Below are 56,834 nucleotides of genomic sequence, written 5' to 3'. Positions count from 1 at the left end.
GATCACGTCGTCGACCCGGCCGAGGACGGTGATGTAGCCGTGGTCGTCGATCCGGGCGGTATCGCCGCTGAAGTAGCGCCAGTCGTCCTCGGCGGGGTCGGAAAAGCGCTGCCAGTACTCCGCGACGAACCGCTCGTCGTTGTCGTAGAGCGTTCGGGCCATCCCCGGCCACGGGCGACCGATCGTGAGGTAGCCGGTCTCCCCCGCATCGACGTCCTCGCCCGCCTCGTCGACGATGCGCGCGTCGATTCCGGGCAGCGGCGGGCCGGCGGAGCCCGGTTTCATGTCGTCGATCCCCGGCAGCGTCGAGATCGTGACCGCGCCGGTCTCGGTCTGCCACCAGGTATCGACGACCGGACACTCGCCGCCGCCGATGTGTTCGCGATACCACTTCCAGGGTCGAGGGCTGATCGGCTCACCGACGGTGCCGAGCAGGCGCAGCGAGGACAGGTCGTGTCGCGCGGGGTAGTCCGAGCCCCACTTCATGAACGCGCGAATCGCCGTCGGGGCCGTGTAGAAGACGTCGACGGCGTTCCGGTCGACGATCTCCCAGAGCCGGTCCCGGTCGGGATAGTCCGGCGTCCCCTCGTACATGACGGTCGTCGTGCCCAGCGCGAGCGGGCCGTAGACGATGTAGGAGTGGCCGGTGATCCAGCCGATATCGGCCGCACACCAGTAGGTGTCCGCGGGCTTGACGTCGAGGACGGCGTGGCTCGTCCACGCGACGTGCGCGAGGTAGCCCCCCGTCGAGTGAACGACGCCCTTCGGCTCGCCGGTCGTCCCCGAGGTGTACATCAGGAACAGCATGTCCTCGGCGTCCCGCGAGACCGGCTCGACGGTTTCGCCCGCGAACTCCTCGCGAAGGGCGTGGTAATCCCACTCGTTCTCGCCGAGGACGTGGGGCAGGTCGTCGCCGAGCCGGTCGACCACGACGGTTCGGACGTCCTGCTCGAGGTCGATGCGGGCGTTGTCGGCCTTGCTCTTCTGGTTGAAGGCGTCGCCGCGCCGGTAGTAGCCGTCGCAGGTGACCAGATACTCGCTGTCGGCCGCGTCCATCCGCGTCGCGAGCGCGTCCGCCGAGAGCCCGGCGAAGACGACGCTGTGAGGCGCGCCGATGCGGGCACAGGCCAGCATCGCGATCGGTAGCTCGGGGATCATCGGCAAGTAAATCGTCACGACGTCGTCTTCCTCGACGCCGCGCTCCCGCAGGGCCGCCGCGAACTCGTTGACCTCGACGTAGAGGTCCCGATAGGTGTAGGTCCGGCGCTCGCCCTGCTTACCCTCCCAGCGGATGGCGGCGTGGTTCTTTCGCCCCGACTCGAGGTGCCTGTCCAGGCAGTTGTACGAGGCGTTGAGCCGTCCGTTCGCGAACCAGCGATAGAAGGGCGCGTCCTCGTCCTCGAGGACGGTATCGTACGCCTCCTCCCACGAGAGGAGGGCGGCCGCACGCTCCCAGCAGTCGGGCCACTCCGCTCCGAACTCGTCGTGGATCCCCGGATCGGCGACGTTCGCCTGTTCGACGAACGACTCCGGCGGGGTGTAGGTGGGGCCGGTGGACTCGGACGCGTCTCGGTCCCACCCGTTCCGATCGACCATATCTCGTCCGAACCGTGGTCGCTCAGGGGAATAAACGTTCCTCCGAATCGCAAGCCGGTGGGCGGGAACGAGCGCGGGCACACGACGCATCCGCGGACGCCGTTCGATCGGCCAGCGCGGCCGAGACGCGAACGCCGATCGCCTAGAACTCGTCCGTCGTCGAGTCGATATCGGCGACGTCTTCCGCGTCGACGTCGACGTCCGGGTGGCGAACGACGTAGACGTCGTATCGCTGGTCGTTCGCGACCGGGCTGCCGACGCTCGACTGCGGTGCGATGACCGACCCCGCGTTCTCCGAGCCGATGAAAACGACCGACGCCTCCACCTCGCCCGCGACGCGGCGGATCTCGCGGACGACGTTCGTCGTCGACGTCGCCGTCGGCTCGTCGGAACTGACTCGTTCTATCTGGATCGTCGCTTCCGGGGCGACCTCGAGCGCCCGAGTCTGCATTCCCTCGGCGATCGCCTCCGCATCGAACGGCTCGCCCTGCGTGATCCACCCTCGTTCCTGGGCGTAGTCGGAGTCGTCCGGGATCACCGTCAGGACGACGACGTCCTCGTCGAGCAGGTCGCCGAAGGTCGAGGCGCGCTCGAGCGCTTGCGTCGCCAGTTTCGAGCCGTCGAAGGGAACGAGCAGTGACATACGGGTAGTTCACACGACAGCGGAGGTAAATGTTCTCCCTCCACTACCCGTTCGCTTCGACCCCCCGGCGAACGACCGATCGCTGGACTGACCTCCGCGTTAGCCGACGACCAGCACGGGACGATCCGCGGTCCTGACGACCCTGTCGACGGTACTGCCGAGCAGCGCACCCTTGAACGACGAGCGACCCCGGGAGCCGAGCACGACCGCATCCGCATCGCGCTCGGCCGCATAGTCGAGAATCTCCTCGTGGGGAACGCCCGATCGAACCGTCGTTTCGACGGCCACGTCACCGTCCGTCGCCGTCGCCTCGAGGTCCGCGAGCCAGCCCGCCGCTCGCTCCTCGAGGTGTCGCCGGGCCTCTTTCGGATCGACGATGCCCGTGTCGTACTCGGTTCGCTCGTCGACGACGGCGATCCCGTACAGCGGCGCGTCGAAGCGCTGAGCCAGCGCGATCGCGTGATCGATCGCCGTCGCCGCGGCCTCGCTGCCGTCGGTCGCCACCAGAATGGCGTCGTACATGGGCGGTGATACGACCCCCCTCGAGAAAGACCTGTGGCTCTGCCGAATCGTTCCGTCTGCTGCGGCGCGCGCTGTGTCGCTGTGAGCCGACGGCGAACTGCGACACGACCCTGCGCGAGGTCGTCGCGAGTACAACGAGCGACTGCTCGGAAGACGCGGATCGTCTTCCGATGGATGAGGACCGCAGCGACCAGTGGGAGCAAGGACCGCGATCGGTTGGGGAGGGGGTGGCACCTCCGTGCTGCCAGCACGAGCAACACGTTCGATTCATCGTCGATCCCTGCGACGTGACCCGAGTCAGAACTCCCATCCCTGCTACAGCGACCACGATACGGTTCGACGGATCCGTCAGCCGCTATTCTCGTCGGGGTTCCGTTTCTCTTTCGCGACACCGCGCGCCGCCGTCGCCTTCACCGACGCGACGATCGAACGGCCCGGCTCGAGCCCCAGCGCCTCGACGCTCCGGCGGGTGACCAGCGCGACGAGCTCGGTGCCGTCCCCGTCCGTCCCGTCGGCCGCCTCGAGATCGACCCCCACTCGAGCGACGGCGTCGCCGGCCTCGAGCCACGAGACGGTTCCCGGAAACCGGTTCCGGACGCTCGTCCCCTCGGCTCGGGGCACGTCGTCGGGCGCGTGCAGACTGACCGCGTCGGAGCGGATCGTCACGGACGCGGTCACGGCCTCTGCTGGGACGACCGCCAGAATCTCCCCCACGCCGGTCTCGACGGTCGCGAGTTCGCCGTCGCGGTCGACGACCGCCCCCTCGAGTACCGTCTCGTCGACGCGGGCGACGCCCTCGTAGGCCGCGACCAGCCGGTCGAAGCGCGCCAGCAGGTCCCGTGCCGTCGCCGTCAGGGAACTGCCGCCGCCGTCGGCTCCCCCGCGGGTGCGCTCGACCAGCGCCCCGATCGCCGCCTCGAGTTCGACGACCCGCTGCTGGAGGCGGGGGTAGGACCGCTCGAGCGCTTCGGCTGCGCCCGACAGCGATCCGCGGTCGTCGATCGCGCGCAGCATCTCGACGTCGCTCCGATCGACGGCGACGTCGTCGATCCGGAGGTAGGGGTCGAACTCCTTTTCCATTCGACTCGCCGTTCGTCGTCAGGCCAGAAGTTCGTTGTCATCGTACAACAGATCGCCGCGGACGAACCGCGCGGTCCGCTCGTCGCGCGGGTCCTCGAAGACCCGCTCGGCCGGCCCGATCTCGACCAGCTCGCCGTCGAGCAGGAAGGCGACCCGGTCGGAGACCCGCTCGGCCTGGTGCATGTCGTGGGTCGCGAGCAAGACGCCGTGGCCCCGCTCGCGCGATCGATCGATCGCCTGCTCGAGGATCGCCGTGTTCCGCGGGTCGAGATCGGAGGTCGGCTCGTCGAGGACGAGCAGGTCCGGATCGGTCGCGAGCGCGCGGGCGAACGACACTCGCTGCGCCTCGCCGCCGGACAGCGACGCGGCGTCTCGGTCCCACGCGTCCCCGAGCCCGACCAGCTCGAGGGCCTCGAGGACGCGGTCGTCGACGGTCGGCTCGTCCCGGACCAGCCGGTCCGCGAGGCGCCGTCCGAACCCGCGCAGGCGCTGGGGCCAGGGCCGACGGATTCGCCGGCCGATATCGACGTTACGGGCCACTGAGGTCTCGAAGAGGCTCGCACGCTGGAACACCATCCCGATCCGCCGCCGGACCGCGAGGCGGTCCTCGCGAGACAGCGCCCACGGATCGGTTCGGTCACAGCGGAGCGCGCCGCCGGTCGGCCGCTCGAACAGCGCCGCCAGCCGCAACAGGGTCGTCTTGCCGGCCCCCGAGGGACCGATGACCGTCACGACCTCGCCCGAGCCGACCGACAGCGAGACGTCCGACAGGATCGCCGTTCCGTCGACGCCGTAGGAGACGTCGTCGAGGTCGAGATTCACCGCGCGGTCACCTCCGTCGCGGTCCGTCGCACGGTCATCGCCCTCCGAGTCGCATGACGACTCCGTTGACGAGCAAGACGAGCGCGAGCAGGACCGCACCGAGTACCAGCGCCGTCTCGAACTCGCCGCGGCGCGTCTCGAGCGTGATCGCGGTCGTGATCGTCCGGGTTTTCGAGGTGCCGTCGGCGTAGGCGATGTTGCCCCCGACGATGAGGACCGATCCGACCTCGCTGATCGCGCGGCCGAAGCCGGCGAGGACACCGGTGACGACCCCGAATCGCGCCTCCTTGAGGGTGATCAGGGCGACGTCGGCGCGGGTCCCACCGACGCCGTAGGCCGCGTCCCGAACGGCCTCGTCGACGCTCTCGACCGACGACAGCGCGACGCCGGTGATCACCGGTGCGGCGAGCACGCACTGCGAGAGGATCATCGCCTCGGGCGTGTACACGAGTTCCAGCGATCCGAACGGGCCGCTGCTCGAGAGCGCCATTAGGACGAGCAGTCCGACGACGACGCTCGGAAAGCCCATCCCCGTGTTGATGACGGCCGTGATCAGCCGTTTGCCCCGGAACTCCGAGAAGCCGACGGCGAACGCGATCGGCAGGGAAAGCGCCGTGCTCAGCAGGACGGCGGTCAGGCTCACCGTCAGCGAAACCCGGACGATACTCCGGAGATACGTGGGATCGGCGATGGACTCGAATGGCATCGGTGGTAGGTCGGTCCGTGTGGATAGTGGGCCTGACGATCACTCGCTGTCGCCGTCGGACTGCCAGCCCTCCGGGACGTACTGCTGGAAGTCCGGGTCCTCCGATAGCGCCTCGGGGTAGAACAGCTGTTGCCCGTTTGCGGTGTAGTTCGAGACCACGTCCTGTCCCGCCGGACTCGTGAAGAACCCGATGTACGCCATCGCCAGCTGGTAGTTGACGTTCGAGTGGATCTCGGGATTGACCGCCATGATTCCGTAGGGGTTCGCCAGCAGTTCCGGGCCGCCCTCGATCGGTCCCTGCAGCAGGATCTCGAGGTCGACGTTGTCCTGCATCGAGAGGAAGGTCCCGCGATCGGCGAGCGTGTACGACCCCGACTCGCTCGCGTTGTTCAGCGTGTTCCCCATGCCCTGACCGAGTTCCTGATACCACTCGCCGCCGGGCTCGACGCCGGCCGCGTCCCAGATCGCCAGCTCCTTGGTGTGCGTTCCGGAGTCGTCCCCGCGCGAGACGAACGGCGCCTGCGCGTTCGCGATGGCATCGAAGGCCGCCGTCGCCTGCTCGGTATCGCCGACGCCCGCGGGATCATCACTGGGACCGACGATCACGAAGTCGTTGAACATCAGGTCGCGCCGATTGACTCCGTGCCCGTCTCGCATGAACTCGTCTTCCTGCGAGCGCGCGTGGACCAGTATCACGTCGGCGTTCCCGTTGCGCGCCGACTCGATCGCGGCACCGGTCCCCTGTGCGTTCGCCGCGACCGGCGTTCCGAACCGCTCCTGAAACGCGGCGTTGACCTCGTCGAGCAGCCCCGTATCGTACGTGCTGGTCGTCGTCGCGAGCGCCAACTCCTCGCCCGCGATCCCCGCTTCGCCGCCGTCGCCGCCCGAGCCGAGGCACCCCGCGACAGCGGCAGCGATCCCCGTCGCGCTCGCACCCAGTATCTCCCGACGTCGATATTCCATATCGGGAACAACGATGGAACACAATCACATAAACGTACCGCTCGAAGGACTCGATACCGGTTACGAAGGGCTCTCGAGCGGGCTCTCCGCGCGAAACAGTAACTGCTTCCGGTTACGGTGAGCGGAAGGGTCGAACCACACCAGTGTCACTCGGCGGCCGCCACCGCTACCGCAACGTTGTGGACGGATCGCACATCCGTTGTAACAGTCGTTGTTCCGTCCATCAGCGCCTGCTGGGAGGCACCATCGGAATTGACTCGAGAGCCCCCGCCACCGTTTCCGTCTCCCGTAACTGACAGGAACCGCCGTGCTCGAAGAAAACGACCGATCGACGGCGCTACTCGAGCGAGCCGACGCGAAGCGCGTATTCACCGCGCGTCCGGCCCTCGTCGTGGTACTCGACGGGTTCCTCGATGGCGGCGATCGTCCCGTCTTCGACGGCGGCCGCCGTCCCGATCCCCTCGAGGCGCTCGCACCCGCCCGCGCCGGACTCGAGGTCGAACCAGCGGACGGCGTGGGTATCAGGATCGCGAAGCCGAAAGTTCTGGGCGCAGGGGGCGACGAGTCGCCCGCCGTCGGCGGCGAGGCCGTGAACGAAGCCGCGGACTTCGTCGTCCCACAGGAGGTCGCCGTCCGCATCGAACGCGGCGACCCGATGTTCGTTCGGGTGTCGGCTCTCGGTCTCCCGGCTCTCCACCGCGTAGGTGTTGCCGGTCACGAACGCCACGCGACCGTCGTTCGCGTACGCGTGGTTCGGATAGGCGTACAGCGTCTCGTCGTCGATCTCGGTCTCCACTGCGAGGTCGACGCGCCAGCGCTCGGCACCGCCGGGCCCGAGTAGGTAGCCGCGTTTGTCGCCGTGGCTCGAGACGGCGATCGACTCCCCGTCGAAGGAGACGTCGCCGACGCGTCGATCGCCCTCCGTGCCGGGGTCCCAGCTCCACAGTCGCTCGCCCGACTCGGCCTCGAGCACCACGAGCCCGGTGTCGTGGTCGCCCATACAGCGGTTGTAGCCGACTGCGAGGCGCTCGCCGTCGGCGTCGAGATCGATCGCGATCGGCGAGGCGTCGGTCGCGTCGGTCCAGCGGACGGACCCGTCGGAATCGAACGCGTAGACGGTGCTGTGCCACTGGCGGTGGTCGCCGTCGCGTTCGTACCGTCGTGCGGCGGCGTACAGGCGGCCCTCAGATCCGGTCTCGAGCGCGACCGCGTAGGGCAGGTAGAAGACCGTGTCTTTGACCGCCTCGCCGACGTCCTCGACGGTGTCGTACCGCCAGCGCTGGTCGCCCGTCTCGGCGTCGTAGGCCGCGATCGTTCCGGTTTCGCCGCGTCCGGCGACGACGATCGTCTCGTCGCTGCCGTCTTCCCCGTCGCTCTCGAGCGACGCGATCCCGACCGCGTGGTCCGGGTGATCGGCCGTCCACCGCGTCTCGAGCGAGTCGGCCTCGCGGGCGGTGACGGTCCCGTCCCACTCGCCGGTCACGACGAGGTCACCGGACGCCGCCACGCCGACCGCGGATCGGGTCCACATGTGACGGCTCCGGGCCGTCTCGATCTCGCCGAGCGGGACCGACCGGAACTCGAGGGGGAGATCGCGTTCGGTATCGGCAGTGTCGGCCATGGTTACTCCTCTACCGGGAAGGTCTCGTGGAGCGTGTCGTGTGCGTCGCCGAGCCCGTCCACGATGCTCTCTCCCTGTGCGCTCAGGCGCTGGACCGCTCGCTCGGCGTCGCGAACCGCCAGCAGCCGCCCCCGCGTGTAATCGAATTCGGGGTCGTCGCTGTCCATTGCGGCCACTTCCTCCTCTAAGTCGACCAGCGCCGCGTCGAGGTGGCGCTCGATCTCCGCGAGGCTGTCGGCCTCCGCGAGGCCCTTGATGGGGCCCTCGAGATGGCCCTCGAGTTCTTTCTCCGCGTGATCGCGGGTGCTGTCGTCCCCGACGCCGAGGACGTTCATCAGTCCGAGTCGTAGCGCTTCGATTTCGTAGCAGCTCATAGGTGTCGATAACGTGGTCCGTTGTTTCGCTCGATCGATATCGGTGCAACCCCGACGTGAGAAGTCGCCGAGGGAGTCGATGCGTCGTCTACTACCCCGTCCGATCGGCGAGTGAACGATCGCCGCCGGTTCCACGATGTCGGGCGATCAGATACGTGCCGAGCAAGACGGCGAGTGAGAGTACCGCGATGACTTCGACGACCGTCCCGTACACTTCGGAAGCCCAGAGGGGGTCCTGCAGCGCCCAAACGCCGACCGACGCAACGATGCCGAACGCGTACAGGGCGCCGATTCCCGGGCGCAGCTCGCGAACTGATCCGTCGATCAGCGCGACCCCGACGATACCGAGGCCAGCGATCGCAACGAGGACGTTGAGCGCGCCGGTCGGATCCGGGACCAGCAGCATCGCACCGAACGCCACGAGGATCGCGTAGTATGCCGCAAGCGATGCCGAATTCTTTCCATACACCACTGCGTATAGATTTACACCCTCGGAAAAAGTGTATTTCGGTCATAACGTTTGGTCGACGAGCTCGCTCACGATGCGATCCCGATCGAGGTGGTCGCCCACGATCCGCTCGGCGTCGTCGTCCTCGACGCCGCCGTACCAGATGCCGTCGGGGTAGACCGCGACCATCGGCCCGTCGCCACAGCGTCCCAGACAGGACGACCGCGTGATACGGGCGTCGCAGTGTTCCGAGTCCCTGACCTCCTGACGGAGGCGCTCGAGGACCGCCGGCGACCCCATCTTGGCGCAGGTCTGGTTGGTGCAGACCGCGACGTGCTTTTCCGGCGCGTCGTGGCTGTCGGGCTCCTCGTCGATCTCGTCGCGGTCGGCGTGGGCCTCCTGGTGGGCCAGCGCGCGGAGCATGGCCCGTGCGCCGCCGACGTCCTCCTCGTAGCCCTCGAGGTCGACCTTGTACTTGCACGTGTCACAGGACATCTCGACGCTGTCGGTGCGGGCCTCCTCCCAGCGGTCGGCGAAGACGTCGAGCAGTCGGGAGTCGGTCCCGAGCGGATCCCCCGCGAGCGCGTCGACGTAGGGATAGTCCTCGTCGAACTCCGCCGTCCAGTCGCGCACTCGCTGCGTGAGGACGCCGTCGCCGAGCATGTACGGCAGGACCACGACCGCGTCGGGGCGGTGCTTCGAGAGGCCGTGCAGGGTGTCCTCGAGCGTCGGCTCCGTGACGCCGATGAACGAGGCCTCGACGCGGTCGAACTCCCGACCCTCGTAGAGCAGGCGGGCCAGCTTGTGGACGTCGCCGTTGGCGTCGGGATCGCTCGAGCCCCGGCCGCAGACGACGACCGCGACGTCGTCGTCCTCGCGGTCGACGCCCAGTTCGCGCTCGACGGTCGCGGCGCGGTCGTCCAGCAGGTCGAGGATCGCCGGGTGGACCCCCAGATGTGCGCCGTTATTGATCTCGAGGTCGTGTTCGGCGCGGGCCTGCTCGATCGCGAGCGGCACGTCGTTCTTGACGTGGCTCGCGGCGAACAGCGAACAGTGGACGACCGTCACCTGCGACGCGACGGGTGCCAGCTGGGCGAACGCTTCGTCGATCGCCGGCTCCGCGAGCTCGAGGAACGCGGCGTCGACCGGGATTCCCAGCTGCGACTCGAGGTCGGCGGCCAGTTCGCGGACCTGTTCGTTCGACTTCTCGCGCCGGGAGCCGTGGCCGATCAGCAGAACGGCCTCGTCGTCGAACCCGGCTGTGGGTGCGTGCGTGGTCTGGTCGGGTGTGCTCATCAGTATCGGATGTCTCGATCGTTCGGCTGGCTACTCGTCGTACGCCGCTGCCTGCTCGAGGCTCCGTTCGAGCTTACGCCGGCGACTCGGCGCGAACAGGCCCGTCTCCTCGCAGTCCTCGTAGAGCCACGTGCCGAAGGCGGGCGCGGCGTCGTCGTCGACGCCGAACCAGTAGCCGCCCGAGGACGTCTCGGAGAGGTCGCCCATCGGAGCATCCACGGGGCAGTCCGCGATCAGCTCGCGGGCAAACTCGAGTGGGTCGGCGTCGTCGTGGACGAAGGAGATACCCACGGTACCGCTCGAGGACTTGAAACAGATCGTGCCACAGCCCTCGAGCAGCCCCCGGAGCAGCTCCCGGTCGTAGCTCGAGAACGCGCCGAAGCGGTAGTTGCCGCGGCCGTCGACGGGGAGGCCGAGCGCGCCGCTGCGGCCCAACAGGCCGGCATCGTCGCCGTCCTCGCTGTCGATCGAGAGCGTGTACTCTTCTTCGGTTCGCGTAATGGACGTGTCGTGGGCGTAGTCGCGGGTGGTCGTGTCGTGCTCGAGGTCGCCCCCGGCGACCGCGGCGAGCACCTGTGCGGACGCTTCGTCGTTGGTGACGACCTCGATGCCGTCGTCGGAAACATCGCCGCTCCCGGCGACGTGGCCCCAGAAGTACGCGCTTGCAGCGTGACCCGCCAGCGGGTCCGACGGCACCTCGATATCGGTCGCGGACTCCGCGTCGCTCATTCGCCCACCTCCTCGACGACGATCGCGTCCGTCGGGCACGCCGCGGCGGCCTGCTGGGCTTCGTCGATGCGGTCGTCGTCGAACGTGGCGACGACCCGGTCGTCGTTGTCGGTAACTTCGCCCTCGCAGTCGTAGACCGGATCCGCACCGGGGTCGATCGTCGCGAGGCCGTCCTCGCCCTCGACGAATCGCGGGTCGCGGGTCAGACAGGCGAAGATGCCGTCGCAGGCGTCCTTCTCGATGGTGACTTCGTATCGTGACATTGTGGATGTGCTCCGAATTCCGCTCAGTAGTCGTACTTCGTCTCGTACCCGCGCGGGGTGACCATCCGGTCGTCCCAGACGTAGGTGTCCTCGTTGCCGACGACGATCGTCGTCGTCATGTCGATGATCTCGCTCTCGCCGAGCTCCTCGAGTTCGCCGAGTTCGGTGATCATCACCTGCTCGTCGTCGCGGCCGGCGCCGTGGACGATGCCGACGGGCGTGTCCTCGTCGCGATGGGCCAGCAGGATCTCGCAGGCCTTCTCGAAGTTCTCCCGGCGCTTGCGGCTCCAGGGGTTGTAGATCGTGATCGTGAAGGACTCCTTGGCCGCGGAGTGGAGCCGCGACTCGATCTCGGGCATCGGGACGAGATGGTCCGACAGCGAGATCGAGACGGTGTCGTTCACGAGGGGGGCACCCAGCCGGGCCGCACAGGACTGGGCCGCCGGGACGCCCGGCACGGCCTCGAAGTCGACCATCGACGCCGTCGCGCCCTTGGACTCGAGGATCTCGAGTGCGAGCCCGCCCAGCGCGTAGACGTTGGGGTCGCCGCTACCGACGATGGCGACGTCGTTGCCCGCCAGCGCGCGGTCGATGGCTTCCTCGGTGCGGGAGACTTCGCCGCACATCGGCGTGTCGTACAGCTCGTCGGCCTCCTCCGTGATCTCGTCCGGGATGAGGTCGATATAGGTCGTGTAGCCGACGATGTGATCGGCCTCGAGCAGCGCCGTCTTCGCGCGGTCGGTCATCCCTTCCGGATGGCCGGGGCCGAGGCCGACGGCGCTCAGTTGACCGGGATCGGCGTCGAAGTCGTCGACGGTGGAGCCGACCTCTTGCTCGTTGGAGCCGCTGTCGTCGGAACTCGAGGCCCCGCAGCTACTCGAGGACGACGAGGAACTCGAGGATGCCCCGCACGTGGAGCCGCTCGAGTCGTCGGTGCTGCTCGAGGCACCGCACTTCGAGCTCGAGGCGTCGGTACTCGCCTCGCTGGTGGCGCTCTCGCTGCTCGAGGCTCCGCATTTGGAAGTCGATTCCGCGTCGGCGTCCGCGTTGGTGTCAGTACTCATGGTTGTGTATCGTCTGTCTCAGAAGTCGTCGACGTCACGCCCGCCGCGCGGGGTGACGAGGTACGTTCGGTCGTCGTTGCGCCAGGTTTCGGTCTCGTGGTTGCCGATGATCAGCGAGGTGCCCATTCCGGAGACCTTGTCGTCGTGGTCGGCGGCCTCGCCGAGGGTGGTAATGAACTGGCTCTCGCCGTTGCGGCCGGCGTCCGCGCGGCCGGCGTCGTTGACGATGGCCACGTAGGCGTCGTCGGTCCGCTCCTCGCGGACGATGTCGACCGCCTTCTCGTAGTTGCGCCAGCAGTTGTAGAGGACGATCACGAAGTCGCTGATCGCCGCCGCCCGCAGCTTCTCCTCGATCTCGTCCCAGCCGCGCCACTTGTCCGACAGCGAGACCGTACAGAAGTCGTTGCACAGCGGCGCGCCGACGTTCGCCGACCCGCCCAGTGCCGCCGTCAGGCCGGGGACGATCTCGATCGGAACGTCCGTCGCGTCCTCCTCCTCTGCCATCTTGAAGATGAGGTCGGACTTACCGTAGACCGACGGATCGCCGCCGGAGACGTGGGCCACGTCCTTCCCCTCGCGAACGTAGTCGAACGCCGCGCGGGCGAGTTCGATCTGGCGGCCCATCGTCGAGCGGACGATCTCCTGTTCGAAGCCGTCCTCGCGGACCGCGATGCCGTCATCGTCCGTTTCTTCTTCCGGCAGCAGGGTCCCGTCGTCGCGCAGGAACTCCTGGTAGAGACTCGAGGCGATGACGACCTCCGAGGACTCGATGACCTCCTTGGCCCGCTTGGTCATGTGCTCCGGCAGGCCGGGGCCGATGCCGACGACGTAGAGCGTGCCGTGGTCGTCGGGGGTGCCGCCGGCGGCGTCCGCGTTCGCGTCCATCTCGGTGGCCTCGGCGTCCGAACTCATCGACCGATCGCCACCGTGACCTCGTTGTCGTAGCTGATCTTCTCGAGGACCAGCTCCCGTTCGGCACCGCCGGCGATCGCGCTCGCCTCGGAGACGCCGGGCCAGCCGATCAGCTCCTTCGACTTCGAGGGCGTCGGCCCCTCGTGTTCGAGCAGGGTCTCCTTGTCGAAGGCGACCACGCCGAGGTCGAGTTCCTGCGCGGCCTCGAGCAGTCCTTCCTCGTCCTCTTTCCGCGTTGCAGTCCCCACGAATTCGACGTCGTCGATGTCGTAGTCGGTCTGCTCGAGCGCTTCCTCCCAGGCCTCGAGGAAGGCCTCTTTGCTCGCTCCCGAAACGCTGCCGGTGCCGAGGACGACCCCGTCGTCCGTGTTTCGCTTGAGCACCGTCACGTCGTCGCCGACGAGGACGGCCTTCGGGCCGTCGAGCCGGGCCACGGGACCGAGGTTCTCGTCGAGCACGGCGAGGTTCGTCTTGACGGTCGAGTCGCCGTTGACGACGTGGGTGTCCATCGCCTTCGCGCGGGACTCGACGCCCTGCTTCCCGGCGGCCTCGGAAGCCGTCGTCATCGCCGGGACGGCCCCCATCGTCGCCAGGTCCTGTGCGACCTGGTTCGCGCCGTGGTGGCCGCCCGTGATCGGGATGGCCCACGTCAGTTCCTCGTCGACGACGCAGATTGCGGGGTCCTCCCACTTGTCGTCGAGCAAGTGGGCCGTCTTCCGCATCGCGATTCCCGACGCCATCAGGCCGATGAAGCAGTCGTACTCGCCCCAGTGCTCCTCGAAGACGTCGCCGTGGTACTCGATGATGTCGATCGCCTCGTAGCGATCGCCGATCTCGGCTTTGATCTCCTCGGCGGTGTCCATCTTCCGGCCGAATGAGATGATCGCGATCTCCTCGGCGACTTCGCCGTCCGAATCCGCCGTCGAACAGTGTCCGCCGCCGGAGTCCGATCCCGAATCGTCCGTCGTGTCCGCGTTCTCAGTTCCTGAACTCATTGTGTAACCTCAATCGAATCGAAATTATCCGTTCCACGACCCCGTCCAATCCACCGTTCGGGTGGGACTGAAAGGGGCTGGGGGCTTTCATCGTGTCCGCGGTAGTGGCTCCGAGCCATCTCAGTCATCACTCGCCTCCGTCTCGCCTGACTCCCCCGACGATCCTCGATTGGCCCAGTCGCCGTAGAGGAACGAGCGCTCGTAGCCCGCGCCGGTCACGGCGTCACCGATGACGACCAGCGCCGACGCCCGGTATCCGGCTTCCTCCACTTTATCCGCGATATCACCGATCGAGCCGATGATCACGTCCTCGTCCGGCCACGAGGCGTGGTAGATCACCGCGACCGGCGTCTCGGGGTCGTGATCGTCCTCGAGCAACCGATCCATCGTGTCCCGAACCGCGTGCGTGCCGAGGTAGATGCAGGTCGTCACGTCGCCCATCTCCACGAAGTCGGAGATGTGGTCCTCCTCCGGCGTGAGCGTCTTGCCCTGTGGCCGGGTGAAGGCGACGTGGTTCGAGACCTCGTTGAGCGTCAGCTGGGTCCGTAGCGTTGCGCTGGCCGCGAAGGCCGACGTGACGCCGGGCACGAAGTGGGTCGGTACCCCCTCGTGTTCCAGCGCGTCCATCTGCTCGAGCGCCGCGCCGTAGATGGCCGGATCGCCGCTGTGCAGGCGGACGACGTCGTCGCCGTCCTCGTAGGCGTCCCGCATCAGCGGGATCAGTTCTTCGAGGTCCTTCCCCACGGAATTCACTAACTCGGCGTGGGCGCAGTACTCGTCCAGCAGTTCGCTGTTGACCAGCGACCCCGCGTGAACGACGAGGTCGGCCTCCTCGAGCAGTTCCTTCCCCGCGACGGTCAGCAGGCGCGGGTTGCCGGGGCCGGCGCCGACGAAGGGAATCCCCTCCTGTTCGTCGCCGGCGCTGTGCTCGAAGATCCGGTCGTCCAGTTCCTCGCGGCGTGCTTCGCCCTGGGAGTCGATCGCGTCCTGCGGGTCGTTGGGTGTATCCTCGTCAGTCATCGGTGTCCTCCGTAATCGCCGCCCTCGCAGCCCTCGGCTCGCTCGAGGTCGACCAGCCTGCCTCCGTCGGTCACCGGCTCGCCGTTCGCCGTCGAGTCGTCCTCACTCGAGGTGTCCGAGTCGTCCGTCTGGAACGCGGCGGTCGCCTGCTCGACCTCGAGGTCTTCCTTCTCGGCGTACGCGAGCGTGTAGTAGTCCCGCTCGTCGATCTCCTCGGGGTCGTCGGTGACGATCGTCTCGCCCTGTTCCATGAACAGCCGGCGGCCGTAGGTCACGTCGTAGCCGGCCTCGACGAGGCCCTCGTGGGTCGCCGGCGCGTCGGTGACTTTGAACAGGATCATCCGATCCGGGCCGGTCGGGCTGTGTCCGCTGGCGGCCTCCCGCAAGGAGAGCCCCGCGCCGGCTTCGATCTCGACCCCCATCGCGGTCGCGAAGGCCGTCACCGCGCTCACGCCGGGGACGATCTCCAACTCGACGTCCGGGTGGAAGGCGTCGATCGTCCGTCGCAGGTGGCCGAACGTCGAGTAGACGTTCGGATCGCCCAGCGTGACGAAGGCGACGTCGCCATCGCGGGCGTTCGGGGCGATCTCCGCCGCGGCCTCCTTCCACGCCGCTCGCAGCTTCTCCTCGTCTTTCGTCATCGGGAAGTCGAGATCCCCGATCTTCGACTCGTCGACGTGTTTCAGCGCGACCGTCCGGGAGAGGCGGCCCGGCGAGTAGACCACGTCGCACTCCTCGAGGACTTCCTTCCCGCGAACCGTGACGAGGTCGGCCTCGCCGGGGCCGAGCCCCACGCCGTACAGCGTCATTGACGGGGACTACCTCCATCGGCGGCCACTTTCTCGCCGTCGTCTCCCTCGGTCTCCTCGTCGGGCGTCGCGCTCCCGACCAGCATGTACACCGGGTTATCCGAATTGAAACTCGTCGCCCCGGCGAGCTCGTAGCCGTGGCTCACCTGGAACTGGACGACCTCCTCGAGCAGGTCCCGCTCGCGGAAGGCCTCAGTCGCCTTGCCGGCGACCTCGAGCCGCGAGACGTTCATGATCACGCGGTCGATTTCGGTCTCGACGGCGTGGTCCAGCACGTCCTCGAAGTTCCGGCTTCCGCCGAGAAAGAGCGCGTCGGCGTCGTCGGGCAGTCCCTCGGGCGCTTCCGCGTTCCGGAGTTCGACGTCGGCGCGGACCGACTCCTCGTTTGCAGCGAGGTTCTTTTCCGTCGTCTCGAGCCGTTCGGCCTTCCGCTCGAGGGCGGTCACCCGCCCGGCCCGCTGTGCGGCTTCGATCGTGATGGCTCCCGTACAGGAACCGACCTCCGCGAAGTGGTCGTCCGGCTCGAGCGCGAGTTTCGAGTGGACGACGGCGCGGACCTCCGACTTGGTCGGTCCGGCCTTCGCATCGTGTGGAAGCGCGATGGGTGGCATCATCCGTTGGAACAGAGTCCGGCCCTAAAACAATTTTGTTTGGTGTAGAACAACTGCGATTGCCCATGTAGAGTTGGAGTAGGACAACGCGAGTTGTCGAACCCGAGCGGACTGTCTATTTCGTTCGAATCGACCTCCCATCTTTCGAACTACTGTGCCGCATACGGCGTTACAGTGCGATGGAATGCCCGATTTATAACCAGAACCGTTTGTGGTCGCCGTACAAGCAGCCGACGACCACGCTCAGTTGGCGAGCGACTCGAGGAACCGATCAAACGCCCCGCTTTCCGCGTGAACGTGGACGTACGTCCCCAGCGACTCGTACTCGGTGAGCCCGTCGTGCTCCCCGTCGATGCCGTCGCCCCGGACCGTCTCGAAGGCGAAGCGGGCGTCGGCGTCGACGTCGGCGCTCGAGTAGTGGAACTCGTGACCGCGGATCGTCTCCCCGGTGTCGGCGGTCAGCGTTCCCTCGGTGGCCTCGAGTTCGACGTGATCGAGCGACTGATACCGGTCGTGCATCGTGACGTCGGCGGGGAGAATCCCGGCCATCTCGCTGCGGTCGCCCTCGGCGGTCGTCAGCGACTGACTCATGGCCATCAGGCCGCCGCACTCGCCGAGCACCGGTAGTCCGTCGCTGGCGAGTCGGCCGAGTTCGCCGAGCGTTCCCGACGACTCGAGTTCCTCGGCGTGGAGTTCGGGGTAGCCGCCGGGCAGATAGACGCCGTCGGCGTCCGGAACGCCGTCGCCCGCGACAGGTGAGAACGTGACCAGTTCGGCCCGGTCGCGGAACCGCTCGATCGTCGCCGGATACCGGAAACAGAACGCGGCATCGCTGGCGACGGCGATCGTGGCCTCGACGGGCTCCGCGGACTCGACCGGCGTTTCGGGGGCGGGCGGTTCGCTCGCGACTGCAGCCAGCCGATCGGCCTCGAGCGATTCGGCCGCTTGCCGCAGCGCTTCTTTCGGCAGGGCCGCCTCCGCGCCCATCTCGAGGCCGAGGTGCCGATCCGGGATCTCGAGGTCGTCGTTCGGTGGGATTCGACCGAAATACTCGAGATCGTCCGGCAGGGCGTCTCGGATTCCCTGCTCGTGGCGGCCGCCGTGGGCGCGCTGCGCGATGACCCCGGCGACCTCGATATCGCGCCCGATGGTGTCGGCGTATTCGCGGAATCCGAGCGCGGTCGCCGCGACGCTTTCCATCCCGGCTTTCGCGTCGACTACGAGGACGACGGGAAGGTCGAGGGTCTCCGCGACCATGGCGGTGCTCGAGCCGTCCCCGTCGTAGAGCCCCATCACGCCCTCGACGACGCAGACGTCGCCCTCGCCGCGCCGGTAGTTCCGGCGGAGCCCCTCCTCGCCCTCGAGCCAGCTATCGAGCGTGCGAGAGGGCCGTCCCGCGATCGCCTCGTGATGGCTCGGATCGATGAAGTCCGGACCCGCCTTGGCGGGCTGGACCTCGTGGCCGGCGTCCTCGAGCGCCTGAACGATCGACAGCGTCGCGACCGTTTTCCCGACGCCGGAGCTGACGCCGCCGAGAACGACCCCCTTCATCGTCCTCGCTCCGTCGGCCGATCGGGCGTCCCAGCAGTCCGTTCGTACTCGATAGCCGTGACGTCTACCATCATCATATTTGAGTTAGTACAACTCGACTTGAATCCGTCGGTGCCGCCGATATCGATCGCTTCTCTCGGCGGGTGATCAGTCGAAACCCAATTGACGCTGTCCCGCGTTCGCTCGAAATATGAGCAACGCCGAATCCGCGAGGACCGCGATCCCCGCGCTAAAAGAGCGCGCCGGCGTGGTCAACGCACTGATCGACGGTACCCAGACGGTGCTCGTGCGTCACCCCACGCTCGATCCGGGGACGATCGACGACCGGTTCGTTCTGTATCCGGCCTACACCCATCAGGAACCGGATCGGTACCAGCCCCGGTACGAGGACTATTACCACCGGGCGAGCGCCAAACCCGAGGACGGAGTACCGATTCGCGCCGTCGCCGAGGTTCGCGAGGAGTATACCGTCTCGAGCAACGACATCCAGGCCCTCGCTCGCCACTACGTTTACACCCCGGACGGACTGCGCGACAAGCACGATCCGGACGACGACCTGCGGGTGCTGTTGCTCCGGGTCCGGGAACTCGAGTCGCCGCGGCTCATCGAGGAGCGGGGCAGCTACCGGGGCTGTCGCGCCTGGATCGAACTGGAAGGCGACACGACGGTCGATCTCGCGTCGGCGACGCCCGTATTGGACGACGCGGCCTTCGCGGAACGCCGGGCGGCGGTTCGAGACGCCCTCGAGTGAGGGTTCGACCCACCGACGAACTTAACCGCTCGAGTCGGTTACGACCCGTCGCTCGAACCATGACCGACGAAACCGGGTCCGACACCGAACGGCACCTCCGGGAGGCGCTCAAACACTTGGGCCAGGCACAGGACGACGACGACCTCAGGAAGACCAACGCCGTCGCGCTCGAGGAAGTGTCGAACACCGTGTCGTCGGTGCTGCGCGAGTACGAAGGCGACGAGTAGCGACCGTTCGGGATCAGTTTTCCGACGCCGTCGGAACCGTCTCGGCTGAGCGGCCTCGATCGATACTCGCCCCTACCACGGTGTGTTTTAACACGACATAGGCCGTAGGAACGACCGTGATGAGGGCCGAAACTGACCACCCGTCGGTCGCGGACGAACTGCGCAACAAGAACGAGACCAAAATCCCGATCGGCGAGGCCCGGGAGCCCGAATGCCGCGGGTGCACCATGTGGCGCTGTCGGTCGTGCGGCGAGATGGGACGGTTCGAGGAGGAGTTGCCGGAGGCGTGTCCCGGATGCGCCGCACCGCGGGAGGAACTGTACTACTGGGAAGAAGACTGACGACCGCCCCGGCGCTCGAGAACCGGGCCCGTCGTCTCGAACCGTGGCGGGAGAACCGCGATACAACCGTGACCGCTCACCGGTTGTCGCAGTGACCACTACACCGGTTGTCGCACCGTGAGCACCACCAAATCCGAGAACGGCGTGTCCTCTTTCCCGCGTCCGCCGGCGTGCTCCGCCAGTTCCGCGAGCGTGAACCGATGAATCTGCTCGTCGTCGTGGGTGAGTTTCTCGAGCACAAGCGCCTCGAGGTCGGGATCGGCACCCGCCTCGAGCAAGAACGCCGCGATGTCGCCGGGCATCCGATCGTACGGTCGCGGGAGGACCAGCAGGTGGCGGTCGTCCACCGCGGTGGCGAGGCGGTCCATGTCGGACTCGAGGTCGCCGCTCTTGTGGAGGGTGACGAACTCGGTGTCCTCCATCGGCGTTCGAGCGCGGCTCGCCGCCATCTGGAGCGAGGAGATGCCGGGAACGACGCGAACCGGAATGTCGGAATCGTGGCGTTCGACGGTGTCTTGGACCTTCCCGACGAACTGATAGCCCGAGTGGTTCGGATCGCCCATCGCGACCGCCGTCCCCGACTCGCCGGCGGCGACGCGCTCGCCGAACTCTTTGAGGGCCTCGGCCTCGTCTTTGTAGCCGCAGGTCAGCAGGTCGGCGTCGGTCCGATCTTCGACGAACTCCACGACGGTCGTGAACCCGACGACGACGTCGGCTTCGCGGATCGCCCGCTCGCCTCGCGGGGTGAGATATTCCGGATTCCCCGGGCCGACGCCGACGGCGTAGACCGGGTCGTCCGTCTCTTCGTCGATGTTCGGCTCCGCCGCTCCCGCCGCGAACGTCGCCGGGTCCGGCCCCGCGTCGAGGTCGTACTCGCCGCTCATCGGTTCCGGCCGTCCGCGGCCCGCGTTTCGGCGTCGAGCTCGAGTTCGATCTCGTCGGTCCGGACGTCCTTCGCGACGTGGATCAGTTCGTTCGTCAGGGCCGCGGCGAGGCCGCTCCCGCCGCGGCGGCCGACGTTCGTGATCGCCGGGACGTCGTACGCCTCGCTGATCTCTCGGATGCGCTGGCGGCTCTCCTCGGCCTTGACGAAGCCGACTGGCGTCGCGACGATGGCGGCCGGGCGGGTGCCGTCTTCGATGCAATCCGCCAGCGCGAAGGCGGCCGTCGGCGCGTTACCGATCGTCGCGATCGCGCCGTCGTAGACGCCCTGTTTGTCGAGCTCCAGCACCGAGGCCGCGGTCCGGGTCATTCCCGTCTCTTCGGCCAGCTCCGCGCCGTTGCCGATCGCCTTGCGCTTCTCGCAGTTGTGGCCGCGGCCGGTGATGCCGGCCTTCGACATCGTGATGTCGGTGACGATGGTCGCCTCGTCGAGCACGGCTCGAGCGCCGGCCCGAACCGGGGCGTCCTCGTCGTCGCCGAGGTCGTCGCTCCCGGTGAACTCGATCAAGTGCTGAAACTCGATGTCGCCCATCGAGTGGACCGACTTCTGCCGGACCCGATCTGCCAGCGTCTCGTCGGGCACGAACTGCCTGACGATGTCCATGCTCGTTTCCGCGATGTCCATGGCGTTCTGCGTCGTTGCACCCAGATCGGCGTACTCGTTCTCGAACTCCTGTTGGTCACTCATCGGGAATCACTCGCGGGGGCTCGCATATCGTCCGTCGGCCGAACGCGTTCGTGCTCGTCGTCAGTCATCCGTCGACACCTCCGCGCCGACGCCCTCGTTGGTCGTCCGCGCCTCGAGGTCGCCCTCGACCTCGAGATTGAGATCGCGCAGTCGGTCGATCGTCTCGTCGTCGGCGTCCCACAGGTCCCGTTCGATCGCCTCGAGCAGGGTGTCCGTGATGGACTCGAGCGCCCACGGATTGACGTCGCGCATCCAGTCTTGTCGATCCTCGTCGAAGGCGAACTTCTCGGCGACCTCCTCCCACAGCGTGTCCGAGACGACCCCGGTGGTCGCGTCCCAGCCCAGCGTCACGTCGACCGTCGTCGAGAGGTCGCCCGCGCCCTTGTAGCCGTGGTCCTCCATGGACTCGAGCCAGTCCGGATTCAGCACGCGTGAGCGCATCGCCTTGCGGACCTTCTCCTCGTTCGTGTAGACGTCGACGTTGTCGGGGTCCGAGGAGTCGCCGACGTAGGAGGCCGGCTCTTCGCCTGAAATCTCGCTCACGGCGGAGATGAAGCCCCCGTGGAAGGCGTACCAGTCCGAGGAGTCGAACTCGTCTTGCTCCATCGTGTCCTCGATCTTGACCGTCGCGTCGACGCTCGAGAGGCGGCGTTCGAACGCGTCGTGGGCGTCCGAGACGCGGCCTCTCGACCCCATGGCGTAGCCGCCCCACTGGACGTACACCTCGGCCAGATCGGCGCGGTCGTCCCAGTTGCCCTCGTCGACGGCCTTGTTCGTCCCGGCACCGTAGCCGCCGGGCCGAGTCGTGAAGACGCGATGTTTCGCCGCTTTTCGCGCATCTGATTCGTCGAGACCCTCTTCCGCCTCGAGTTCGGCCTGCTCCTCCTCGACGTGTTTTTTCACGTAGTTCATCTCGTGAGGCTCGTCGAGGTCGACGACCGCATCCACGGCGTCGTGGATGACGCCCGCCGCGGCGGGGAAGGCGTCGCGGAACAGCCCCGAGACGCGGGTCGTCACGTCGATTCGGGGCCGGTCGAGCTCCTCGAGCGGGATCGGTTCGACGTCGTCGATCCGTCCGGCGTCGGTCCACTGCGGTTCGACGCCCATCATCGCGAGCACCTGGGCGATCGTCTCGCCGCGGGTGCGCACGGTCGGCGTCCCCCAGGCGACCACGCCGATCTCCTCGGGGTACTCGTCGTTTTCGCTGTGGTGGCGCTCGAGGACGCCCTCTGCGACCTCGCTCCCGACCTGCCAGGCGGCCTTCGCCGGCACCTTGCGCGGATCGAGCGTGTAGAAATTGCGGGCCGTGGGCAGCAGGTCGACGCCGCCGCGGGTCGGCGCGCCGGAGCCGCCCGGCGGCACGTACTCGCCCGAAAGGGCGTCGGCGGTTCGGGGAATCTCGTCTTCGGCCCCCTGGACGCGGGGCTGGGCCTCCTCGCAGATGTAGGCCAGAGCCTCCCGAAGATCGTTGTGCGCACCGGATTTCGCGCGCCCGTCGCCGATCGTCTCGAGATCGACGATGAGGAGGTTAACGTTCACTTCGTCCCCTGGATCGGCTTCACGCCCCGAGACCGGGATGTCGAAGTCGTGTTCCGCGAGCGTCTCGATCAGTTCGACGCTGGTCTCGTAGACGATATCTGCGGCCTCGGCGTAGGTCATGCCGAGGTCCTCGGCGTACTCGCCGGGCGAGTCGAGCATCGTCTGGTAGTCGACGCCCAGCGCGCCGGCGACGCTCTCGCGCAGGCTCGGCGCGCCGGGGTTCTCGAGCCGGGTGAGCGCGACCAGATACTCGGTCAGGCGCTCGCCCTCCGGTGGCTCGGACATGGTGTGCAGGCCGAGCCGGATCTGGGTCGTCTTCACGTCCGTGAGGTACTCGTGGACCCGTTCGACCAGTTCGTCGACATCGACTTCCTCGCCCTCGACATCGCCCTCCGCGAGGCTCGAGCCGGCCTCGTCGGGACCGCGAACGTCGGCTTTCTCGTCGATCGTACCACTGATACCGAGCTCGACGGCGAGGTCGAGTTCCTCGACTTTCTCCCGCATGAGGGCCTCGAGATGTTCGCCGTCGTCGCTCCGGGCGTCCTCCATCCCGGCCTCGCGGTACTGGTTGGCGAGCTCCTCGAGTTCCGACAGCTCGTCGTACGTGCCCGCGTTCCGCATGACGGGCGTCAGGTAGTCGACGATCGCCGCATACGAGCGCCGCTTGGCCTGCGTCCCTTCGCCGGGGTTGTTGACGATGTAGGGGTAGACGTTCGGGATATCGTCGATCAGCTGGTCGGGCGCGCTCTCGCCGTTGAGCCCGACGGTCTTGCCGGGGAGCCACTCGAGGCTGCCGTGGGTGCCCAGGTGGACGACCGCGTCGGTCTCGAAGCTGTTGCGCAGCCAGCCGTAGAAGGCGAAGTAGTCGTGGGGCGGCTGGAGGTTCGAGTCGTGGTAGACCTTCGAGGGGTCCATCCCGAACCCGCGCGGGGGCTGGACGGTGACGAGCACGTTGCCGAACTCGACGCCCGGGATCGCGAACGGGCGGTCCGGTACCTCGCCCCATTCCTCGACGATATTCTCCTGAAAGCGCTCGTCAGTATCGCTGAACCACTCTTCGTACGTGTCCGAGGAGACCACGTCGACCGAGAGGTCGCGAACGTCCTCCGGGGCGACCCACCGGTCCTCGAGCGTGAGCTGTGCGGTCAATTTCTCGACGAGCGACTGCCCGCTATCGGGCATGTCGTCGCCGAGGTCGTAGCCGCGGGCGTCGAGTTCCTCGAGCAGATTGACCGTCGACTCCGGCGAGTCGAGCCCGAACGCGGTCCCGATCCCGTCGTCGCTCGGCGGGTAGTTGTGGAGGACCACGGCGACCTGCTTGTCCTCGTTCGGGGTGTGGCGCAGTTGCGCCCAGTTGACCGCCAGTCGGGTCGCGTGGTCGATCCGGTCCTCGATCGGGAAGTGGTGTTTCGGCGCGGAGCCGATGCCGGCCTCGTCGTCGGTGCGCTCCTTGCCGGAAATCGGGTGCGTGATGACGTTGCCGTCGAACTCCGGCAGCGCCACGGAGAGGGCGAGCTCGAAGCCCATTACGCCCGTGTCGCTGGACTCGTAGCGCGACCGCGAGCGCATCGTCGTAACCGTCTGCAGGACCGGAACGCCGAGCCGATCGAGGAAGACGTCCTCCGCACCGCTGCCTTCGTCGCTGGCGCTGCGGCCGCGCTCGTCCATCGAGAGAGAGAACATGAACGAGGAGAGCACGGCGTCGACGATCGAATTCCCGTCCGCGTCGAGCAGCCAGTTGTCCGTCACCCACTCCGCGTCTTCCTGCTCGTCGGTGTCCGTCGCCGGGTTACAGAAGATCGGCAGGGCGTTCGCCCCCTGTTCCTCGAGCGCCCGGACCTGCGCGTCGACGTAGCGGGTGTTCTCGTGTGTCCAGTGCGATTCGTAGAACCAGACCGCGACCGTCGGTTTGGTCGGATCGTGGGTCTCGAGCAGGTCTTCGTACTCGATTCCCGGATGATCGGGGTGGTAGACGCCCTCCGTTGGGAGTTCGGTCGGCTCGTCGTATTCGAGGTCCCGACCCTCGTACTCGGCGGCGAGGAAGCGACACAGGTTCGCGACGTTGATCGTGCCGCCCTTCTCGAGGTAGTCGTAGACGAGGTCTCGATGCCCGTCCGAGACCGTCGTGTCCTCGAACGCGAAGGCGTCGCCGGTCGCTTTGACGATCAGGGGGACGCCCGCCTCCTCGAGCGCGCCCGTCGCGTAGTCGTAGCCGGGCATGCTGTCTTCGGCCCCGTGCAGCCAGAAGATCGCCGCCGCGGCGTCGTGCAATTCCTCGACGAACTCCTCGACGTCGGCCTCGTCCTCGAGGTCGCTCTCCGAACGGACGACCAGCTCGACGTCCTCGAGACGCGTGGCGGCCCGGCCGATCGAGCCGAGTTCGTTCTCCGTCGCAGTATAGATCCCAATCGTTGTCATCGAGTTTTTAAACCTCTATTGTATTAGCTCAAGTATGGTTGCAGAGTCCGAGGACAAAAAGCTGTCGTCACTCCCCTTTCCGGCGATCGTCGGACAGGACGAGTTGAAGCGCGTGCTGCTCGCCGTCGCCGCAAACGACGGCCTCGACGGCTCCCTCATCGTCGGCGAGAAGGGGACCGCGAAGTCGACCGCCGTTCGGGCACTGGTCGATCTCCTCCCCGAGCAACGGTTCGTCGCGGACTGTCCGTACGGCTGTTCGCCCGACGACTCGAGCCAGCAGTGCGAGGACTGCCGCCGCCGGGACCCCGGCGAAATGCCGATCGAGACCCGACCCGTCCCGCTCGTCACCCTGCCGCTGGGCGCGACTCGAGATCGGGTCGTCGGCACCCTCTCGGTCGAGGACGCGCTGGCGGGCGAGGCAGATTTCGATCCCGGCCTGCTGGCCCGTGCGAACCGCGGCATTCTCTACGTGGACGAGGTCAACCTGCTGGACGACCACCTCGTCGACGTGATTCTCGACGCCGCCGCCAGCGGCGTCAACACCGTGGAACGAGACGGTATCAGCGTCTCTCATCCCGCGAACTTCACCCTGATCGGGACGATGAACCCCGAAGAGGGCGACTTGCGTCCCCAGCTTCGGGACCGCTTCGCCCTGCAAGCCACCGTCGAGGGCTGTCGGGAGATCGACGATCGGGTCGAGATCATCGACCGGGCGCTCGCGGTCGACAGTGGCGACGGAACGGCCCCGTCTGTGAAGTACGGCGACGAGGTCGAGACCCTTCGCGACGACCTCGCCGCGGCCCGCGACCGCCTCCCGACCGTCGACCTCCCGAGCGATTTCAAAGCCGAGATCGCCGAACTCTGCCTCGAGGCCGGCGTCGACGGCCACCGCGGCGACGTGGCGACGGCTCGAACCGCCATGACCCTGGCCGCGCTCGAGGGCCGGGAGACCGTCATCGAGTCCGATATTCACGAGGCCGCGACGTACGCGCTTCCTCACCGCCTCCGGAGCACGCCCTTCGAGGACGAACCGGATCTCGACGACCTGCTCGAGGACCGATTCGACGAGGAGTCGCCTGACGACGGCGAGGGAAACGACACCGACGGAAGCGACGCGGCTGACGGGGGCGACGGGAACGAGGCCGATGACTCGAGTGACGACGCCGAGGACGGAAGTCAGCGTGAGGACGACGATCGGGAGGGCAGCGACCAAGACGGTTCCGGTGGGAACGACGGTGGGGACGGTGGCGACTCGAGCGGCGACGGCTCCGAACCCGATGGCGACGATACCGAAGGTGGCCGGCAGCCGGAGGACGGCGACCGACCGACATCGCCGAACCGGCAACCCGCTGACGCCGGTGACGGGGGTTCCGACGGCGATTCGAACGAGCGGGACTCCGAGTCGGACGAGTCACCCGACGACGACGGGGAAGACGAAACCGCCCAGCCGCTGGTTCCCGGCCAGCAGCGGGCCGGCGTCGGCGAAGCGCGGGCACCGGACCTCGAGACGCCGACCGCCGAAACGACCGAGAGCGCGAGCGCGACGGGAACGCGAGCGAACACGGCACCGAGCACGGACAACCGAGGCGCTCGCGTCCGCACCGAACCCGCGTCCGGCGACGGGTCGATCGACGCCGCCGCGTCCGTGCGATCGGCCGCGTCTCGCGGCGAATCGCGGGTCGAAGACCGGGACCTCCGGCAGTCCGTCCGCACCGGCGACACCTCGGTGACGATCGTCTTCGCCGTCGACGCCAGCGCCTCGATGCGCCCGGCGATGCGGACAGCCAAAGGCGTCGTGCTCGAACTCCTGCGCGATAGCTACGAGCACCGCGATCAGGTCTCCTTCGTCGCCTTCGCCGGCGAGGACGCAGACGTCCTGCTCCCGCCGACCGACAGCGTCTCGCTGGCCGCCCGCCACCTCAAGGACCTGCCCTCCGGCGACCGGACGCCGTTACCGGCCGGCCTCGAGACCTCCCGCCGGGTCCTCGAGCGTGCGGACGCGGACGCATCGGTCGTCCTTCTCGTCACCGACGGCCGCGCGAACGTCGCCGACGGGAGTCCGACCGAGGCGACGCGAACCGCGGCACGAGCGCTCGCCGCGAGTGGCGCTCGAGTGGTGGTGGTCGACGCCGGCGACGACTCCCGGGCGGGGCTCTCGGAACTGGTCGCGAGCGAAACCGACGGCGAACTGGTCGACCTCTCGTCGCTGTCGGTCGAGACGGTTCGAACCGCCGCCGAGACCGCGGCGACGGACCGACGGCAGTAGGCCCGCCGGAGCCGCGGTCGGCCTCGAGGCGGAGCCGGATTTCTCGATTAGCGAGTCCGATCGCCCGACGAGACCGGAGAAAACGGATCAACATCTCTTTGAACGCCCTCCGTCGTTATCCGACGAGAATCGATGACGGGGGACGAGCCAGTCGCCGACGAGGCCGCCGGTGACGGTATCGAATACGGAATCGAGGAACAGCCGCCGCTGGGCGAATCGATGGTGCTCGGGGTTCAGCATTACCTGACGATGGTCGGCGCGAACATCGCGGTCCCGCTGATACTGGCCGGGGCGATGGAGATGCCGCCCGACGTGACCGCCCGGTTCGTCGGGACGTTCTTCGTCGTCTCCGGGATCGCGACGCTCGCCCAGACGACGTTCGGCAACCGGTACCCGATCGTGCAGGGCGCGCCGTTCTCCATGCTCGCGCCCGCGCTCGCCATCGTCGGCGTCGTCACCGCGGGCGGCGTTACAGGCCAACCGAGCTGGGAAGCCGCACTGCTGCAGTTACAGGGGGCGATCATCGTCGCCTCGATCGCCGAGGTCGCGATGGGCTACTTCGGACTGGTCGGCCGGCTCCGGCGGTACCTCTCGCCCGTCGTTATCGCACCGACGATCGCGCTGATCGGCCTGTCGCTGTTCGGCGCACCGCAGATCACCGCGGCGAACCAGAGCTGGTGGCTGCTCGGCCTCACTCTCGGACTCATTCTGCTGTTCTCGCAGTATCTCGACGTCAAGCACAGAGCGTTCCGACTCTACCCGGTCATTCTGGCGCTGGTTATCGCCTGGGCCGTCGCGGCCGCGCTGTCGGTCTCCGGCGTGATCGGGGGCGGCCATCCCGGGTTCGTCGATCTGGGACGGGTCGCCGACACCCGACCCCTGCTGCCGATCTATCCCTTCCAGTGGGGAATCCCGCAGATGACGACCGCGTTCGTCATCGGGATGTTCGCCGGCGTGCTCGCCTCGATCGTCGAGAGCATCGGCGACTACTACGCGGTGGCCAACATCACCGGCTCGGGCGCTCCGAGCGGCAAACGGATCAACCACGGCATCGGGATGGAAGGGCTGATGAACGTCTTCTCGGGCGTGATGGGCACCGCCGGCTCGACCTCCTACTCCGAGAACATCGGCGCGATCGGCCTGACCGGCGTCGCGTCGCGGTACGTCGTCCAGATCGGCGCGGTCATCATGCTGTTCGTCGGCTTCGTCGGCTATTTCGGGCAACTGATCGCCACGATCCCGGATCCGATCGTCGGCGGCCTGTTCATCGCCATGTTCGGCCAGATCGTCGCCGTCGGGATCTCCAACCTCCGCCACGTCGACCTCGACTCCTCGCGCAACACCTTCGTCGTCGGCTTCGCCCTCTTCGTCGGCCTCGCGATTCCGGCGTACATGGGCAACTTCGCGAGCCCGATCGCCTTCCGGCAAGCCGTCGGCCTCGAGCCGGCCATCGACTCGCTCGTCGCCGCGATCGGGGTGGGCGGGACGGCCGCTGCGGCACCGATCGAAGCCGCCGCGCAGGCCGTCGTCGACACGATCTACATCATCGGCTCGACCGGCATGGCCGTCGGCGGGCTCGCCGCGCTCGTCCTCGACAACACGATCCCGGGCTCGCGAGCGGAACGCGGCCTCGCGGCGTGGGACCGCATCACCGAAGACGAAGCCGAGTTCGACTCGTTCTGGGACCGCTGGGTCCGGACGGAGACGCGAAGCGACGACTGAGTCCCGTCTCAGGACTGTCGGTCCGAACTATCGTTTCGAGCGAGTCTCAGATCGCGCTAGCGCAACCCGACGGCTAATGGTGAGCGAGCCCCAACCGGGAGTATGGCAGAACTCGAACTCGAGGACGGGACTATTTACTACGAGACGAGCGGTGACGGTCCGCCGCTGGTGTTCGTCCACGGCGGCTGGCTGGACGGCACGGCCTGGGAGCCACAGGTCGATCGCTTCGCCGACGACTATCGGGTCGTCACGATCGACGTTCGGGGCCACGGCGAGACCGGCGTGACGGCTCCGGACAGCTACTCGATCGGCCTCTTCACCGACGATCTGGAGGCCCTCTTCTCGAGGCTCGAGATCGAACGGCCGATCCTCTGTGGGCTCTCGCTGGGATCGATGGTCGTCCAGGAGTACCTCGATCGCCATCCGAACGACGCGGCGGGTGCGATCCTGGGCGGCGCAGTGCGATCGATGCCGCCAGTGGACATGCCGTCCGGTCTGAAATCGATCTGGTCGCCGCTCCCGGCCCTCTCGGCGTCGCTGTCGCTGTCGGGCTCGGAGGGCACGTTCCGATCGATGCTGTACTCGATTCAGGCGACGACCGGCGAGCGGTGGCTGTCGGTCGACCCCGAGGTCAGGGCCGCGGCGATCGAGCAGGTCGGCACCGTCTCCGCGAGCGAATTCAGGAAGATCTTCGGCGCGCTCTACCGGTACGATCCGCCCGAGCTCACGGGCGTCGAAACGCCGACGCTCGTCGTCCACGGCGATCAGGAAGCGCCGCTCGTCAAGCGACAGGGGCGACAGATCGCCTCGGAAGTCGCCGACGGCGACCAGCTGGAGCTGGCCGATTCGGGCCATCTCGTCAATCAGGATCGGCCGCGCGCGTTCAACAGGGCGGCGGCCGACTTCCTCGAGGAACTTCCCGCAGCGTGACTCCGTGAGCGGTGTCAGCCAAGCGCGCCGTCGCCAGACGACGACGGCCCCGTAGTGAGTTCGTCCGAGATATCCGTCGCTCACATCGGGAGGGTGGATCCGGGATCGGAATCCCCACTCCGAACTGTTCGGCGCTGTCTCGTCCAGATACCCGTCACATTCCGTGACAGTCAGCGAACGGGCTCCAATATGATTTGGCGATACGACGAAGGTGGCTACCGCGTTAATTGCTACTTGGAATCACACCTTCCGTCAAATGGCACCTATCATCCACCTATGAGTAGTCACTGTTCGGACACCGACGACGTCGCCTCCACACCCCCGACGGAGCAGTGGTCCAGCATCTCGAAACACGTGTTCAATAGCTACCTCGAGGCCAACAACGCCTTCCTCGCGGCGATGGGGTTCGGTTCCTCGGACGAGGACTCTCCGACTCGTTCGGAGACGGGGACGACGACGTCCGCCGCCGAAGTCGCGTTCGGTGACGAGAACTGGGTCATGGAGCGATCGACGGACGACTACGATTCGCTCGGCGTCGGCGACTACGTCCGCTTTCGGAAGCCGATCGCCGAGACCGACGTCACCGCGTTCGCACAGGTCTCCGGCGATACCAACCGGCTCCACCTCGAGCCCGAGTTCGCCGAACGGACCCTGTTCGACGGCCAGATCGTCCACGGGACGCTCGTCGCGGGGACGATCAGCGCCGCGCTGGCCCGGCTCCCCGGCGTCACGGTCTACCTCTCCCAGGACCTCGAGTTCGTGAATCCGGTTCGGATCGGCGAAACGGTCACGGCCGACTGCGAGATCGTCGAGTCGCTGGGTGACGATCGCTACCGGCTGCACACGACGGTCACCGGCGAGGACGGCGACCCCGTGATCGACGGGGAGGCCGTCGTCGTCATCAACGAGTCACCCGACGCGTAACGGGAGCGCGGCGGCGCGGCGGCCGTCCGAACCGCCGACGCAGTACGTCGATTCTCGGATCGGCAGTAACTGACGGTCGGTAACTCTTCAGACAACGCAAACCACGTTCCCCTCGAGTGAGTGCGTCGGATCGACAACAAGGGACACAGCTCGAGCACGCCGCGCGTGATCGACGGACCGATCTGCTACGCAGAGCGCGCGCCGAATCCACCGGAAGGCGACGAGGAAGCGTCTGACGAGGGGATCGACACCGACGGCGGCGGTTACGAACTGGTCGCTACCGACTGAACTCCGGGCAGCGAGGGTCACCGATTTTCGGACGACCGTGGGGTCCGACCGATTTCGTATCTCGTCGGGGAAATCGACCCGATCGCACTCGATCACCGGCGGTACGCCAAGATACCGATCACAGTTTCCTCACCCGAACGATACGCCGAGACGGAACGCGGACGGGGGTGCCGAACGACCGCTCCGGATCCGAATTCGATGACGTGGAGGACGTCTTCGGGGACAGGTGACCGTGACGGGGAAGCGCTCGAGGCGGAAGTCGAACCCGTGGGTCGGACAGCGGCCAGCGACGGGACTGGGAAATCTCGAGGTCGCAGGGCAGCGAGGGCGCTTCGATTTCGGGGCCCGGATTCCGTGTGTTCCGAGGACTATCATCAAACCTATAACGACCACGCCGAATCCAGCGGTCGAGAATGCCACACCGGCCGACATTCCCGCCCTCCCCGACGACCGGCCCCACGACGATCGATCACAGCCTCGAGGACCGCGTCATCGCGACGACGGCCCAGCTCACCGCCGCGATCGAGGACGCGCTGGGCTGTCGCGTGAACGAGTCCGTCCTCGAGGACCTCCTGCTCGAGCTGGACCGCCGCGACTACGTCGACTGGGTGACGATCACCCGGACCGGCGACTATCTCTGGGACCTCTCCGACGCGCCCGACCGCATCGGCGAGGCGATCGCCGAGGCCGTCGTGGATCGGCTCGAGTCGTGGCTCTCGGGGAGCGACTAGCGGTTCTTCTCGGCAGGGTTCGAGACGAGAAAGCGGAGCGACAGCGCTCGAGCCGCGATCGCGGGCCGGGAGCCGACGGCGGCCGTCGGTGGTGTGTCGAGACGGGTGGTTTCGATCGGCCGCCGTCGACGGCCCGGCTGTCCGCCGCGGCTCGAGCGCTGCGCCTGCAACGCGCCGATCGCGCGGTGGTCGTGCGATCGGGCGATTATGGCTCGAATCCCGTCGCGAGCAGCCCGGGTGCGATCTCGCAGCCACACGGGGAGACGTACGCCTCCGTCGGCCCGACGACCGAGATCGCGGTCACCGTGTGCCCGCAGTGGGGACAGTCCGGCGGCTGGTCCTCGGGGTGGTCAGGCACGGTGGCCTCCGCTCGAGGGTTGTTTGACTGCTCGAGGCGATGCGTCCTGTCGGCGTGCGGGACGTTTATATCCCGGTAGAATGTACGGAATCATGCTTGCAAATCCCCACCCAGGGGTTTGGAAGCAACGTCTCGGGTGTCTCTAGCACCCGGGGCATTTGCGCGCAGCCCCCTGCGACACGTGGAGGGTTACTTCCGTCCTGATTGTTGACTCGTTGCAACTTATATCTATCGACAACTAGTTGGAAAGAGGCGTGTAGAACGTGAGCAAACCACTCCGCGACTGGGAAAATTATCTCGGTGGCCACCACTGAAGTTCGTCATTGTGTTGTTCGATGTACTCCTCGCCCACGTCGGTGAGAGCATCTATTTTCTCGCCGTGTCTATCGATCAGTGAGCTTCTGAGGAACGGACTTTCAGTATCAAATTGGGGCTTGATCCAGATCCGGCCGAGTTCATCGAACGTCCACAGACCGGCATCGAAGGCGGTGTGATGTGTCCAATCGAGAATCAGCACGTTTTCGATGTCTTGAGCGATCTCCGGATTGGTAGCGCGGTCGAGTACATGAGACACCGTCAGCAGTTCCTGCCGTTCAATCCCAGTGAGTACGCACTGATTCTCGAACTGGTCGTAGGCTGCTCGCTTGAATTCTTCACTAACACGTACCTGCGTTTGTGTGTCTTCACGCACGGTTCCAGAGAGATCATCTGGAGCCGAGACATCGCCATCGGTTTCCTGGGACTGCGTGTCGATTTCACCTTCGGAGGTCGTGGTCGGTGTTGGAGATGCTTCTCCCGCTGCATACTCGAATATAGAATCCCAATCATCGACATATTTCGATAACGGTCCTTTGTATTTCCCGTCATCTAGAATGTGGATTTTCTGGTCACCTTTCGAGTAGGTATCCTCGGCGATCATTTGTTCAGTCAAGAAGATGAAATGATGATCTTTTGGGTCAAACTCGTCCTTCTCCCAGATATCGAGAGTGACGTTTACGACGTTGCGTTCGGACCCGTCCCGAATTCGATCCTTTTCCCGATTGTATCGATGCCAGATATGGGTCAGGCCCTGTTCGTTTTCGTAGTTCCGCTCTTTTTTCTCGGAATAGCGTACCTTTCCGATGATTCCGGGATCGTCGCCGAGATGAAAATGGAAAATACGGCCATCAATATCAGTATCCACAGAGATATTGCGCTCTTGAGCCTCTTGCTCGAGGAGCGCGAGCCAATCATTGATCGCCTGTACGGGCATGTCTGCCCAACATCGTTATTATAACATGTAAGTTCCGTTAAATATTTTCCATCTATATCAGCTTTTCAAATTATATCCATTTATTGAACTAATATCGTGCACTCTATCGATGTTGTATAGCCCTCTCGTGCAGTCGTGAGCGCTCGAGGAGCGGTGTCGAGAGAGGCAACGAGACCCCATCGCCCATTCGTCGACGCTACTACGCGTACTCCTCGAACGGCCGCGAATCCGCGAGTTCGAACAGCGGCACGACGTCGGTCGTCGCGTAGTGGGTGAGCAGCCCCTCGAGTTCGCGGAACGTCTTCGTCGCGGTCGCACCGGCCTCGAGCAGGTCGAGATATCGCTCGCCGGCGATCGGAACACCCCCGCCCGCGAGGTACGACTTCAGTGCGTCCGTCCTGTCCCTGCGGTCGTGATACCGCTCCGTATCGATATCGAACTCGGACAGCGTCGTTCGCGGTACGTCCACGTCGCAGTGCTCGCAGGTCTCCTCGAATCTCGTGTACTCGCCGAAACACTCCCACGACTCTCCCTTCAGGTCGTCGCTCTCGAGGGCGTCCAGCAGCGCCGCCACGCGGTCGACGACGCCCTGGCGGATCTGCAGCTCACTGTCGACGAAAGCGAGGCCGAGATCACGACCGAGGAACTGTCCACGGTATCGGGGGACGCCAGCCAACTACGGCAGGTGGTCCAGAACCTGCTCTCGAACGCGATCACGTACGCGGTGACGACCCGCCGCGCGTCCACGTCGGTGCCGACCGACGAGGGAGAACGTGGGTGATCGCGGTTCGGGACGAGGGGATCGGAATCGATCCGGCGGATCACGACCGCGTCTTCACCGTGTTCAACCGACTGCACAGCCGCGAGGAGTACGACGGGACGGGGATCGGTCCCGCGCTCTGTCGCCGGATCGTCGAACGGCACGGCGGCGAGATCTGGATCGACTCCGCGCCCGGCGACGGAGCAACGGTTTCGTTCACGGTTCCGGCTGAATGCGGTGCCGACGCCCAACCAGTTTGTACTGGACAGAGGGTAGCCGACCGGCTGCTCTGACATGACGGAACCCAGAGAACGACAGTATCTGGGCGTCAATCGACGAAGCATCTCGGAGAGGTGGTACCAGCCCCTCATCCACGGCAGGGGTCGGGACTCGAGAGCGTCGTAAGCAGTCCAGAACCGGGCAGGATGTGGATGGGCGCGACGGGATTTGAACCACGCCGTCGGCTCGCTTCGTTTGCCGCCGTCTACCGCAAATCCTTCGCGATCCGGTATCTGCCGCTCACGAATTCGTTCGCGACAGAAACATGGGCGCTGCAGGCTCACAGGGCCTCAGACGCCCTCAGGATTCCTCTCGTTCAGTCTGACGAACGGAGGGAAATCCCGGAGTTCAGATCGACCCGTTATCGGTTCGCGACTCACGACTATGAGTCTCGAGCCAATCGATCCGGAGACAGCACTCGAGCTGTACCTCACGGACAAGGAAGCCGAACTCGCCGAGAGTTCGATTCAGTCGCACAGGTACCGCCTCAAGCACTTCCTGCGCTGGTGTGAGATGGAGGACATCGACAACCTCAACGACCTCACCGGGCGCAAAATCCAACAGTACCGCCTCTGGCGGCGCGACGACGGTGACCTCTCCGTCGCCAGCGAGAAGACCCAAATGGACACGCTGCGCGTGTTCATCCGCTGGGCCGAGTCGATCGACGCCGTCGAACAGGACCTCTCGACGAAGGTCCGTTCGCCGTCGATGACGCCAGAGCAAAACACCCGCGACGAGATGCTGGAGACCGAGGAAGCCGAAGCGGTTCTCTCGTACCTCGCCAAGTACGACTACGCATCCCGTGAACACGTCACCGTCGCGCTGATGTGGCACACGATGATGCGTGTCAGCAGCGTCAACGCTCTCGACGTCGACGACTACAATCCCGGCGAGCAGTACATCGAGGTTCACCACCGCCCGGATACTGACACGCCAATCAAGAACAAGAAAGACGGCGAGCGCCTGGTCGCGCTGTCGGATGACATCTGCATGCTGCTCGACGACTGGATCGAAGAGAAGCGACCGAACGTGACTGACGACTTCGGCCGTGAACCGCTCGTCGCGACGCGGGAGGGCCGCGCAAACAAGACTACACTTCGGAAGTACGTCTACCAGGCGACCCGGCCGTGCTTCCGTGGGGCAGAATGCCCCGAGGATCGGGACCCAGAAGAGTGTGAGGCTGCTGTCAACGACCAAGAGGCGTTCAGGTGTCCCGCGAACGTCAACCCCCACGCGATCCGGCGAGGCAGCATCACGCACTCGCTTAACAGTGATCTTCCGGACAATGTCGTGAGTGACCGGGCAAACGTGAGCCCCGCGGTCATCGAACAGCACTACGATCGGCGTACCGAGAAAGAAAAGATGGAACAGCGCCGCGACTACCTGGATCGGCTCTAAGTAACCCGACCACCATTTCTTTGCCACGTATCGTTGACAGCTGATTCATCGTCGTCGAGGGCGAGAAACTAACTGCGGAGCTGGACGACGGCCTCAGACAGATTGATTAGAGCACCAATTCGAGAGTGGCACACGTCTGCCATCTTTACATAATCGGGGATCCGGTATTCCGTATGGTCCGGTTACTCGATGCACTCGACAGGGCGCGGGCAGACCCCGGGGAGGATTTCCACTTTGCTCTACAGTTAGATCGAATTTTCGATTCAGTTGAAAATGAGGAAGAACTCAGCGAAGAAACCTGGCTCCACCTCGACGAAATGGCCGGTGAATACCTGCTGCCCGATCTCGTGGACAACCTTGAGGACTGGTACAGCGACGGCACATTCCAATCAGCCCGTGATGCACTGGACCAGTTCGAGGACGCCATCGCCGACGCAGAGGACCGCGGATGGGTGAACGTCACTGCCCAATACCAGTATCGGCGAATCCACCTCAAAGCAGGGTTACAGGGCCATGACGCAACAGACGAACTCGAAGAAGCACTCGAATTCATAGAGAATTACCACATAGACGACTCCCCCAACTTCACAACCTCAATCATCGAGGCCGCAATCGACAACATCGACGATGTACCGGACCCCCACAGAGACCGGTGGATAGACCTAATTGAGGCGAACGCGGACGCTTACCGTACAGACAACCGCTTCAACCAGCTCAGAGAATACCTTCGGCTGCTGCACGAGCTCAAACAAGCATGCGACCGAGACACATCGGACGTGGAAACCGCACTTGTCGACTCGTACCGAAGAGAAGCCGAACTTGTCGGGCGAGAGAGCCTGTTACAAAAGGCTGACATCCTCCAGAGTGGCGTCGCCGAGTGCGCTGAATATCTAAGTGACGAACAGAAGCGCGACTGGAAACAGGAGGCCATCCAAGCCCGCCGAACCGGGACCGAAACCGAACTCCACGAATTCGACCCGAACGATCTGGATGTGGACGGGATTGAGGGCGAAAGCCTCCAGCAGGCTGTCGCCGAAGAAATGGAGCACAACACCCAGGTCTACATCGACTGGTTCAAGCATGTGAAGCAGGCCTCCGGATCCGGGTCGTACGCACTCTACTGCCTAGCACTCTCCAGCAGCCTCATCCCCGACCCGAACAAGATTCGCTTGTCAACAGAGGAGTTCGTCATCTCCCAACTCGTCAGCCGCCAGATCATCTCCCCGGAAGCGCACACACTCTCCGTTGACCCCTCGGACCCTGAATCTATCCCGAACAATTATGCCCACCATGCAGCAGGGAAGATGTCATCGCTAGGAAACGCGCTGTACCGCCTGATCAAGCAAGGCCACCTCACGTTATCCGACATCTTCCACATATTCGCGATCGGAGACACGCTTTCCCCCAATACAGAAGCATTCCTCACCGACGCACTCCTCGAACTCCACGAAGACAACCACCGCCAGGCGCTGTTCCTCTTCGTCCCACATCTCGAAGCAACAATCGTCGACACCCTCCAATCCATTGGACGACCAGCATACACAATCATCGACGAAGGAACCCAACAACAGCTCCTAGGAGGGCTGTTCATCGACGGACGCGACCTGTTCGGACGCCACTACGCCATCTACCTCCGGTACCGATACACGAGCCGGGAAGGAATGAACCTCCGAAACCGGCTTTCCCACGGCCAGCTTCGGTACCGGAATGCGAACTACCTGAATGCGGTCCTAACCCTGTTCGACATTCTGAAATGCCTCATCACACTCAACAGCGCCGACTATCTGAACTACTTCGGTATTCCTCAGCAGTCCCTCTCCCCGCCCACACAGTACGACCAGGAGACCGACCTCTCCCTGTTCACAGACCTGAACAAGCAGATCATCGGCTATGGAACCTCCACCGACGGCCACACCCTGGTCGTCGTCCGCGAAAACGGCCACGAGGGCCACACCGATCTCTTCGTTGACCGTGGTCGTATCCACCGGTATCTCATTGACGGGACCGGACTGACCCGGGACGAAATTGACCAACTCCGCGACGACTACCCTAACATCCCGGACAGCATCGACTACACTTGGCTCGACCAGGACGATCTGATCCTCCCCACCATTACGAACGTAATCGATGACCAGACCGCCGCCCCCGCCGACGCACCCTCCCGAGATACGATCATCGAACACGCGAAAGTCCGCGGCATAGACGAAAGCACGACCCGGACCGCGCTCCGGCGACTCGAAGAACGGGGCGACATCACGATAAGAGGGCTTGACCGAGAAACGGTCGTCCCCACCGACGAGTGTCTGCACATATTTGAACAGGCCACCCGCGTTACCGGCATCGGCGAAACGCTTGCGTGGCGCATCGCCGACCACTTCGATAGCGAACAGGCGTTCTTCGATGCGGATCAAAACGCATTCCAAGCGATTCCCGGCATCGGCCCCGACCGGGCACACCGACTAGCAACCGACCTCACATCACCCTCCGCCATGGCTGAAAGACAAATATGAGTGACTCAAACGTGCCTGACTCCCTCGACGCGAAACACGAGCAGAACCGCTAAGCGCGGATCGAGGCGGTCAAGCGCTGGGTCGAGTACATCAAGTCCGAGCCACCAGAGAAATGGGGGCCACAGCAGAACACCGTTGTCAACGATCAACTCGAAGCCGTCCAGAGTGTTCAGACGTCCGCTTCCCACCAACAGCACGTGAAAGACGTCGTCAACGAGATCGCCGATGTGCAGGACGATTCTGACGAGAGTCCGGGGAAATAGACATTGCCCCTGGAGTATGCGAGAACTTCGTATCGGGTAGTGATAATCAAAGGTAGCCACGAGTTTAGTTAGCGTCGTCGCAGATTCGACGACTCACTACGCCTCAAGAGGGATTCTTCTGTCTGGGTGGATGTCTTGATAACCGAGCCAGTAGAATAACCACTATGACTATCTGTGACAATTGCAGTTCCTCCGTCGAACCGACGGCCAACTACTGTCCCGAATGCGGCTCGGAACTCGATCCACCGCTCAAAGATTGGGCAGATGGGTTTCTAACGTTGGTCGATCGAGGCCACATACAAGAAGCGATTGATGGGAACGAAACACTGCCCAATCGCTACCACGAGCGGTTGCATGAAACAGTGCGCCACGCACTGGCTGATTTTTGCTTGCTCGATCGCTGGGAAGAATTCGACAATGAGGAAGCCCTGTTCGGCGACCTACCGGACGAGGATATTGACGTTGATGACATCGACGCGGTTGAGAAACTTGTCCGGTTGACATGCCCATTTAGGTTCGTACTCAACGGCGCAGGTCTGGAACGGTTAGAGAACATTGTAGCGGTAAGCGTCTACCTCTGTTCTTCGGAACCAGAGATAACACCAGATGATGTCTCAGTCACGATTGAAGTCGGGGGAGAGGAAGAATAAGGTGTGTAACTATCCAGGCGTATGGAATCACTTTCCTCATACAGGACCTTGTATTCCGGTAAAACGCCACAGTTCTGTATCCAGATAGAACCTCCAGACTTCAATGTCTTCGTCTCAGAATGCTGTATTTCTTCTCGTGATGCAGCAACGCACGTGGCCATTTATTAATTCAGAAACGCAACGGTGATCCATCATGAACCACAGGTTCCGGGTCGGCGAACGGTACCGGGACACCGGTAGCTTTCGGAACTCTGACGACCAGTTCCTGCGGTGGATCCGCGGCCCGCTCGACAGCGGCATCAAGAACACAGGCGGTATTCGTACCCTCGGCGCCGATCGATCCGACACGCCTGCGGCGCTCGTCCTCGTGTCGAACGATAGCGGCATTTCCCAGCACGACGACCCCTGGGAAGATACGCTCGCTGTCAACGCCGGATACATCAGCTACTGGGGTGACGCCAAAGCCACCAATCCGTACGACGAGTCTGCGAAGAACAAGAAGATCAAGACCGCGTTCGACCGAACAGCGTCCGGTCGACGGGAGGATGTCCCGCCCGTTTTCATCTTTCGCAAACCGGAGTCCGGCGTCGTCGAGTTCTGTGGGCTGTGTGTCCCCGAACACTTCGAGGTTCGCTCCTACCAAGACGATACCGGCACACAGATCCCGAATTACCTCTTCCACTTCTCCATTCTCAATACGCAGTCTGTCCCCGTTTCGTGGCTACACGATCGCGCCCGAATGAACGATGACGGTCGTGCTCCGGACGTCTGGACACACTGGGTTGAGACTGGTGAGGTCTCTCAGTGGCCGACCGGCGAGACTCTCGATCAGAGCGGACAGGTTCGACGGTACGAAAGGTCCGAAACCGTCGTAAGCGACGCTTTCCGTGAAGACATGTTCAATCGATATGGCCACGCATGCACGATGACCGGCATTCAAGAGAGTGATCTTTTGGACCTAGCGCATATCCTCCCCCGAAGTCAACACCCCGATCTCGCTGAACACCCTGAGAACGTCCTCGTACTGAATTCGCTGCACCACCGCGCGTTCGACGCCGCACTGTTTACCATCGACAGCGACTATCGGATCCGAACAAGTCCTTCGTTCGACCCTGCCCACCCTTTTCTTCGCGAAACTATCCTTGAACGGCAAGGAGAACAACTTGCGTTTCCATCCGACGTCCAAATACGGCCGTCGTTCCTCGAAGAACTCAATACTGGCCTATCGTGGTTGTAATATCTTCCCCGTCATTCACGGGGCAGTATCTCACATTTCCTATTTGAAGGTATGATTTCTGTCGGACCAGACGCTCTACTACAGTAGATCCTGTTTTGTTGGTCGAGACAGACACTCGACAGTCTCTAAGTCTCGGGTGCTGTCGAGCATTCGGTTGACTTCCCCATCGCTTTCCCAGACCGTTCCCCGTGCCTCAGAGAGTACGTACCAGCATCCCGGCTCCCAGTCGACCGTGATTCCGTGTTTAGCCCAGACCTTGAGTTCGAACTCTGTCCCAGCTAAGTCTCGAACTAGGTAGCGGCCATCGACGCGGTCGGACCGCGCGGTACGCTTTTCTACAATCTGAATCGGGATGGGTCCCGGAAGGCGGCTGTTCCCGGGGATGTCTTCCCAAGTCAGTACATCTTCGTCATTCTCATCCAGTGTATCTCCCTCTGAGGTTGTGGTAGAATCTCCCTTTCCAGAAGCCGATAGTGTGGCATCTTCGATGAGTGAGGTCGCTTCGGTCCAGGAACCGAAGAAATTCGAATACATAGACGCTGAAACTCGGCCATGGTTATCCATGTCTGTCGTTTTGGGGATTCGTTCCACCTCGTCACGTACACGCCGAAGCTCCTCAAGCAGTCGCTCCCGCTTATCGATACCGGCAGCATCGAGTGCGTCGTCCCACGAGCCGAATTCACGCTGACAGCCGTATGCAGTGAACTCTCCTCGAGAATCCATCTCAGAAGCGTACGGTAGCAATTCCTCTGTCGATCGGTCTAGGCGTTGAATCTCTGCAATTAGCGCCTCACGTGCCGGTTCAGCGTCTGGATTTTCGGTTGCCCTGTCTTCATCTTGTTCCGTTTCGCTTTGGCTCTCTCCCTCTCTCGACGGCTCTTCCTCGAGGAATTCAAAGTTAGCGACATCCCGTGCTTCGGTGAAGGTCCCAAACTCGTTCGAGTACATACCGGAACTGTATCGACCGTGCTCGTCGACTTGCGTCGTCGAGGGAATCTCACCCAGTTCTGTCGCTACTCGTTCTAATTCGTCGATGAGAGCTGCTCTCTTGTCAAGTCCAGCTGCATCGAGTGCGTCGTCCCACGATCCAAACGTCTGATAATACTCATGGGTCGAGTACGTTCCCTGTTCGTCCATTTCGGGCGCCTTCGGTACCGCACCAAGTTCCTCTGTGAGAGCCTGAAGTTCGTCGAGCAACCGTTGTCGCTTCGGTTTGCGTTCACTACTCTTAGACGAGCCCTCTGGCGGTTCTGACGTCTCGTCCTCTGCCGTATCGGTGTTCGAATCCTCATCACTCGGGAGTGCCACCTCAAGACTATTCTGCAAGCGCGTTGCTTCTGTCTGAAGGTACTGGCTCCCCCGAACACTGCCCGAAAGCAGTTTGTCGAGTTTCGTCTGCGCGGTTGTGCACAGTTCCTCGAGGCGATCATCGTTGTCGAGGGACGTCAGGCGAGCATCGACCAGTATTCGTTGAACCTCACCCCATAACCGGAGGACGTCACGCTTAGTGTCGAACTGCCCGACACAAGTATCTACCAACTCGAGTGCTCTGCGTGAACTCTCTGTGTCGAGGTCGTGTGAATTCCCCCAGTGAATCGCGTACTGCAACTGCTCTCGAGCCATCTCCAGCACCGAACCGAGCCGATCGACTTCACCAGTCGCGAGGACCGAGTTACATGCATCCAGGAGTCGGAGTCCAGCAGCGTGCTTCTGTTGATAGGCCGCTGCGCAAATGTACTCTGCGACCGCCTTGAGATCAGTTCCGGTCTCGTCCGGGATGGTGAGTCGCTGATCATCTGTCCGAAGCACGAGAGAGGACTTTTTCCAGAACAGCTGGCCACTCTGCTCGATCTCGACTTTCGTGAGGTCCTCATAGCGGAGCTGTACAGGGACATTCTCAGGTTCACTCCCAACGACACAGAGTGCACGTGTTGGTGTAATCGCCGTGATGGCCTGATACCCGTCTAAATTAGGTAACGATCGTTCGAGATCGGTTGAGATATAGAGGGCAGGTGAACGGTCCTCAGATGCGAGCAAATACTGTGGTTGCTCATCTTCATAAAGATAGGTCGCAAGCGAGCGCTGGTAGAGGTATCCAGAGGAAAGCAGTCCTCCACTTCCGATCCCAGTAAGCAGTTCATCGTCAACCGACTGCTGAGCATCCTGGGTGATTCGGTTGGCGTCTAATTCAATAGCCGATTTTTGTACACCGAATTCTTCGAGGATGTCCACACTCTGGGGAACGGGCACCTGAAGCTCAGCAGCCTTTGTCGCCGATGTCGACTTCTCATTAGACGACTCTGAATCTCCCGCTTCCGTGGGTTCCCCCGATACCCGCGGTTGACCTTCGTCCTCGGAACTGCTCGATTGATTGTCTCTTTCGGTAGAAGACGTCTCTACGCGACCGTCATCAGCATTAGTCGACTCTTGGTCTGAGTTGTCAGAGTCTCTCCCTTTCCTAGTCGTGGGAACGTCCTCTTCTGAAAGAGCCTCAAATGATGCGGTTAACAGATCCTCCAGTTCCTCCGGGCGTTCCCGGTAGAGAGGGAAGAGCCACCAGACGCGCTGGAGACCTTCCACAGTGAGTGCTTCGTCATCCCGAAGCCGGTCCATCGCAGTCTCCCAGTCATCCTGTGCAACATACTCTCCACCAAGCCAGAGTTCATCGAGGAGGATTTCGATTGCCTCGGCGGTCAGCTCTTCGAGCAGCTGGTCAAGATGAACGTTCCCCTGGACTGTTTCGATTTCAAGGTCGTCAAGAAGGTCACGAGCCCACAGTTCGTGTCCCCGCTGCTTTGCGCGCTCGAGGAGGTCGGCGTCCACTCCTGCTTCCTCGATAACAGGCTGGACCCCGATCGTTTCGCCGAGTTCACGAACCCAGTTAAGCTCCTGAACATACTCTTTGGAGTCGAGTCCTGCGATGTAGTTCTCGTCAGGGACTGCGATGAAGTGGTGGAAATGGGGTCGCTGGTCGCCGTGCTTCCGCAGAACCCGTCCCATCCGCTGGACGAGTTGGAGTTTCGTCTTGGTACCAGCGACGTTGATCCCGACCTCAGCGTCGGGAACGTCAATACCTTCGTCGAGCATCTTCGGTGACACCAACACACCGTTGTCGCAGTTTGCGAACGCGTCGATGTTTTGCTGAACTCGCTCGTTGTTCTTCCGGGAGGAGCTCTCAAGCTGGCTGTGTGCCCGGTAGACGTTATCTGTGACGTCACTCAGAGTGTCGGCGATTCGGTCAGCCGTGTCGATGTCCATCGCGAAGATGACGACCTTGACAGGCTGGTCTGGATCCGAGAGATACTCCTCTGCCAGTTCGATGGCTCCCTCGATCTTCGGCTGTGAGCGGTGGCGAATCCACGTACGCGAGTGAATCGTTGCCTGGAGGTTCGACCAGTCGTCCGGAATCTGGTCGTCGTCGAGAGCCATCGAGGCGGCTTCGTGGGCACGAATGAAGTCGCCTAAGTCTTCGAGTTCGGTGAATGGAACAGGTATTCGCTTTAGGATTCGCTCGGTTTCCGAGGACCGACGAATGTGTTTGAATTGATCAGAGATCGACTCAGTGGTCTCTTCCCACTCCTCACGCTCGTACGGGTCGAGTGGTGTTGGATGGACAGTCCAGTCGAAGTCGGGAATGATGCCATCACGGCGGGCGTCTTCGACCCCGTAGGTGTACACGACGTCCCCTAAGAGTTCGGTAAGCTGTTCCCGCTTCAGTCCACCCTCGTCGCCGATGGTGGCAGAAAGACCCATTGCGGATTCGTAGTTCGGTCTATCGATTGCGGCTCCGTAACCGTCGATATTCGAGTAGTGGTGGACTTCGTCGTAAATGACGAGATCGTATTTATTTTCGAGATCGCGGTCGTACCTCGGTAGGAGCGACTGAGCGGTGTAAAACTCGACTTCTCCACCATTGAACGAGAGTCGGTCGGCTTTGTCACCCGTCTTTCCTGCAGGCATCGGAAGACCAAGCTTCTCCTGAATCTCTCGCTCCCACTGCTTCAGAATGGCGTTTGAGTGCGCCACTACCATGATATTCGCATCTGTTGTTCGTGGAGAGTGGTTAGGGTCGTTAGGAAGAACTCCACAGCACTCGGCGATAGCTGCAATTCCAGCGACAGTCTTCCCGGTTGCTGTCGCCATCTCGAGAATGCCGTGACGTCCGTTTGTGAGCCAGTTGTCTAGCCCTGCCTGCTGATTATCCCAGAGAGAAACCATCAGGACAGGGTTGTGAAGGCGGGCCATCGCTTCCTCCCGTCCTAAGCTACCCAACGACGAGGCCTCCTCCAACAATGCGGTGAGTAACTCTGTATCCGAGAGTGCCTGCTGCTGAGCAGCTGTCACGAAGAGTTCCAAAAGATAGAGGCCACCACCACGGCCGATATGCGTGATGTCGAGTGCACTTGGGTCAAATCCCAGCTGTCGTAATCGCTTGAGCAAGACGGTTTCTGCGGGCTTTGAGATGACGCTCGTTTGTGCTGTCCGTTGAGCAGGTAGATTCTTATTCAGTGAGGCGACATGGCGGCGAAACGTGTGAAACCGATCCCGGTTCGTCTCGATAGGCTCAGTGTCAACTACCCCCTGGATACGTTCCGTAACAAAATCTGCAAAGAGATCACTGTAGTATCGTTCAAGGTCATTCCATTCGATCGGATCAACTGGCCCTTCGTATCGGGCCATCGTGACCTTGTTCGCAACCTCATCATCAAGGCGAATCAGCTGTTCGATAGATGGTAGATCGGAGAGAACTTTGGACTGATAATCTTCGAAGAAATCGTAATCGTACTCGACCAGTCCTGCCATCTGTTACCCAATTCCTTCTCGATGGCAAAAAACTATCGCTGAATGATATATGGTCGTCACTGAGGTGGATTAAAACGATACCGCAGAGTATCGATAACCACTCCATCTGAGTTCTGTCTACCACGGAATTTATCGCTATGTAGTGGGCTGGTCATGCTATGGAGACAGGAAATAACAGTTCAGACGAATTTGAATTGCGTGAGACAGACATCGGAACGGAAGAATTGATTTTTCCAGATGGAAGTACAGAGTGGGCCGAAACAATTCAGGTGGGCAAGTGTACCGTCGCGGCAACGACCGGTGAAAATGTAGTCGCAGTCTTTGTTGATGGTGAACTCTCATTTACGATCGATGAATACGTACAAGTCCTCTCTCCACTAAACCGGTCTATCGAAGTGAGTGAGACGGGGTACATCGCATACCATACAGGCGAGCATCAAGAGAAAATTTTCAATCTAGTGACCTGGGAAGGCGAAACAGTGCTACAACGTGTTGTCGAGGTCGCACGCAGACCGTCTTTTACACCCAATGGCAACTATGTGGCATTTTGGCGGCTATCTGACAAAACGATTTACTGCTACGATGTCGAGGATGCGATGGATGCGGGACGCTTCCAGACGACAGACATCCGTGACCACAGTGAGGTCGGTCGCGCAGTAAATATTGGCGTTGAGGGTGTTACATACCAAGGTGATCCCGCGTTCAAGGTGACCGATACCTACGGTGGCGACGACGAACTCCTAGGGTATATTTCGCCGACAGGGGATCTCCTTGAGACGACCCTCTGAGAGTTCTTAGCCGACACGGCAGGGGGCGACGTGTTCCGGTTCGTCCCGTGGTCGCAAGTTCCCGAATCCGATCGACCGGGGATACTCATTCGAGCCAGATCGTTTGATGTACCCATCGAACTCCATCTCCGACCGCATGGCTTCACGTGTGATTGTCACTTCTCCAGAACGAGAAACCGTCATTAGTCCGACTTTTGAAAGTGAGTCAACTGCAAGGACTTGTTCGCCGTTCGCCTGATATTGCTGCGGAACCGCCAGATAGAGGTGTGTAATCACCCCACTTGACTGGTACCGTTCTAACTGGGCCCGAATCTCCTCAATCTGCTCCGTCGTCGCCACCGTTGAATCTCCCTTTGCTTCGACTCCGATCAATTTTTTGCTGTTATCTTCTTGATAGATTTTCGCAGGTGCTTTCCCATCTTCAAAGCCCATTACATCGATGAGGTATTCGGCGTTATCTTGCTGACTAGGAACGACAGCCTCGCGAATATGACCGTATGCCCGCCACACATGATGCTGTACCCACGTTTCGTTGTCGCAGGAGAGTGTTGGTGTGTGTTCGCGGGGGAGAGAAGATCCCTCACGAATCACTTCTACAGCAGTCCATTTCTGTTGGGAAAAGGCGTCGTCTGTGGCATTTGGGAGAGGTTGCCGGAATCCATCTTGCTCATCAGTGCTTTCCAGCTCAAGAGGGACGTCGACCACACCGGTCTGATCAGGCAACAGGAGGTTATTTTGCATTCGTTTGATTGCCTCCTCCAGATCGATGTATGTCTCAGATGGGTCGAAATCCGCCGTTGGAATCCCGAGATTCCGTTCTAATCGTGCACGGACCGTCTTCTGTTCATCATCGAGAATACGCTCGTTCGTCTGATAAACTGAGACCGATTGCTCAAGAACGTCGTCCGGAAAATGTCCGTCAAGTGCCTCTAGATAGTCCGCTTCCGTATATTGGCCGGCTGCAATCGCATTACTCACCTGCTTCCGTATCTGCTGATTCGTGTAGGTTCCGCCGCCTACCTTCTTTTTATTAGCTAACCGGTCGGCAACAGACTCACCAACCCTAGAGCAGTGAAAGAGCTTATCTAGATATTCTGAATTCAGATACCGATTAAGCTGTTCATCAGCGAACGCGTTATTTTTAATTTCGAACCCATGATACTCTCCATCGGCTGTCTTCGCGACAAGGTCGATACGCCCAGAATGGATACCAGACCCGATACTGACTTCGCCTCCTACTTGTGTATAGGCGGGATTATTTTCCAGCCAGAGCCACACGAGATCCTGAACATATGGTTCAACACAATACGTCATCGCTGCATCTCGTTGAGCGCAGCATATCGAATAACTTAGAGATGGCGATACACTTACTGAGTCGTCTATAGCATCGATATGAAGACGTCGTGGGCTATGCTCGGACCAGGGAGCTCCGAGTATATCCAGATGATGAGCGCGTGAAGGTCTCCTCATCCACGGAAGGGGAGTATGAGATTGGGACGAGCGAGGTTCTTGTTCGAGTTAGAGTCGAAAGGGGAAGTAGAGTTCATCGAAGTCATCAAATAGGGAGATCCCAGGAGAATCTACGATCTATTTTCGAAGCTTTTTCCATCTATAATTGCCACTTCGAAAAAGTAGTTATTATCTCTATTACTGGCTAAAAGTCGATATCAGAACCTCTATTCCCTGATTTCTGCACCAGGCCTATTGGCTCATAGTGATTGATTCACGTCTACCGAGTCTAATTTATAATCTACACCCTCTCCAGCCGAAAATCTATATAAATCTTTTAAGTGAAGCAGTTATTAACCAAGATGAGCCAGAACCTGTCATATTATTTATCGCAAAGAATTTTACTAAACCCACCAAAGATCACTTGCAGCGAAGTCGGGTAGTAGAGATCGCCATTACACGGCGAATTGCGCCATTTGAGGCGAAAATCGTAGAACCTGCATAGAGTGATCTATGTCAAAATCAGAATCACAAAACAAAAACGACGGTAGTATCGAACTGGAAAACTACGTCCGAAATCTCAGCGAAACGGAAGGAGTCCACAGTATCGCAGTGGCGAAAGAGTCTCTGCTAGAAGGGAGAGCACTCATCATCAAGGTGCACGCCGACCTCTCTGACGCGGAGTCTGTGGATGATGAAAAGCAGCTTCAGTTTGCAGGGAATCAGATGCAGGCAGTCGTGCACCTCGAGTCCTGGGGCGTGGGGAGCCCATTTGAGGTCCCCATCTTCCTGGAAGGGCAAGTCGCAGTCGAAGACGGCATCAAGTTCCTCAAGCAGTATGCCCGAGATCCAAAAGAAGCGAACTTATACGATCTAGTGCTCAGTGAGGATGAGTAAAGAGCCCGCACCGCTGTCACCATCGAAGTACAACAAGCTGCTCAAGGCCGCAGAAGAGAGGTCGAACCGACACGGATTCACCGTGTACGCGCTCGGCCACACTGGACTGCGCGGTAGTGAGTTCAGTCGCTTGAGCTGTGAATGGCTCGATAGCGAAAAGCAAATGCTCCAAGTCCCGGCAGATGCAGTTAAGGGCATAAGGTCTCGAGTGAGGTCGATTCCGCTGTCCGAAGACGGGGTCGAACGGTTCGAGGACTTCTTCAGAACGCGAAGTGAGGTTGCGATCACCCCCTCAACGGTGACAAAACGAGTCAAATCAGTCAGTGAAGACAGTCTCTCCGATAACGTCCATTCTCAAACACTTCGGTCGACGTTCACAACGCGCCTGCTTCGGACCGGGGTTCCACAATCTGAGATTCGTCAACTCCTTGGGTACACCCCATCAAAGTGGGACCTAGTACCCGCGGACGGCTACGGAGTCGCTGAAAAGAAGATCCGTAACGGGCTATATTAGCCCGCCTCACTACTGGAGTTCTTCAGTATTTTCGCGTACGAAGGTTGGATTGTACGTGATTGAGTTCTTGTGAATCGCCACATAGCGTTGGTTTCGATCCTCAGAACTAATGGGGGCAGCTGAGAGACTACTCCGATGACCTGTAATGCGACGATGAATTAAGCAATCTCCTCGATCAACTCGAACCCATTTTTGAACTGAACGCGCCCGTCGAACCCGTTCCGTGAGAGCGCCGAAACGATACCTTCGCCGGCGTCAATGTCAGTCGTCACGACGCACGCAAACTCGACATCAGAGCCCGTAAGCTGTTCTGCTGCAACGGCCGCGAGTGCGGTGTCTGCTTTTTCGATCTGATCTTCCCGCCGGTTTGACGATTGGGCGATATACGTTCGTACGTCATCCATCACCTGCGATACGATGCTGTTCGTATAGTCTAGTTCCTCGGCCACTGTCACCCAACCTGCGTTAATCGCGCTGTCGATCGGGGTTTGACCAGGTGTACTTCGATTTGGCGCCCCACCGAGTTCATCGTACACGCGTTGTGGAATCACGAATGAGAGATTGTTCCGTTGGGCGAACCGCTCGAGGGCTGTGTATTTGTTGTTTTGCTGGCGTCCACAGGCCACGAACAGTCCCGTATCTGCGACCCAGACGACGCTCTCTTCGACTGGATTGAAAGACCCGTTCATCTATCAACCCGTCAGTCCTCCGTCTCAGGCGGTTGATCGCGGGCACTTCGAATGTCGTCGAAGTACGGATCGACCGTCTGCATGTCGAGTACGACCTCTCGAAGGGCTTGTAAGACGGAGATGGCAAACGCATGCTGGAAATCTAGTTCCCGGGTAGCCACTCGCTCCGACATTTTGCCTTCGGCGTACGGAATTGCGTACGTGAGTGCGGCTGCGAGTTTTCCCAGGCCATGTTTTTCGATCAGGAGATCAAGATCCTGATCCCGCGGCGAGCGACCGAAAGCCTCGATGAGGGTCGGGGTGACCGTGTATTCGTCCCCGTCGAGGTTAGCGGTAAGCGTGATCGGCACCGCCGAATACGTGTGTGTCTTCTGTTCCTCGTTGCGTGTCAGCACCCCCAGATCAACGAGCGTTCCAGTGTCTGAATACACGGTCGTCCGTGGCATTTCCAGAGCATCGACGATGTCGTCGATGGTGAGTTCGCCCTCGCGAAGGATGAACGTATAGAGCCGAGCCAGTCGCGGCTCTTCCAAGAGCTGGGCGACCGACAGGAGGCCGTTGATGGCTCGCTCGGGATCCCCGGCGGCTTTCGACATACAATTCATGATTCGTGTATTGAGTAATAACGTTTGGGGATGGTGGGTAATAGAAATTGGACAGTGAGTATGATGAGGGGAAGCTTATTTTACGATTCTTTTCATTTCTCCGATGTCATAGCGTCGAGTTTTCTGCCTTCCGCAGTTGCTTCACGAGGTTCAGATGCATGAGATGAAGATGCGTCCTGGTTCCAAACAGCAGCAGGTCCATACCACAAAAATCATCGGGAGCAGGATCGCGTCGAGTACACTCGGGACTGAATCAAGGTCGCCATTAGATTGTAAATGGTAATGTCTATGTATCCGTTGTTATTGGCACTCACAGTGGGATCAAAACAGGAACTTGTCCCTGACCGACTGGAACGCGAGGCGGCCAAGCAATTGGGCGGGACCGCGCTTCGGCAGGTCACGGGCGACGTCCATAGCGCCTGGCGGCTCGCTCACCCCAATGCCGAGTTTCCAATCCGTCTCTGACTCGAAGCGGTCTACCGCGGTCTCGACGCGGTCGCGCACTGCTTCGGCATCCATCGTCTTCACTTCGCCATCTTGCATCAGCACGTTGCCGTCCACAATGACCGTTTCTACGTCTGCGGGCGCCGCGTTGTTGGCGACCTGCGCCGGGATGTTAGTCAGCGGCGTGAACTTCGGTTGTTCGACATCAAGTAGGATGACGTCGGCCCGCTTGCCAGGTTCGAGGCTGCCGATCTCGTCACCGACGTCGAGTGCCTCTGCTCCCTCGATAGTGAGCATCCGCACCAGTTCCATCGAATCGTACTGACCGGCCGACCGCTTGAGATTCGCAGCGAGCCGAGCCTGCCGGGCCTCACCGAACATACTGTACGAGTCGTGCCAGTAGTGGTCGTCGATGCCGAGACCGACGTCGACGCCCGCTGCGCGGAGTTCTGGCACCGGCGTCCACTGCACGTCACCGTTCGTGTTCCAGTATGCGAAGATCGACGGACAGTGTGCGACCGATGCGTTTGCGTCGGCAGTCCGACGGATGTCCTCGTTGTCGGCGAGCCGGAAGTGGGCGGCCACTAGTCGGTCGTCAAGGAGTCCAACGTCGTCGATGAGGGCAAGCGAGTCCTCAGCACCGTTCGCCCGTGCCATCGTATTGCTCTCCTCGAGTTCAAGTAGGTGAGTGTGAACGAGCAGGTCGGGGTACTCGGCGGCGAGATCAGCGGTGCGCTCCCACAGATTGCGGGTACACGACCAGTCGTCGTGGGGGTCGATCGTCGCTCGAATCCGTCCGTCATAGGTGTCGTGGTACTCGTCGATGAACCTGCGGGCACGGGCGAACTGCTCGTCAACGGGAACGTCCCAGAAGAGGTCAGAGAGTGCCATCCCGAAGAACCCACGGAGGCCCGCCTCACCGAACGTCTCGGCGCCCGCGCTCGGCCGGACGTCCATCGAGTTGACGGTGGTGACGCCGCCGGCGAGGAAATTGAGCGCGGCGAGTTCGTACCCCGCCTCGGTGAGGTAGTCGTACTCGCCCTCGGCGATGTGGCCGAAGATGGCTGTCATCCCGCTCATCATCTCCATCAGGTCCAGGTCGCTGAACGCGCCGATCAGCGGCGTCAGTTCGAGGTGAGTGTGGGCGTTGACCAGCCCCGGCATCACGAGTGTGCCCTCGCCGTCGATGACACGGGCGGCCGCGATGTCCGCATCGTCGTTCTGGGAGGATCGCACATCGGTGATGCGACCATCCTCGATGAGTACCGTACCCCGTTCGTAGAGCCGATTTCGGTCATCGACCGTGAGAACGTATGCGTCGTGAATAGCGATGTCAGCCGTCATTTGCGCCCACTATCCAGATGTTTATCTAGTTGCTATTATTGGTTCCCGCTTTTACCCAATTGAGAGCCCATGTACGGTTCGAGAGTCGGAAAAAACCGCATCTCGTCTGGAGTGACCGGCTATACCAGGGGAGATCACGCGCCATTGGTAGAAGTTCAGGTGACTATTTGCGTCGTTCGTCGGTACCCCTCGTACACAGCTGGCAGTCCGAGGGGAAGTGCGAGGAGCCCAAACCCGAGAAGGACGTACCCGGCCCCCTTTCGTCGTCGTACTGCAAAGATCGTCGCGACGATACCGAACAGTGCAATCACGTAGGCGGTATTACTCCAGATCACGTCGTACGAGGAGCAGTACAGCCAGCAGACGAACGTATAGGAGGGGGCATTCCACGTCGGCGGATGGAGTTTCGGCCAGAAGAACCGACAGTACGTCGTCCAGCCAACCATCGCCAACGTGGGGAGACTAGCGAGCCACAGCGTCGATCCGAATGGCGTCTGCATTCCGAATCGTCTGTACCCAGCGAGGAACAACGACGGAAAACCGATAATCCACAGCCAGATTCCGATAGTATAGCTTACTGGCCAGTGTTCAATCCGAGGCTGCTCGAACGGTAGTCGAAGTGACTCCGACAGCGTCGCCCACGGGAACGAGGGGTCTGGCACCGGATTCGTGATGAATGCGACCAAGCAGAGTCCCGTTCCAATGAGTAGTCCGTAGAAGCCCAGCGTCGTGTATCGGTCGAGCCAAGCTGGGAGCGAGGGTTGGCCAGTCGTGTAACGGCGGTCTGGTGTCAGCGTCATCCTTCAGGTCAATCCTGACGTGATTCCGTGTCGTGTTGGAGAGCCTCCCGTCGCTGTTCGTACTCCTCGTCAGTCAGCTCGCCGCGAGCGTATGCGAGCCGAAGTTCTTCGAGCGCATGGTCTGAGCCACTCTCATTGCTCGTTAGAACCCTGTAGATGAGATAGCCACCGCCGACGAGGGCAGCGAGGAACAAGAGTTGCATCAGGATTCCAACGATGAACATCCAGCCTGGTATCGTCCCGTCGCTCCACATTCCACCACCCCACATACCGCCCATCATCGGCCCGAATCCCATCATCCCGAAGCCCATGAAGAACATCGGGAAGATGACGAACGCACCGATGATAATGAGGAGAATCGTGACCAAGCGTGTGTCTTCCGTATTTTCAGGCATATATGCCCCTCTGTGAGTCAGCCTCTAGTGTCCAGTACGTGGTCACGGTTCAATGCGATTACGCCTTCGAACCCTCTGCAAACCAACCGTACAACTTTTGAATCCATAGTCGAGGGGGCTCTGAAGAGAGGGATATTAACGGGAACTGCAATAGATGATGCTTACGTCGATACAACCATGCAGGCGACGATGATTGAGGGAGTCTTCGAATCCCTCCGCATCGGTGTTGGATTTCTCTGGACGGCGGCGTGGGCGATCATCATGGGGCTCACGATCACGAGTCTCGTCCAAGTCTACGTCTCCAAGGAGCGAATGGCCCAGGTCCTGGGTGATGGTGACCTGAGCGGCCTCACGAAGGCGACCGCCTTCGGAGCGGCGAGCAGTGGGTGCAGTTTCGGGGCCGTCGCCATCGGGAAGGGATTGTTCAAGAAGGGAGCCCACGTGGTGAACTTCCTGGCGTTCATGTTCGCGTCGACGAACCTCATCGTCGAGCTCGGGCTGATGATTCTGCTTCTGCTGGGCTGGGAGTTCCTCGTCGCGGAACTGCTTGGCGGTCTCATCCTCATCGCCGTGATGGCGGTCATCGTCCATCTCACGCTTCCTGAGAACCTCTTCGACGAAGTCCGGGAGACACTCAACGAACGCGACCGCAAATCGGGCGTCACAGAAGATCCGACCTGTGGGATGGAAGGCAAAGACGAGTATTCCCTCACCACTGACGGCGGTGAGACGCTAAAATTCTGCTCGGAGGGCTGTATGGAGACGTATCTCCAAGAGACATCGAGCGGTGGTGGGTGGCGCGAGGAGTTGCTGTCGTGGGGTGGTTGGTACAAGGTCGGGAACCAGTACCGCAAGGAGTGGTCGATGATCTGGAAGGACGTCATCGCCGGCTTCCTCATCTCCGGGTTCGTTATCGTCTTCGTCCCGCAGTGGGTCTGGAATACACTGTTCATCCAGGGTGATGGCCTCCTCGTGACCGCCGAGAACGCGATTATGGGTGTCGCAATTGCCGTCCTCAGCTTCGTCGGCAGTATGGGCAACGTTCCCTTCGCCGTTGCACTCTGGGGCGGCGGCATCAGCTTTGCCGGCGTCATCGCGTTCGTCTACGCTGACCTCATCACGATTCCCGTGTTGAACGTTTACCGGAAATACTACGGCTGGAAGGTGATGCTGTACATCCTCGGCGTCTTCTTCGTCACGATGGCGTTCACCGGCTTCCTCATGGAGCTACTGTTCGACGCCCTCAACATTGTCCCGGATTTGGCCGGTGGTGAGACGGCGACCGAACAGACGTACTTCGAACTCAACTACACGTTCTACCTCAACCTCGTCGCGTTCGCCCTCTCGGGAGTCCTCCTCTACGTCTATCGCCGAGGGCTGGGTGCACCTGACCAGTATCGTGACCCGGTCTGTGGGATGCGGATCGACGATAGCGGGCCGAGCAGCACCCACGACGGCGAGACGTACTACTTCTGCTCGAAGACCTGCAAGCGATCGTTCGAGAAGCACCCCTCCGAGTTTGCCAATCAACATCCACAGGTTTCAGGGACGGGAGCCTCTCAGAGTCATGAACATCATTGACTGCTGTGTCTCGAGACCAAGTATCGCGACCAAGCAGCTTCGAGTTTTGCGTCGGCTAATCACAACTGGTACGGCGGTGTCTCGCAAACTATCACGCATGAACTGGGATCACGACAAATCGAGGTGGGATGGATGAATCGACGTCGATCAGACACGCTGGTCGGTCTCCTCGTCGCTGCCATCTTCATCGTCGGTGGTGCGCTCAGCTGGCAAGCGTACCAGCAACAGCAAGCCATCGAACAAATGGGCTCGATGATGGGCACGTCGATGGGGGCGGTTCACGGAACGAATCCGCTCTGGTACGTCCTTTGGACCTTTCTCGCCGCGGCGGTCATCGGTGGAGGGTATCTCGCAGTCCGCGACGACTTCACCAGCACAGACGCAAACGCTCGCTCACAGAAGGAGATGTCGGAACCAGCCGACCCTGAGAGCACAGCACCGGCGGCTGACACCCAGCCAGATGAGGCCATCAATCCAGAGTCTCAGCCGCAGGCTCGCGTGTTGGACCTCTTGCCGGACGACGAACGGCGGATTCTCGAACCGATCGTCTCCTCGCCCGGCATCACGCAGATCGAATTACGGGATCGCTCGAACTTCTCGAAGAGCAAGGTCAGTCAGACGGTCAGTGCTCTTGAGAGGCGGGGTCTGTTGTATCGCGAACGTCAAGGGCGGACGTACCGTATCTATCCGAGCGACGATCTGCGACAGAATCAGAAGCACTAGCCACAGGGGCAGCAGTCCAGGCCCAGTGGAACTATCGGCCGACAGTGAGGTATCCGATGCAGTATCGGGCACCGTGTTAATCGGCGGCCTGTGCCTGGCCCATGCTCTGGCTCTGCCCCCATCTCGGCAGGGTTCTTCATGCCCTCCTTGACGCCGAAGTGAACCACCTCGGCCTGCTCCGCCTGTAGTCTTTCCAAAGCAGCAAGGACGTGAGCCCGGAGCCCGCCGAATTCGACGTGGATGAACGATCTCATTCCTCAAAAACGATTAAAACGCCCTATACACGTTCTCGAACGATCTCCTGTGCGGATTCACACCCATCGTGATAACTCCCAAGCGGTTCTACGAGTAACCGAGGAGAACAACAATGACCAACTTCAAACTCGGCGGCTGGCTGCTCGTGGTGCTTGCAATCGTCGGACTCGCATTTGCCGCGCCCGTGGTCAGCGCACACGGCACCGACACGACTGCTGACGATGCGCCACCGTACGACAGAAATGCGACCGCGGATGACTGGGCGGCCTGGATGGAAGGCCACATGACTGACCACATGGGTCCTGGTAGCGTCGAGTGGATGGAGTCCCACATGGGAGTGACCGTCGACGGGATGGCCCAGGACATGGCTGACGACGACTACAACGACGGAATGTACGGGCAGGACCACTGCTGACAACCCTGACCGTTTCGATCGCTTCGACCCAACACCACGACTCACAAACCCAAGATAATGACGCAACTTACCACTCACGTCGGACGCACTGCTCGTCGACTCACGATACTCGCCGTCCCGCTGCTGGTCGCGGCGACTGGAACGGCTGTTGCCCACGGTGGCGGGAGCTACGGCGGCGGCATGATGGGTGGCGGGGGGCTCTTCGGCGGAGCGATGGGACTCTGGGGGCTCCTCTGGATGGGGCTCCTCATCGCCGTCCCGCTCTACCTCGCCCATGCGATCCTCAACCGAGGATCCGGCGGGAACGATGAGCAGTCGCTGTCGGTTCTCCGCGAGCGCTACGCCCGCGGTGAGCTCTCGGATGACGAATTCGATCGACGGCGAAAACAGCTCGAACGTACCGGATGACCGGAACAGTTGCTGTTCCAACCGGTTCACCACACTCCCAACGCCTGCCGTTGCGGCACCAAATCATTAACCCCGTAAACGGGGTATAATATACTATGGGCAGTGTCTAGTTAGGCCAGCTTGAGAAGTGAGCAGGTCGTAGAGTTTGTTTGGGACAATGCTCGCAGACCTGCTCAGCGAGTGCTACGCGACGGAATTTGATGAATCTTGGGAGCGTGAGCGGAC

53 protein-coding genes and 3 pseudogenes (1 of these 56 running past the window's edge) are annotated in these 56,834 nt (G+C 62.3%); 23 read left to right on the top strand and 33 right to left on the bottom strand.

The genetic code is table 11. The features are described from left to right. The 20 genes from acs to NDI89_RS12110 all read right to left on the bottom strand — a co-directional run. Window positions 1–1,596, bottom strand: the 5' portion of a protein-coding gene (gene acs, locus NDI89_RS12205; protein WP_277521888.1) for an acetate--CoA ligase. 405 nt of this gene lie to the left of the window's left edge; 1,596 of the gene's 2,001 nt are visible here — the first part of the coding sequence; it begins with the start codon at window positions 1,594–1,596; its stop codon lies off the left edge, out of view. Window positions 1,597–1,738: 142 nt separating this feature from the next. Next, window positions 1,739–2,239 carry a universal stress protein gene (locus NDI89_RS12200; protein ID WP_277521887.1) on the bottom strand — a complete coding sequence of 167 codons (501 nt, stop codon included), beginning with the start codon at window positions 2,237–2,239 and terminating at the stop codon, window positions 1,739–1,741. Between the two features lie 99 nt (window positions 2,240–2,338). Beyond that, window positions 2,339–2,761 (bottom strand): universal stress protein, encoded by a 423-nt coding sequence (locus NDI89_RS12195; protein ID WP_277521886.1) that lies wholly within the window; start codon window positions 2,759–2,761, stop codon window positions 2,339–2,341. 348 nt (window positions 2,762–3,109) lie between these two features. Continuing rightward, entirely contained in the window at window positions 3,110–3,841 is a 732-nt protein-coding gene (locus tag NDI89_RS12190) for a TOBE domain-containing protein (RefSeq protein ID WP_277521885.1), read from the bottom strand. An 18-nt stretch (window positions 3,842–3,859) separates the two neighbouring features. Then, a complete protein-coding gene (locus NDI89_RS12185; RefSeq protein ID WP_277521884.1) occupies window positions 3,860–4,663 on the bottom strand; it encodes a phosphate ABC transporter ATP-binding protein in 804 nt (267 codons plus the stop codon). Between the two features lie 34 nt (window positions 4,664–4,697). Further along, window positions 4,698–5,369, bottom strand: a complete 672-nt coding sequence (locus NDI89_RS12180) for an ABC transporter permease (RefSeq protein WP_277521883.1) — start codon at window positions 5,367–5,369, stop codon at window positions 4,698–4,700. Window positions 5,370–5,408: 39 nt separating this feature from the next. Next, the gene (locus NDI89_RS12175) at window positions 5,409–6,332 is read right to left on the bottom strand and encodes an ABC transporter substrate-binding protein (protein WP_277521882.1); all 924 of its coding nucleotides are present in this window, start codon (window positions 6,330–6,332) and stop codon (window positions 5,409–5,411) included. Between the two features lie 337 nt (window positions 6,333–6,669). Further along, on the bottom strand, window positions 6,670–7,953 hold the full coding sequence (locus NDI89_RS12170; RefSeq protein WP_277521881.1) for an outer membrane protein assembly factor BamB family protein: 1,284 nt from the start codon (window positions 7,951–7,953) through the stop codon (window positions 6,670–6,672). A 2-nt stretch (window positions 7,954–7,955) separates the two neighbouring features. Further along, window positions 7,956–8,327, bottom strand: a complete 372-nt coding sequence (locus tag NDI89_RS12165; protein WP_277521880.1) for a DUF3209 family protein — start codon at window positions 8,325–8,327, stop codon at window positions 7,956–7,958. A gap of 91 nt (window positions 8,328–8,418) precedes the next feature. Further along, window positions 8,419–8,799, bottom strand: a complete 381-nt coding sequence (locus NDI89_RS12160) for a hypothetical protein (RefSeq protein WP_277521879.1) — start codon at window positions 8,797–8,799, stop codon at window positions 8,419–8,421. Window positions 8,800–8,838: 39 nt separating this feature from the next. Further along, window positions 8,839–10,071, bottom strand: a complete 1,233-nt coding sequence (locus tag NDI89_RS12155) for a CbiX/SirB N-terminal domain-containing protein (RefSeq protein WP_277521878.1) — start codon at window positions 10,069–10,071, stop codon at window positions 8,839–8,841. A gap of 30 nt (window positions 10,072–10,101) precedes the next feature. Further along, entirely contained in the window at window positions 10,102–10,800 is a 699-nt protein-coding gene (locus tag NDI89_RS12150) for a cobalamin biosynthesis protein (RefSeq protein WP_277521877.1), read from the bottom strand. Next, a complete protein-coding gene (locus tag NDI89_RS12145; RefSeq protein ID WP_277521876.1) occupies window positions 10,797–11,063 on the bottom strand; it encodes a ferredoxin in 267 nt (88 codons plus the stop codon). Before NDI89_RS12145 ends, NDI89_RS12150 begins: the two co-directional genes overlap by 4 nt. A 23-nt stretch (window positions 11,064–11,086) precedes the next feature. Then, window positions 11,087–12,127 (bottom strand): precorrin-3B C(17)-methyltransferase, encoded by a 1,041-nt coding sequence (gene cobJ, locus NDI89_RS12140; protein WP_277521875.1) that lies wholly within the window; start codon window positions 12,125–12,127, stop codon window positions 11,087–11,089. Between the two features lie 18 nt (window positions 12,128–12,145). Next, the gene (locus tag NDI89_RS12135) at window positions 12,146–13,039 is read right to left on the bottom strand and encodes a precorrin-3B C(17)-methyltransferase (RefSeq protein WP_277521874.1); all 894 of its coding nucleotides are present in this window, start codon (window positions 13,037–13,039) and stop codon (window positions 12,146–12,148) included. Continuing rightward, window positions 13,036–14,034 carry a cobalt-precorrin 5A hydrolase gene (cbiG, locus tag NDI89_RS12130; protein ID WP_277521873.1) on the bottom strand — a complete coding sequence of 333 codons (999 nt, stop codon included), beginning with the start codon at window positions 14,032–14,034 and terminating at the stop codon, window positions 13,036–13,038. The genes NDI89_RS12135 and cbiG overlap by 4 nt, the downstream gene beginning before the upstream one ends. Window positions 14,035–14,154: 120 nt before the next feature. Then, the gene (locus NDI89_RS12125) at window positions 14,155–15,054 is read right to left on the bottom strand and encodes a cobalt-precorrin-4/precorrin-4 C(11)-methyltransferase (protein WP_277521872.1); all 900 of its coding nucleotides are present in this window, start codon (window positions 15,052–15,054) and stop codon (window positions 14,155–14,157) included. Then, window positions 15,051–15,863, bottom strand: a complete 813-nt coding sequence (locus NDI89_RS12120) for a cobalt-factor II C(20)-methyltransferase (RefSeq protein ID WP_277521871.1) — start codon at window positions 15,861–15,863, stop codon at window positions 15,051–15,053. Before NDI89_RS12120 ends, NDI89_RS12125 begins: the two co-directional genes overlap by 4 nt. Then, window positions 15,860–16,474, bottom strand: a complete 615-nt coding sequence (gene cbiT, locus NDI89_RS12115; RefSeq protein WP_277522274.1) for a precorrin-6Y C5,15-methyltransferase (decarboxylating) subunit CbiT — start codon at window positions 16,472–16,474, stop codon at window positions 15,860–15,862. Before cbiT ends, NDI89_RS12120 begins: the two co-directional genes overlap by 4 nt. Window positions 16,475–16,717: 243 nt before the next feature. Continuing rightward, on the bottom strand, window positions 16,718–18,025 hold the full coding sequence (locus tag NDI89_RS12110) for a cobyrinic acid a,c-diamide synthase (protein ID WP_277521870.1): 1,308 nt from the start codon (window positions 18,023–18,025) through the stop codon (window positions 16,718–16,720). A 190-nt stretch (window positions 18,026–18,215) separates the two neighbouring features. Here NDI89_RS12110 and NDI89_RS12105 point away from each other — a divergent pair, with 190 nt between their 5' ends. The 3 genes from NDI89_RS12105 (at window position 18,216) to NDI89_RS12095 (ending at window position 19,344) form a co-directional block, all read left to right on the top strand. Beyond that, a complete protein-coding gene (locus NDI89_RS12105) occupies window positions 18,216–18,776 on the top strand; it encodes a DUF1802 family protein (protein ID WP_277521869.1) in 561 nt (186 codons plus the stop codon). A 59-nt stretch (window positions 18,777–18,835) separates the two neighbouring features. Then, window positions 18,836–19,003, top strand: a complete 168-nt coding sequence (locus tag NDI89_RS12100; protein WP_277521868.1) for a hypothetical protein — start codon at window positions 18,836–18,838, stop codon at window positions 19,001–19,003. 119 nt (window positions 19,004–19,122) lie between these two features. After that, window positions 19,123–19,344, top strand: a complete 222-nt coding sequence (locus tag NDI89_RS12095; RefSeq protein ID WP_277521867.1) for a DUF7130 family rubredoxin-like protein — start codon at window positions 19,123–19,125, stop codon at window positions 19,342–19,344. A gap of 98 nt (window positions 19,345–19,442) precedes the next feature. Here NDI89_RS12095 and NDI89_RS12090 read toward each other — a convergent pair whose 3' ends face one another. The 3 genes from NDI89_RS12090 to cobN are packed head-to-tail and all read right to left on the bottom strand — an operon-like array spanning window position 19,443 to window position 24,931. Then, window positions 19,443–20,228, bottom strand: coding sequence for a cobalt-precorrin-7 (C(5))-methyltransferase (locus tag NDI89_RS12090; RefSeq protein ID WP_277521866.1), 786 nt, complete (start codon window positions 20,226–20,228; stop codon window positions 19,443–19,445). After that, a complete protein-coding gene (locus NDI89_RS12085; RefSeq protein WP_277521865.1) occupies window positions 20,225–20,974 on the bottom strand; it encodes a precorrin-8X methylmutase in 750 nt (249 codons plus the stop codon). Before NDI89_RS12085 ends, NDI89_RS12090 begins: the two co-directional genes overlap by 4 nt. Before the next feature lie 60 nt (window positions 20,975–21,034). Beyond that, window positions 21,035–24,931 (bottom strand): cobaltochelatase subunit CobN, encoded by a 3,897-nt coding sequence (gene cobN / locus NDI89_RS12080; protein WP_277521864.1) that lies wholly within the window; start codon window positions 24,929–24,931, stop codon window positions 21,035–21,037. A gap of 34 nt (window positions 24,932–24,965) precedes the next feature. On the opposite strand from cobN, the gene NDI89_RS12075 reads away from it, so the two are divergent. The 6 genes from NDI89_RS12075 to NDI89_RS12050 all read left to right on the top strand — a co-directional run bounded on the left by NDI89_RS12075 (window position 24,966) and on the right by NDI89_RS12050 (window position 31,792). Continuing rightward, a complete protein-coding gene (locus NDI89_RS12075) occupies window positions 24,966–27,197 on the top strand; it encodes a VWA domain-containing protein (protein WP_277521863.1) in 2,232 nt (743 codons plus the stop codon). Window positions 27,198–27,329: 132 nt separating this feature from the next. Continuing rightward, entirely contained in the window at window positions 27,330–28,919 is a 1,590-nt protein-coding gene (locus tag NDI89_RS12070) for a uracil-xanthine permease family protein (RefSeq protein ID WP_277521862.1), read from the top strand. A 102-nt stretch (window positions 28,920–29,021) separates the two neighbouring features. Next, the gene (locus tag NDI89_RS12065; protein WP_277521861.1) at window positions 29,022–29,849 is read left to right on the top strand and encodes an alpha/beta fold hydrolase; all 828 of its coding nucleotides are present in this window, start codon (window positions 29,022–29,024) and stop codon (window positions 29,847–29,849) included. Between the two features lie 276 nt (window positions 29,850–30,125). Beyond that, window positions 30,126–30,773 (top strand): MaoC family dehydratase, encoded by a 648-nt coding sequence (locus NDI89_RS12060; RefSeq protein ID WP_277521860.1) that lies wholly within the window; start codon window positions 30,126–30,128, stop codon window positions 30,771–30,773. Window positions 30,774–30,893: 120 nt separating this feature from the next. Further along, window positions 30,894–31,061 carry a hypothetical protein gene (locus NDI89_RS12055; protein WP_277521859.1) on the top strand — a complete coding sequence of 56 codons (168 nt, stop codon included), beginning with the start codon at window positions 30,894–30,896 and terminating at the stop codon, window positions 31,059–31,061. A gap of 413 nt (window positions 31,062–31,474) precedes the next feature. After that, window positions 31,475–31,792, top strand: coding sequence for a hypothetical protein (locus tag NDI89_RS12050; protein ID WP_277521858.1), 318 nt, complete (start codon window positions 31,475–31,477; stop codon window positions 31,790–31,792). A gap of 205 nt (window positions 31,793–31,997) precedes the next feature. Here the strand turns inward: NDI89_RS12050 and NDI89_RS12045 are convergent, their stop codons facing one another. From NDI89_RS12045 to NDI89_RS12035, 3 genes are all read right to left on the bottom strand, one after another. Next, window positions 31,998–32,150, bottom strand: coding sequence for a hypothetical protein (locus NDI89_RS12045; protein WP_277521857.1), 153 nt, complete (start codon window positions 32,148–32,150; stop codon window positions 31,998–32,000). Between the two features lie 292 nt (window positions 32,151–32,442). Further along, on the bottom strand, window positions 32,443–33,402 hold the full coding sequence (locus tag NDI89_RS12040) for an HNH endonuclease (RefSeq protein WP_277521856.1): 960 nt from the start codon (window positions 33,400–33,402) through the stop codon (window positions 32,443–32,445). A gap of 199 nt (window positions 33,403–33,601) precedes the next feature. After that, entirely contained in the window at window positions 33,602–33,871 is a 270-nt protein-coding gene (locus NDI89_RS12035) for a hypothetical protein (protein ID WP_277521855.1), read from the bottom strand. Window positions 33,872–33,979: 108 nt separating this feature from the next. Between NDI89_RS12035 and NDI89_RS12030 the strand changes: the two are divergent. From NDI89_RS12030 to NDI89_RS12010, 6 genes and pseudogenes are all read left to right on the top strand, one after another. Beyond that, window positions 33,980–34,455 (top strand): annotated as a pseudogene (locus NDI89_RS12030) (sensor histidine kinase); the annotation flags it as partial. A 370-nt stretch (window positions 34,456–34,825) separates the two neighbouring features. Then, entirely contained in the window at window positions 34,826–35,839 is a 1,014-nt protein-coding gene (locus tag NDI89_RS12025) for a tyrosine-type recombinase/integrase (protein ID WP_254767396.1), read from the top strand. Between the two features lie 173 nt (window positions 35,840–36,012). Next, window positions 36,013–38,349, top strand: coding sequence for a DUF4209 domain-containing protein (locus NDI89_RS12020; RefSeq protein ID WP_277521854.1), 2,337 nt, complete (start codon window positions 36,013–36,015; stop codon window positions 38,347–38,349). After that, a pseudogene (locus NDI89_RS23970) lies at window positions 38,346–38,612 on the top strand (DUF8150 family protein). Before NDI89_RS12020 ends, NDI89_RS23970 begins: the two are co-directional and overlap by 4 nt. Window positions 38,613–38,776: 164 nt before the next feature. Next, the gene (locus NDI89_RS12015; RefSeq protein ID WP_277521853.1) at window positions 38,777–39,262 is read left to right on the top strand and encodes a zinc ribbon domain-containing protein; all 486 of its coding nucleotides are present in this window, start codon (window positions 38,777–38,779) and stop codon (window positions 39,260–39,262) included. A 193-nt stretch (window positions 39,263–39,455) separates the two neighbouring features. Next, on the top strand, window positions 39,456–40,499 hold the full coding sequence (locus NDI89_RS12010) for an HNH endonuclease (RefSeq protein ID WP_277521852.1): 1,044 nt from the start codon (window positions 39,456–39,458) through the stop codon (window positions 40,497–40,499). A 78-nt stretch (window positions 40,500–40,577) separates the two neighbouring features. Here NDI89_RS12010 and NDI89_RS12005 read toward each other — a convergent pair whose 3' ends face one another. Beyond that, window positions 40,578–45,302, bottom strand: coding sequence for a homing endonuclease associated repeat-containing protein (locus NDI89_RS12005; protein WP_277521851.1), 4,725 nt, complete (start codon window positions 45,300–45,302; stop codon window positions 40,578–40,580). A 158-nt stretch (window positions 45,303–45,460) separates the two neighbouring features. On the opposite strand from NDI89_RS12005, the gene NDI89_RS12000 reads away from it, so the two are divergent. Then, window positions 45,461–46,090 carry a hypothetical protein gene (locus NDI89_RS12000; RefSeq protein ID WP_277521850.1) on the top strand — a complete coding sequence of 210 codons (630 nt, stop codon included), beginning with the start codon at window positions 45,461–45,463 and terminating at the stop codon, window positions 46,088–46,090. A 6-nt stretch (window positions 46,091–46,096) separates the two neighbouring features. Here the strand turns inward: NDI89_RS12000 and NDI89_RS11995 are convergent, their stop codons facing one another. Continuing rightward, window positions 46,097–47,404: a hypothetical protein gene (locus NDI89_RS11995; RefSeq protein ID WP_277521849.1), complete on the bottom strand. Its 1,308-nt coding sequence runs from the start codon at window positions 47,402–47,404 to the stop codon at window positions 46,097–46,099. A gap of 648 nt (window positions 47,405–48,052) precedes the next feature. Here NDI89_RS11995 and NDI89_RS11990 point away from each other — a divergent pair. After that, on the top strand, window positions 48,053–48,436 hold the full coding sequence (locus NDI89_RS11990) for a hypothetical protein (protein ID WP_277521848.1): 384 nt from the start codon (window positions 48,053–48,055) through the stop codon (window positions 48,434–48,436). Next, window positions 48,429–48,950, top strand: a complete 522-nt coding sequence (locus NDI89_RS11985) for a tyrosine-type recombinase/integrase (protein WP_277521847.1) — start codon at window positions 48,429–48,431, stop codon at window positions 48,948–48,950. Before NDI89_RS11990 ends, NDI89_RS11985 begins: the two co-directional genes overlap by 8 nt. 158 nt (window positions 48,951–49,108) lie before the next feature. Here the strand turns inward: NDI89_RS11985 and NDI89_RS11980 are convergent, their stop codons facing one another. From NDI89_RS11980 to NDI89_RS11960, 5 genes are all read right to left on the bottom strand, one after another. Then, window positions 49,109–49,639, bottom strand: a complete 531-nt coding sequence (locus NDI89_RS11980; protein WP_277521846.1) for a PIN domain-containing protein — start codon at window positions 49,637–49,639, stop codon at window positions 49,109–49,111. Between the two features lie 11 nt (window positions 49,640–49,650). Then, a complete protein-coding gene (locus tag NDI89_RS11975; protein ID WP_277521845.1) occupies window positions 49,651–50,235 on the bottom strand; it encodes a DUF7437 domain-containing protein in 585 nt (194 codons plus the stop codon). Between the two features lie 330 nt (window positions 50,236–50,565). Further along, window positions 50,566–52,032 (bottom strand): amidohydrolase family protein, encoded by a 1,467-nt coding sequence (locus tag NDI89_RS11970; RefSeq protein ID WP_277521844.1) that lies wholly within the window; start codon window positions 52,030–52,032, stop codon window positions 50,566–50,568. A gap of 155 nt (window positions 52,033–52,187) precedes the next feature. Beyond that, window positions 52,188–52,532, bottom strand: a complete 345-nt coding sequence (locus NDI89_RS11965) for a hypothetical protein (protein WP_277521843.1) — start codon at window positions 52,530–52,532, stop codon at window positions 52,188–52,190. Between the two features lie 308 nt (window positions 52,533–52,840). After that, entirely contained in the window at window positions 52,841–53,227 is a 387-nt protein-coding gene (locus tag NDI89_RS11960; RefSeq protein ID WP_277521842.1) for an SHOCT domain-containing protein, read from the bottom strand. 177 nt (window positions 53,228–53,404) lie between these two features. Here NDI89_RS11960 and NDI89_RS11955 point away from each other — a divergent pair, with 177 nt between their 5' ends. From NDI89_RS11955 to NDI89_RS11935, 5 genes and pseudogenes are all read left to right on the top strand, one after another. After that, the gene (locus NDI89_RS11955) at window positions 53,405–54,808 is read left to right on the top strand and encodes a permease (RefSeq protein ID WP_277521841.1); all 1,404 of its coding nucleotides are present in this window, start codon (window positions 53,405–53,407) and stop codon (window positions 54,806–54,808) included. A 132-nt stretch (window positions 54,809–54,940) separates the two neighbouring features. Then, window positions 54,941–55,531 carry a DUF7343 domain-containing protein gene (locus NDI89_RS11950; protein ID WP_277521840.1) on the top strand — a complete coding sequence of 197 codons (591 nt, stop codon included), beginning with the start codon at window positions 54,941–54,943 and terminating at the stop codon, window positions 55,529–55,531. Between the two features lie 367 nt (window positions 55,532–55,898). Continuing rightward, on the top strand, window positions 55,899–56,201 hold the full coding sequence (locus tag NDI89_RS11945; RefSeq protein WP_277521839.1) for a hypothetical protein: 303 nt from the start codon (window positions 55,899–55,901) through the stop codon (window positions 56,199–56,201). A gap of 57 nt (window positions 56,202–56,258) precedes the next feature. Continuing rightward, window positions 56,259–56,609 (top strand): SHOCT domain-containing protein, encoded by a 351-nt coding sequence (locus NDI89_RS11940; protein WP_277521838.1) that lies wholly within the window; start codon window positions 56,259–56,261, stop codon window positions 56,607–56,609. 157 nt (window positions 56,610–56,766) lie between these two features. Next, window positions 56,767–56,834, top strand: a pseudogene (locus NDI89_RS11935) (IS6 family transposase); the annotation flags it as partial.

It is taken from the genome of Natrinema salsiterrestre (genome assembly GCF_029502005.1).
Taxonomy (GTDB): domain Archaea; phylum Halobacteriota; class Halobacteria; order Halobacteriales; family Natrialbaceae; genus Natrinema; species Natrinema salsiterrestre.
This window is presented reverse-complemented; position numbering and strand designations above follow the sequence as displayed.

Excerpts from the sequence above, each read along its gene's own strand:
- NDI89_RS12200 (WP_277521887.1), bottom strand. The coding sequence starts at position 2,239 with ATGTCACTGCTCGTTCCCTTCGACGGCTCGAAACTGGCGACGCAAGCG.
- NDI89_RS12195 (WP_277521886.1), bottom strand. The coding sequence starts at position 2,761 with ATGTACGACGCCATTCTGGTGGCGACCGACGGCAGCGAGGCCGCGGCG.
- NDI89_RS12190 (WP_277521885.1), bottom strand. The coding sequence starts at position 3,841 with ATGGAAAAGGAGTTCGACCCCTACCTCCGGATCGACGACGTCGCCGTC.
- NDI89_RS12180 (WP_277521883.1), bottom strand. The coding sequence starts at position 5,369 with ATGCCATTCGAGTCCATCGCCGATCCCACGTATCTCCGGAGTATCGTC.
- NDI89_RS12175 (WP_277521882.1), bottom strand. The coding sequence starts at position 6,332 with ATGGAATATCGACGTCGGGAGATACTGGGTGCGAGCGCGACGGGGATC.
- NDI89_RS12170 (WP_277521881.1), bottom strand. The coding sequence starts at position 7,953 with ATGGCCGACACTGCCGATACCGAACGCGATCTCCCCCTCGAGTTCCGG.
- NDI89_RS12165 (WP_277521880.1), bottom strand. The coding sequence starts at position 8,327 with ATGAGCTGCTACGAAATCGAAGCGCTACGACTCGGACTGATGAACGTC.
- NDI89_RS12155 (WP_277521878.1), bottom strand. The coding sequence starts at position 10,071 with ATGAGCACACCCGACCAGACCACGCACGCACCCACAGCCGGGTTCGAC.
- NDI89_RS12150 (WP_277521877.1), bottom strand. The coding sequence starts at position 10,800 with ATGAGCGACGCGGAGTCCGCGACCGATATCGAGGTGCCGTCGGACCCG.
- NDI89_RS12145 (WP_277521876.1), bottom strand. The coding sequence starts at position 11,063 with ATGTCACGATACGAAGTCACCATCGAGAAGGACGCCTGCGACGGCATC.
- cobJ (WP_277521875.1), bottom strand. The coding sequence starts at position 12,127 with ATGAGTACTGACACCAACGCGGACGCCGACGCGGAATCGACTTCCAAA.
- NDI89_RS12135 (WP_277521874.1), bottom strand. The coding sequence starts at position 13,039 with ATGAGTTCGGACGCCGAGGCCACCGAGATGGACGCGAACGCGGACGCC.
- cbiG (WP_277521873.1), bottom strand. The coding sequence starts at position 14,034 with ATGAGTTCAGGAACTGAGAACGCGGACACGACGGACGATTCGGGATCG.
- NDI89_RS12125 (WP_277521872.1), bottom strand. The coding sequence starts at position 15,054 with ATGACTGACGAGGATACACCCAACGACCCGCAGGACGCGATCGACTCC.
- NDI89_RS12120 (WP_277521871.1), bottom strand. The coding sequence starts at position 15,863 with ATGACGCTGTACGGCGTGGGGCTCGGCCCCGGCGAGGCCGACCTCGTC.
- cbiT (WP_277522274.1), bottom strand. The coding sequence starts at position 16,474 with ATGCCACCCATCGCGCTTCCACACGATGCGAAGGCCGGACCGACCAAG.
- NDI89_RS12110 (WP_277521870.1), bottom strand. The coding sequence starts at position 18,025 with ATGAAGGGGGTCGTTCTCGGCGGCGTCAGCTCCGGCGTCGGGAAAACG.
- NDI89_RS12105 (WP_277521869.1), top strand. The coding sequence starts at position 18,216 with ATGAGCAACGCCGAATCCGCGAGGACCGCGATCCCCGCGCTAAAAGAG.
- NDI89_RS12100 (WP_277521868.1), top strand. The coding sequence starts at position 18,836 with ATGACCGACGAAACCGGGTCCGACACCGAACGGCACCTCCGGGAGGCG.
- NDI89_RS12095 (WP_277521867.1), top strand. The coding sequence starts at position 19,123 with ATGAGGGCCGAAACTGACCACCCGTCGGTCGCGGACGAACTGCGCAAC.
- NDI89_RS12090 (WP_277521866.1), bottom strand. The coding sequence starts at position 20,228 with ATGAGCGGCGAGTACGACCTCGACGCGGGGCCGGACCCGGCGACGTTC.
- NDI89_RS12085 (WP_277521865.1), bottom strand. The coding sequence starts at position 20,974 with ATGAGTGACCAACAGGAGTTCGAGAACGAGTACGCCGATCTGGGTGCA.
- cobN (WP_277521864.1), bottom strand. The coding sequence starts at position 24,931 with ATGACAACGATTGGGATCTATACTGCGACGGAGAACGAACTCGGCTCG.
- NDI89_RS12075 (WP_277521863.1), top strand. The coding sequence starts at position 24,966 with ATGGTTGCAGAGTCCGAGGACAAAAAGCTGTCGTCACTCCCCTTTCCG.
- NDI89_RS12070 (WP_277521862.1), top strand. The coding sequence starts at position 27,330 with ATGACGGGGGACGAGCCAGTCGCCGACGAGGCCGCCGGTGACGGTATC.
- NDI89_RS12065 (WP_277521861.1), top strand. The coding sequence starts at position 29,022 with ATGGCAGAACTCGAACTCGAGGACGGGACTATTTACTACGAGACGAGC.
- NDI89_RS12060 (WP_277521860.1), top strand. The coding sequence starts at position 30,126 with ATGAGTAGTCACTGTTCGGACACCGACGACGTCGCCTCCACACCCCCG.
- NDI89_RS12050 (WP_277521858.1), top strand. The coding sequence starts at position 31,475 with ATGCCACACCGGCCGACATTCCCGCCCTCCCCGACGACCGGCCCCACG.
- NDI89_RS12040 (WP_277521856.1), bottom strand. The coding sequence starts at position 33,402 with ATGCCCGTACAGGCGATCAATGATTGGCTCGCGCTCCTCGAGCAAGAG.
- NDI89_RS12025 (WP_254767396.1), top strand. The coding sequence starts at position 34,826 with ATGAGTCTCGAGCCAATCGATCCGGAGACAGCACTCGAGCTGTACCTC.
- NDI89_RS12020 (WP_277521854.1), top strand. The coding sequence starts at position 36,013 with ATGGTCCGGTTACTCGATGCACTCGACAGGGCGCGGGCAGACCCCGGG.
- NDI89_RS12015 (WP_277521853.1), top strand. The coding sequence starts at position 38,777 with ATGACTATCTGTGACAATTGCAGTTCCTCCGTCGAACCGACGGCCAAC.
- NDI89_RS12010 (WP_277521852.1), top strand. The coding sequence starts at position 39,456 with ATGAACCACAGGTTCCGGGTCGGCGAACGGTACCGGGACACCGGTAGC.
- NDI89_RS12005 (WP_277521851.1), bottom strand. The coding sequence starts at position 45,302 with ATGGCAGGACTGGTCGAGTACGATTACGATTTCTTCGAAGATTATCAG.
- NDI89_RS12000 (WP_277521850.1), top strand. The coding sequence starts at position 45,461 with ATGGAGACAGGAAATAACAGTTCAGACGAATTTGAATTGCGTGAGACA.
- NDI89_RS11995 (WP_277521849.1), bottom strand. The coding sequence starts at position 47,404 with ATGACGTATTGTGTTGAACCATATGTTCAGGATCTCGTGTGGCTCTGG.
- NDI89_RS11990 (WP_277521848.1), top strand. The coding sequence starts at position 48,053 with ATGTCAAAATCAGAATCACAAAACAAAAACGACGGTAGTATCGAACTG.
- NDI89_RS11985 (WP_277521847.1), top strand. The coding sequence starts at position 48,429 with ATGAGTAAAGAGCCCGCACCGCTGTCACCATCGAAGTACAACAAGCTG.
- NDI89_RS11980 (WP_277521846.1), bottom strand. The coding sequence starts at position 49,639 with ATGAACGGGTCTTTCAATCCAGTCGAAGAGAGCGTCGTCTGGGTCGCA.
- NDI89_RS11975 (WP_277521845.1), bottom strand. The coding sequence starts at position 50,235 with ATGTCGAAAGCCGCCGGGGATCCCGAGCGAGCCATCAACGGCCTCCTG.
- NDI89_RS11970 (WP_277521844.1), bottom strand. The coding sequence starts at position 52,032 with ATGACGGCTGACATCGCTATTCACGACGCATACGTTCTCACGGTCGAT.
- NDI89_RS11965 (WP_277521843.1), bottom strand. The coding sequence starts at position 52,532 with ATGCAGACGCCATTCGGATCGACGCTGTGGCTCGCTAGTCTCCCCACG.
- NDI89_RS11960 (WP_277521842.1), bottom strand. The coding sequence starts at position 53,227 with ATGCCTGAAAATACGGAAGACACACGCTTGGTCACGATTCTCCTCATT.
- NDI89_RS11955 (WP_277521841.1), top strand. The coding sequence starts at position 53,405 with ATGCAGGCGACGATGATTGAGGGAGTCTTCGAATCCCTCCGCATCGGT.
- NDI89_RS11950 (WP_277521840.1), top strand. The coding sequence starts at position 54,941 with ATGAATCGACGTCGATCAGACACGCTGGTCGGTCTCCTCGTCGCTGCC.
- NDI89_RS11945 (WP_277521839.1), top strand. The coding sequence starts at position 55,899 with ATGACCAACTTCAAACTCGGCGGCTGGCTGCTCGTGGTGCTTGCAATC.
- NDI89_RS11940 (WP_277521838.1), top strand. The coding sequence starts at position 56,259 with ATGACGCAACTTACCACTCACGTCGGACGCACTGCTCGTCGACTCACG.